Origin of the sequence: Aeromonas sp. QDB25, assembly GCF_027707725.1 — a bacterium.
GTDB classification, from domain to species: domain Bacteria; phylum Pseudomonadota; class Gammaproteobacteria; order Enterobacterales; family Aeromonadaceae; genus Aeromonas; species Aeromonas caviae.
On sequence record NZ_JAPCIZ010000024.1, the window covers coordinates 1 to 56,090 of the forward strand.

General features: G+C 62.9%; 52 protein-coding genes and 1 riboswitch (1 of these 53 running past the window's edge). Of the genes, 17 read left to right on the plus strand and 35 right to left on the minus strand.

The genetic code is table 11. From position 1 onward, the window contains the following. Nucleotides 1-1,088 (plus strand): DUF3427 domain-containing protein (locus tag PG883_RS10455; RefSeq protein WP_270807192.1); only part of this gene is annotated, 1,088 nt, incomplete at its 5' end. Nucleotides 1,089-1,136: 48 nt separating this feature from the next. Here the strand turns inward: PG883_RS10455 and PG883_RS10460 are convergent. Next, nucleotides 1,137-1,724: a histidine phosphatase family protein gene (locus PG883_RS10460; protein ID WP_049636328.1), complete on the minus strand. Its 588-nt coding sequence runs from the start codon at nt 1,722-1,724 to the stop codon at nt 1,137-1,139. Between the two features lie 449 nt (nt 1,725-2,173). Here PG883_RS10460 and PG883_RS10465 point away from each other — a divergent pair, with 449 nt between their 5' ends. After that, nucleotides 2,174-4,282 (plus strand): putative bifunctional diguanylate cyclase/phosphodiesterase, encoded by a 2,109-nt coding sequence (locus PG883_RS10465; protein WP_223924602.1) that lies wholly within the window; start codon nt 2,174-2,176, stop codon nt 4,280-4,282. A 164-nt stretch (nt 4,283-4,446) separates the two neighbouring features. Further along, nucleotides 4,447-4,734, plus strand: a complete 288-nt coding sequence (locus PG883_RS10470) for a hypothetical protein (RefSeq protein ID WP_049636330.1) — start codon at nt 4,447-4,449, stop codon at nt 4,732-4,734. A 44-nt stretch (nt 4,735-4,778) separates the two neighbouring features. Here the strand turns inward: PG883_RS10470 and PG883_RS10475 are convergent, their stop codons facing one another. Then, nucleotides 4,779-4,967 (minus strand): hypothetical protein, encoded by a 189-nt coding sequence (locus PG883_RS10475; protein ID WP_010674183.1) that lies wholly within the window; start codon nt 4,965-4,967, stop codon nt 4,779-4,781. 256 nt (nt 4,968-5,223) lie between these two features. Further along, on the minus strand, nt 5,224-7,125 hold the full coding sequence (gene speA, locus PG883_RS10480) for a biosynthetic arginine decarboxylase (RefSeq protein ID WP_029314286.1): 1,902 nt from the start codon (nt 7,123-7,125) through the stop codon (nt 5,224-5,226). A 1,025-nt stretch (nt 7,126-8,150) separates the two neighbouring features. On the opposite strand from speA, the gene pepT reads away from it, so the two are divergent. Both pepT and PG883_RS10490 read left to right on the plus strand, forming a co-directional pair. Continuing rightward, nucleotides 8,151-9,377, plus strand: a complete 1,227-nt coding sequence (pepT, locus tag PG883_RS10485; RefSeq protein ID WP_049636331.1) for a peptidase T — start codon at nt 8,151-8,153, stop codon at nt 9,375-9,377. Nucleotides 9,378-9,482: 105 nt separating this feature from the next. Further along, nucleotides 9,483-11,207: a lysophospholipid acyltransferase family protein gene (locus tag PG883_RS10490; protein ID WP_049636332.1), complete on the plus strand. Its 1,725-nt coding sequence runs from the start codon at nt 9,483-9,485 to the stop codon at nt 11,205-11,207. Nucleotides 11,208-11,270: 63 nt separating this feature from the next. Here the strand turns inward: PG883_RS10490 and PG883_RS10495 are convergent, their stop codons facing one another. The 4 genes from PG883_RS10495 to PG883_RS10510 form a co-directional block, all read right to left on the minus strand. Continuing rightward, complete coding sequence (locus PG883_RS10495; protein WP_010674179.1) at nt 11,271-11,582, minus strand: SelT/SelW/SelH family protein; 312 nt, start codon at nt 11,580-11,582, stop codon at nt 11,271-11,273. After that, nucleotides 11,579-12,700, minus strand: a complete 1,122-nt coding sequence (locus PG883_RS10500) for an adenosylhomocysteinase (protein WP_049636333.1) — start codon at nt 12,698-12,700, stop codon at nt 11,579-11,581. The genes PG883_RS10495 and PG883_RS10500 overlap by 4 nt, the downstream gene beginning before the upstream one ends. A gap of 185 nt (nt 12,701-12,885) precedes the next feature. After that, nucleotides 12,886-13,620: a hypothetical protein gene (locus PG883_RS10505; protein ID WP_049636334.1), complete on the minus strand. Its 735-nt coding sequence runs from the start codon at nt 13,618-13,620 to the stop codon at nt 12,886-12,888. Further along, nucleotides 13,620-14,180, minus strand: a complete 561-nt coding sequence (locus tag PG883_RS10510) for a YceI family protein (protein WP_010674176.1) — start codon at nt 14,178-14,180, stop codon at nt 13,620-13,622. The genes PG883_RS10505 and PG883_RS10510 overlap by 1 nt, the downstream gene beginning before the upstream one ends. Before the next feature lie 109 nt (nt 14,181-14,289). On the opposite strand from PG883_RS10510, the gene PG883_RS10515 reads away from it, so the two are divergent. Then, nucleotides 14,290-15,192 (plus strand): LysR family transcriptional regulator, encoded by a 903-nt coding sequence (locus PG883_RS10515; protein WP_039038856.1) that lies wholly within the window; start codon nt 14,290-14,292, stop codon nt 15,190-15,192. An 8-nt stretch (nt 15,193-15,200) separates the two neighbouring features. On the opposite strand, the gene PG883_RS10520 is transcribed toward PG883_RS10515, so the two are convergent. Next, complete coding sequence (locus PG883_RS10520) at nt 15,201-15,602, minus strand: hypothetical protein (protein WP_010674174.1); 402 nt, start codon at nt 15,600-15,602, stop codon at nt 15,201-15,203. Nucleotides 15,603-15,668: 66 nt separating this feature from the next. On the opposite strand from PG883_RS10520, the gene PG883_RS10525 reads away from it, so the two are divergent. After that, complete coding sequence (locus PG883_RS10525) at nt 15,669-17,402, plus strand: formate--tetrahydrofolate ligase (RefSeq protein ID WP_049636335.1); 1,734 nt, start codon at nt 15,669-15,671, stop codon at nt 17,400-17,402. A gap of 152 nt (nt 17,403-17,554) precedes the next feature. Here PG883_RS10525 and PG883_RS10530 read toward each other — a convergent pair whose 3' ends face one another. The 3 genes from PG883_RS10530 to folE form a co-directional block, all read right to left on the minus strand. After that, on the minus strand, nt 17,555-19,642 hold the full coding sequence (locus PG883_RS10530) for a methyl-accepting chemotaxis protein (RefSeq protein WP_049636336.1): 2,088 nt from the start codon (nt 19,640-19,642) through the stop codon (nt 17,555-17,557). A 247-nt stretch (nt 19,643-19,889) separates the two neighbouring features. Further along, nucleotides 19,890-21,539 carry a methyl-accepting chemotaxis protein gene (locus PG883_RS10535; protein WP_049636337.1) on the minus strand — a complete coding sequence of 550 codons (1,650 nt, stop codon included), beginning with the start codon at nt 21,537-21,539 and terminating at the stop codon, nt 19,890-19,892. 250 nt (nt 21,540-21,789) lie between these two features. Continuing rightward, complete coding sequence (gene folE / locus PG883_RS10540; RefSeq protein ID WP_010674171.1) at nt 21,790-22,446, minus strand: GTP cyclohydrolase I FolE; 657 nt, start codon at nt 22,444-22,446, stop codon at nt 21,790-21,792. A 371-nt stretch (nt 22,447-22,817) separates the two neighbouring features. Between folE and moeA the strand changes: the two genes are divergently transcribed. Further along, nucleotides 22,818-24,044, plus strand: coding sequence for a molybdopterin molybdotransferase MoeA (gene moeA / locus PG883_RS10545; protein ID WP_049636353.1), 1,227 nt, complete (start codon nt 22,818-22,820; stop codon nt 24,042-24,044). Beyond that, nucleotides 24,041-24,796 carry a molybdopterin-synthase adenylyltransferase MoeB gene (gene moeB / locus PG883_RS10550; protein ID WP_049636338.1) on the plus strand — a complete coding sequence of 252 codons (756 nt, stop codon included), beginning with the start codon at nt 24,041-24,043 and terminating at the stop codon, nt 24,794-24,796. The genes moeA and moeB overlap by 4 nt, the downstream gene beginning before the upstream one ends. Before the next feature lie 67 nt (nt 24,797-24,863). Here moeB and PG883_RS10555 read toward each other — a convergent pair whose 3' ends face one another. The 16 genes from PG883_RS10555 to moaA all read right to left on the minus strand — a co-directional run bounded on the left by PG883_RS10555 (nt 24,864) and on the right by moaA (nt 37,718). Next, nucleotides 24,864-25,640 (minus strand): alpha/beta fold hydrolase, encoded by a 777-nt coding sequence (locus PG883_RS10555; protein WP_049636339.1) that lies wholly within the window; start codon nt 25,638-25,640, stop codon nt 24,864-24,866. Nucleotides 25,641-25,707: 67 nt separating this feature from the next. Next, nucleotides 25,708-26,763, minus strand: a complete 1,056-nt coding sequence (gene modC, locus PG883_RS10560) for a molybdenum ABC transporter ATP-binding protein (RefSeq protein WP_049636340.1) — start codon at nt 26,761-26,763, stop codon at nt 25,708-25,710. After that, nucleotides 26,760-27,440 (minus strand): molybdate ABC transporter permease subunit, encoded by a 681-nt coding sequence (gene modB, locus PG883_RS10565; RefSeq protein ID WP_010674165.1) that lies wholly within the window; start codon nt 27,438-27,440, stop codon nt 26,760-26,762. Before modB ends, modC begins: the two co-directional genes overlap by 4 nt. 116 nt (nt 27,441-27,556) lie before the next feature. Next, nucleotides 27,557-28,279: a molybdate ABC transporter substrate-binding protein gene (gene modA, locus PG883_RS10570; protein ID WP_041215507.1), complete on the minus strand. Its 723-nt coding sequence runs from the start codon at nt 28,277-28,279 to the stop codon at nt 27,557-27,559. 54 nt (nt 28,280-28,333) lie between these two features. Next, nucleotides 28,334-28,813 carry a molybdopterin synthase catalytic subunit MoaE gene (gene moaE / locus PG883_RS10575; RefSeq protein WP_041215508.1) on the minus strand — a complete coding sequence of 160 codons (480 nt, stop codon included), beginning with the start codon at nt 28,811-28,813 and terminating at the stop codon, nt 28,334-28,336. Nucleotides 28,814-28,815: 2 nt separating this feature from the next. Then, on the minus strand, nt 28,816-29,061 hold the full coding sequence (gene moaD / locus PG883_RS10580) for a molybdopterin synthase sulfur carrier subunit (RefSeq protein WP_041215509.1): 246 nt from the start codon (nt 29,059-29,061) through the stop codon (nt 28,816-28,818). Further along, nucleotides 29,058-29,552 carry a cyclic pyranopterin monophosphate synthase MoaC gene (gene moaC, locus PG883_RS10585; RefSeq protein ID WP_041215510.1) on the minus strand — a complete coding sequence of 165 codons (495 nt, stop codon included), beginning with the start codon at nt 29,550-29,552 and terminating at the stop codon, nt 29,058-29,060. Before moaC ends, moaD begins: the two co-directional genes overlap by 4 nt. Nucleotides 29,553-29,602: 50 nt before the next feature. Next, nucleotides 29,603-30,109 carry a molybdenum cofactor biosynthesis protein B gene (moaB, locus tag PG883_RS10590; protein ID WP_039038846.1) on the minus strand — a complete coding sequence of 169 codons (507 nt, stop codon included), beginning with the start codon at nt 30,107-30,109 and terminating at the stop codon, nt 29,603-29,605. Nucleotides 30,110-30,303: 194 nt separating this feature from the next. After that, the gene (locus PG883_RS10595) at nt 30,304-30,894 is read right to left on the minus strand and encodes a cytochrome c3 family protein (RefSeq protein WP_039038845.1); all 591 of its coding nucleotides are present in this window, start codon (nt 30,892-30,894) and stop codon (nt 30,304-30,306) included. Between the two features lie 11 nt (nt 30,895-30,905). After that, on the minus strand, nt 30,906-31,361 hold the full coding sequence (locus PG883_RS10600; protein WP_029314277.1) for a nitrate reductase cytochrome c-type subunit: 456 nt from the start codon (nt 31,359-31,361) through the stop codon (nt 30,906-30,908). After that, nucleotides 31,361-32,236, minus strand: a complete 876-nt coding sequence (napH, locus tag PG883_RS10605; protein ID WP_049636341.1) for a quinol dehydrogenase ferredoxin subunit NapH — start codon at nt 32,234-32,236, stop codon at nt 31,361-31,363. The genes PG883_RS10600 and napH overlap by 1 nt, the downstream gene beginning before the upstream one ends. Next, nucleotides 32,233-32,967, minus strand: coding sequence for a ferredoxin-type protein NapG (gene napG / locus PG883_RS10610; RefSeq protein WP_049636342.1), 735 nt, complete (start codon nt 32,965-32,967; stop codon nt 32,233-32,235). The genes napH and napG overlap by 4 nt, the downstream gene beginning before the upstream one ends. 16 nt (nt 32,968-32,983) lie before the next feature. After that, nucleotides 32,984-35,473 (minus strand): nitrate reductase catalytic subunit NapA, encoded by a 2,490-nt coding sequence (gene napA / locus PG883_RS10615; protein WP_041212735.1) that lies wholly within the window; start codon nt 35,471-35,473, stop codon nt 32,984-32,986. A gap of 189 nt (nt 35,474-35,662) precedes the next feature. Then, a complete protein-coding gene (locus PG883_RS10620) occupies nt 35,663-35,965 on the minus strand; it encodes a chaperone NapD (protein ID WP_010674154.1) in 303 nt (100 codons plus the stop codon). Then, entirely contained in the window at nt 35,962-36,471 is a 510-nt protein-coding gene (gene napF / locus PG883_RS10625) for a ferredoxin-type protein NapF (RefSeq protein WP_041212734.1), read from the minus strand. The genes PG883_RS10620 and napF overlap by 4 nt, the downstream gene beginning before the upstream one ends. Nucleotides 36,472-36,722: 251 nt before the next feature. Beyond that, nucleotides 36,723-37,718: a GTP 3',8-cyclase MoaA gene (gene moaA, locus PG883_RS10630; protein WP_010674152.1), complete on the minus strand. Its 996-nt coding sequence runs from the start codon at nt 37,716-37,718 to the stop codon at nt 36,723-36,725. After that, nucleotides 37,706-37,845: riboswitch (molybdenum cofactor riboswitch) on the minus strand. (Overlaps the previous gene by 13 nt.) Nucleotides 37,846-37,923: 78 nt before the next feature. Here moaA and narQ point away from each other — a divergent pair. The 4 genes from narQ (at nt 37,924) to PG883_RS10650 (ending at nt 41,722) form a co-directional block, all read left to right on the plus strand. Then, nucleotides 37,924-39,636, plus strand: a complete 1,713-nt coding sequence (narQ, locus tag PG883_RS10635) for a nitrate/nitrite two-component system sensor histidine kinase NarQ (protein ID WP_041215515.1) — start codon at nt 37,924-37,926, stop codon at nt 39,634-39,636. Continuing rightward, nucleotides 39,636-40,274: a two-component system response regulator NarL gene (gene narL, locus PG883_RS10640; RefSeq protein ID WP_039038841.1), complete on the plus strand. Its 639-nt coding sequence runs from the start codon at nt 39,636-39,638 to the stop codon at nt 40,272-40,274. Before narQ ends, narL begins: the two co-directional genes overlap by 1 nt. Before the next feature lie 146 nt (nt 40,275-40,420). Beyond that, a complete protein-coding gene (locus PG883_RS10645; RefSeq protein ID WP_113978478.1) occupies nt 40,421-40,786 on the plus strand; it encodes a globin domain-containing protein in 366 nt (121 codons plus the stop codon). A gap of 360 nt (nt 40,787-41,146) precedes the next feature. Then, a complete protein-coding gene (locus PG883_RS10650) occupies nt 41,147-41,722 on the plus strand; it encodes an LON peptidase substrate-binding domain-containing protein (RefSeq protein WP_201896634.1) in 576 nt (191 codons plus the stop codon). Nucleotides 41,723-41,994: 272 nt separating this feature from the next. Here the strand turns inward: PG883_RS10650 and PG883_RS10655 are convergent, their stop codons facing one another. Together PG883_RS10655 and PG883_RS10660 are read right to left on the minus strand one after the other, a co-directional pair. Next, a complete protein-coding gene (locus tag PG883_RS10655) occupies nt 41,995-44,070 on the minus strand; it encodes an ATP-binding protein (RefSeq protein WP_201896635.1) in 2,076 nt (691 codons plus the stop codon). Nucleotides 44,071-44,088: 18 nt separating this feature from the next. Then, complete coding sequence (locus tag PG883_RS10660; protein ID WP_041201554.1) at nt 44,089-45,270, minus strand: FIST signal transduction protein; 1,182 nt, start codon at nt 45,268-45,270, stop codon at nt 44,089-44,091. A 113-nt stretch (nt 45,271-45,383) separates the two neighbouring features. Here PG883_RS10660 and PG883_RS10665 point away from each other — a divergent pair, with 113 nt between their 5' ends. Next, a complete protein-coding gene (locus tag PG883_RS10665; protein ID WP_029314269.1) occupies nt 45,384-46,307 on the plus strand; it encodes a gluconeogenesis factor YvcK family protein in 924 nt (307 codons plus the stop codon). Nucleotides 46,308-46,319: 12 nt separating this feature from the next. Here the strand turns inward: PG883_RS10665 and PG883_RS10670 are convergent, their stop codons facing one another. The 3 genes from PG883_RS10670 to lpcA all read right to left on the minus strand — a co-directional run bounded on the left by PG883_RS10670 (nt 46,320) and on the right by lpcA (nt 48,445). After that, complete coding sequence (locus tag PG883_RS10670) at nt 46,320-46,655, minus strand: Hpt domain-containing protein (RefSeq protein WP_010674144.1); 336 nt, start codon at nt 46,653-46,655, stop codon at nt 46,320-46,322. Nucleotides 46,656-46,956: 301 nt separating this feature from the next. Then, nucleotides 46,957-47,754, minus strand: a complete 798-nt coding sequence (locus PG883_RS10675) for a class II glutamine amidotransferase (RefSeq protein ID WP_010674143.1) — start codon at nt 47,752-47,754, stop codon at nt 46,957-46,959. A gap of 112 nt (nt 47,755-47,866) precedes the next feature. Then, the gene (lpcA, locus tag PG883_RS10680) at nt 47,867-48,445 is read right to left on the minus strand and encodes a D-sedoheptulose 7-phosphate isomerase (RefSeq protein WP_010674142.1); all 579 of its coding nucleotides are present in this window, start codon (nt 48,443-48,445) and stop codon (nt 47,867-47,869) included. 252 nt (nt 48,446-48,697) lie between these two features. Here lpcA and fadE point away from each other — a divergent pair, with 252 nt between their 5' ends. Next, nucleotides 48,698-51,154, plus strand: coding sequence for an acyl-CoA dehydrogenase FadE (gene fadE, locus PG883_RS10685; RefSeq protein ID WP_201896637.1), 2,457 nt, complete (start codon nt 48,698-48,700; stop codon nt 51,152-51,154). 174 nt (nt 51,155-51,328) lie between these two features. Then, a complete protein-coding gene (locus PG883_RS10690) occupies nt 51,329-52,846 on the plus strand; it encodes an HD domain-containing phosphohydrolase (protein ID WP_039038835.1) in 1,518 nt (505 codons plus the stop codon). Between the two features lie 75 nt (nt 52,847-52,921). Here the strand turns inward: PG883_RS10690 and PG883_RS10695 are convergent, their stop codons facing one another. After that, nucleotides 52,922-54,172 carry a TIGR03503 family protein gene (locus PG883_RS10695; RefSeq protein ID WP_201896644.1) on the minus strand — a complete coding sequence of 417 codons (1,251 nt, stop codon included), beginning with the start codon at nt 54,170-54,172 and terminating at the stop codon, nt 52,922-52,924. Continuing rightward, nucleotides 54,169-54,903, minus strand: a complete 735-nt coding sequence (gene dnaQ, locus PG883_RS10700; protein WP_041212726.1) for a DNA polymerase III subunit epsilon — start codon at nt 54,901-54,903, stop codon at nt 54,169-54,171. Before dnaQ ends, PG883_RS10695 begins: the two co-directional genes overlap by 4 nt. A gap of 75 nt (nt 54,904-54,978) precedes the next feature. On the opposite strand from dnaQ, the gene rnhA reads away from it, so the two are divergent. Next, complete coding sequence (gene rnhA / locus PG883_RS10705; RefSeq protein ID WP_010674138.1) at nt 54,979-55,443, plus strand: ribonuclease HI; 465 nt, start codon at nt 54,979-54,981, stop codon at nt 55,441-55,443. 6 nt (nt 55,444-55,449) lie between these two features. On the opposite strand, the gene PG883_RS10710 is transcribed toward rnhA, so the two are convergent. Further along, on the minus strand, nt 55,450-56,090 hold the 3' portion of the coding sequence (locus PG883_RS10710) for a class I SAM-dependent methyltransferase (protein ID WP_010674137.1). Its footprint extends 82 nt past the window's final position; only the last 641 of its 723 coding nucleotides appear in the window; its start codon lies beyond the right edge, outside the window; it ends in the stop codon at nt 55,450-55,452.

The window sequence follows — 56,090 nt, forward strand, 5'->3', positions numbered from 1 at the left end:
CTCATGGTGTTCCGCTTTGTTTCTTTGGCGAGAAGAAGCGTACCAGAACCGGCAGTTGGCCTCTTCTCTCCTATGCACCATGGGTGTTGCAGTTATTATCTGAATTCGCGACTCTCAATACCTCGCGCCTCATGGGCCTGATCCGCCGTTTCTCACAGGATTGCGATTTACCGCTGACACTGGCGAATTTTCTGAAGTTCTACCCTCATATCAGCCTTGAGGAGATCTACAAGCGCGGCAATTGGAGCGCCTTGGTCAAACAGGCCCACAACCATACCATTTCTGAAATGAGTGATGAGAAGCTGTCGACCCTCTACACCCGGGCCATCAAAACCCGGCTATTGGGCTGCGATGCGCTCCATTACTTGAACTTCTTACAAACCTTGGTGGAAAGCGCCTTTACCTTAACGGCTGAGCACGATGAGCGGATGGCCTTGATGTGCCATTACGACTTCTGGCAACAAAGCGGCCCCAACGCAGGCTTTAGCTCCTTGGCGCACAGCCTGAAACAACTCAATCAACCAGAGTTAAGGGCCGAGCTGGCAGATCTGTTGCCCATGCTGATCAACCGGGTGCAGCACGAACAAAGCGCCATGCCAGATCTTCCCGGCAATCCACTACAACTGCATGCTCGCTATGCCAGAGAGCAAGTGCTGGTTGGCTTTGGGGCAACCACCTTCGCGCAGCAACCCACGGCTCGCGAAGGGGTCTATGTCATCGCAGAGCACAATATCGAGTTGCTGTTCGTGACCTTGAACAAAACGGAGCAGCACTTCTCCCCCACCACCCGTTATCACGACTACGCCATTAATGAGTCACTGTTCCATTGGCAGAGCCAAAACAGCGCTCGCCCAGAGCGAGGCAAGGGGCTGAGTTACATAAACCACAGGGCAGAGGGTAAGCGCGTGTTTCTGTTCGTTCGTGAGCAGAGCAAAGATGAATTTGGCCGCACCCTTGGCTTTGTGAACTTTGGTGAGGTGGAGTACATCTCCCACAGCGGTAGCCAACCGATGAACATTAAATGGCGTCTCACTACTCCGATGCCGCCTTTTATGTGGAAAGAAGCGGCCAAATTGGCAGTTGGCTGAGCGACCCATCACAACAAGGCCCACCCACGGCGGGCCGCCTTCGTGTGGTCAGCAGGCAATCCGCTCTATGCGACCACCACTGAGTTTGAAGAAGGCATCCTGTGGCAGCTCCTGCAGCCAGGTGGTGGTGTAGTCCAGATCCACATAGGCGCCGCGCAGCATGGCGCCAAAGAGACCGTGAGAAACCACGATGGCCTGCTCGGCAATCTGCTCGTCCTCAAGCCATTGCCGGGCCCGGCGCTGAATGCTCTCAAAACTCTCGCCATGGGGGGCCCGCAGATACCAGTCCGGCTCCTCCAGATCCAGCTCGGGGTGGGCCGCCAGCAGCTCGGGCACCCGGCGACCCTCCCACTCCCCCATCCCCAGCTCCACCAGCCGCTCGTCCCAGATGATGCGCTCCTGGTCCAAGCCAAGCTGCTGACACACCCGCTCCGCCGTCTGCCGTGCCCGGCCGAGGGGGCTGGCGTAGATCGTCCAGTCGGTGGGCTCGGCCAGGAGCTTGGCCAGACGGGCCCCCATGGCGAGGGCCTGGGCTTCTCCCCTGGGGGTCAACTCGGAGTTGCAACGCCCCTGCAACCGCAATTCGGCGTTGTAACGGGTCTGGCCATGGCGCAGCAAATAGAGGGTTCGAGACATGGTTTCTCCAGCAGAGTCAACGAGATAAGAAAACAGGGGGAAGATGATAACAGATGTACCGGGTCAACCAAGACCCGGAGGATGCAGGCTTGTGCTGACTCCTTGAGCGCATGGCCTGCGGCTATCGTGATAAGGACGACAGGGGCTGCGCGCCTTTATCGCACAGGCGCCTTGTGCGCTTACCACACGCCTTCGCCACGGGCCCGCCAGCGCCGTGGCAAGCGCCCCATGCTCCCCTATCTTGTTGTTCAGACGGAATAAAATGGGGATGTGCCGGTTTATCGGTCACAGGATGGCGGCCAAAGCCAGAAAAGACAGAGTTTTTGCTCTGATCCGGGGGCCATTTTGGTACGTATCTCTGGCTCACGACAGGGACGCCTGGTGTACAATCTGCCACCCGATTTCCCCTGACCCGGCCCAGGCTCAGGCCCTGATGTACCCCAGAGTAAATGAACGTGACCCCAACCCACCCCATGCTCGACAGTTATTACAGCCAGGATCTGGTGTTCTTCTCCATCCTGGTGGCGGTGCTCGCCTCCTATACGGCGCTGACCATGACCAGCCGGGTGAGCCAGAGCCGGGGACGGGCCGCCGTGCTCTGGCTCGCGGGGGGAGCCTTCGCCATGGGGCTCGGCATCTGGTCCATGCATTTTATCGGCATGCTCTCCTTCAACCTGCCCATCGCGCTGGGATACGATCTGACCCTCACCGGTCTCTCCCTGGTGGCAGCCATCGGCTCCTCGGCCTTTGCGCTCTGGCTGGTGAGTCGTCCCCAGCTCCCCTGGCACCAGATCCTGTTCGGGGCCGTGCTGATGGGGGCCGGCATTGCCACCATGCACTACATCGGCATGGCGGCCATGAAGATAGCGCCTGGCATCCACTACCTGCCTGGGCTCTTCATCCTCTCCATCCTCATCGCGGTATTCGCCTCGGGGGCCGCACTCTGGATAGCGTTTCGCCTGCGCAACAGCTCGCCCCGCGCCTTCTTCAGCAAGGCCTTCGCCTCCCTGGTGATGGGGACAGCCATCATCGGCATGCACTACACCGGCATGGCGGCGGCCCAGTTCCCCGCAGAGAGCCTGTGCGGGGCCCTCTACACCGGTCTCAATACCCAGTGGCTGGCAACCGTGGTCATCATAGTGACCCTGGCGGTGTTCGCCATCGCCTTCGTGCTCTCCATGCTGGATGCCCACGCCGCCAGGCTCTCCACCTCCCTGCATCAGGCCCACGACGAGCTGCTCAAGCTGGCGCTCCATGACAGCCTGACCCGGCTGCCGAACCGGCTGCTGTTTGCCGACCGGCTGGAGCAGCGCATCCAGGAGTGTCAGCACAGCCAGCGCAGCTTCTCCCTGCTGTTTCTCGATCTCGACGGCTTCAAGATCATCAACGATGCCCACGGCCACCACACCGGGGATCTGCTGCTGGCCGAGGTGGCCCAGCGCATCACCGGCCTGCTCGGTGCCAGCGACACCGCCTCGCGCTTTGGCGGGGACGAGTTCGTGCTGGCCCTGGCGCCGGGGGATGTGAGCCAGACCACGGCCTTCGCCGAGCGGCTGCTGGCCACCCTGGCCCAGCCCTATGAGTGGGAGCACCACAGCCTGCACATCACCGCCAGCATCGGCATTGCCGTCTATCCCCAGGATGGCACCAGCCTGCACGAGCTGACCCTCAACGCCGATGCCGCCATGTATTACGCCAAGGAGCAGGGGCGCAACGACTACTACTACTTCGACAGCGCCATGAACGCCAACGCCCACCAGCAGTTCCTGCTGCACAAGGAGCTGCAACACGCCCTGGAGCGGGGGGAGCTGGCCCTGCACTACCAGCCCAAATACTGTGCCCGCAGCGGCCAGGTGGTCGGCGCCGAGGCCCTGCTGCGCTGGCAGCACCCGGAGCATGGTGCCGTCTCGCCGGCCAGCTTCCTGCCGCTGGCGGAGAAGAGCCGGCTCATCATCCCCATCGGCAACTGGGTCATCGACGAGGCGTGCCGCCAGATGAGCGCCTGGCGGGCGGCGGGTCATCACGACTGGAGCGTGGCAGTCAATCTCTCCACCATCCAGCTCGCCAGCCCCGGGCTGCTGGAGGAGGTGCAGGGCGCCCTCGCCCGCCATCGGCTCGAGGCCCGTCACCTGACCCTGGAGATCACCGAATCCACCGCCATGCAGAAGGCCGAGGAGAGCCTCGCCATCCTCAACCGTCTGGCCGAGCTCGGCCTTGGCATCTCCATCGACGACTTCGGCACCGGCTACTCCAGCCTGCTCTACCTCAAGCGCTTCCCCGCCAACGAGCTCAAGATTGACCGGGGCTTTGTCACCACCCTGGAGCGGGGGGGCGATGATGCCACCATCATCGCCGCCATCATCGCCCTGGGTCAGGCCCTGGAGATGCGCATCGTGGCAGAGGGGGTGGAAACCCCGGAGCAGCGGGACCTGCTGACCGAGCTGGGCTGCGACACCTTGCAGGGCTACCTGCTCGGGCGCCCCATGACCGGGGAGCAACTGCTTGTCCACTGCGCTCCCGAGACTCCCCAACGGGTGCTGGAAGGTGTGCTTGCCTGACAAGCAGGTGAGGCGCAGCGCCCGTGTCGCCAGGGTCATCACCAGCCCGATTGCGTCCCTTCACGACTCAAGGTAGTCTGCTGCAAGACTCGAATGCTCCTTTATTTTGCCGGGCGCATCGAGCGCCCCCCATGGCAGATCACCCGTTCAGAGGAGCCACATCCATGGCCAGATACCAGTTCTTCAGCGTCCCCGCCTCCCGCCGTCAGCAATATACCTATGTCGACATGGCCTCCCCCACCTTCCTCACGGAGAAGGAGGCGCTGCTGACGCAAGGGTTCGAGGTGGAAGAGGATTTCATCGACGCGGCCACTCCCCGCGAGGCGGTGGAGAAGTACAGATCCGGTTTTCTCTACGTGGCGGACGAGATAGGCAAGTCAGACGAGGCCTATGCGGCGGCAACGGCCTTGCTGGAGATGGGCAATAAGATCCTGGGCCGCAAGGCGGGCTGAACAAGGCGGGCCGCCGGGACGATACCCCGATGGCCCGCAGGCAGTCAGCGTTGGGGGTGCTGGCGGAGCATCTCCACCAGCTCCTCTTCACTGCCGGGTTCATGGGCAAGCTGCAGGCTGGGGGCGGCGCCCCCCATCAGCATATAAACGTGAGTGCTGCAGTGATCGTAGTGATACCACTTACCGTCGATACAGACGTCGGTATAGCATCTCGGGTCCCTCTTGAGTTCCATACGCACATCCTTATGTGTCATTCACCAACATCACTCTTGACCGTAAAATAAGGGACCTAAGTCCCCCTTGACCTGGATCAAGGGAGGTGGCGGGCAAAAGCGGGCAGTGGCCGGATCTGGCCGGGGCGGGATGCCGCCAGCCTGGATGACAGAGCCCGCCAACCGGCCCCAGCCAGGCAACAGCGCAACAAAAACGGCGCCCGAAGGCGCCGTTTTTCATGTCCGTCATTTGACCGACGGGGAACAAGCCGCTGGCTTATTCGTCTTCCAGGTAGGCGTAGCCTTGCAGACCCAGCTCCAGCTCGTCGAGCAGGGCCTTGCGGGTCTCGTCGTCCAGCGCCGGGTGGGAGACGATGCGCTGGTAGTTCTCGCGGATCACGGACGGGTCGATGTTGACGTAACGCAGCAGCTGGTCGACGGTGTCGCCACGCACCACGTTGCGGATGTCCATCTTGCCTTCTTCATCCAGCCACACTTCCGCGCAGTGGGTGTCACCGAACAGGTTGTGCAAATCCCCCAGGATCTCCTGATAGGCACCCACCAGGAAGAAGCCGACGTGGCACTCTTCGTGCTCCCCGTAGACCGGCATCGGCAGGGTGCTTTCCACCCCCAGACCGTCGACGTAGTGCTCCACCTGACCGTCGGAGTCACAGGTGATGTCCATCAGGATGCCGCGGCGGGTGAGCGGACGATCAAGACCGGCCAGCGGCATCACCGGGAACACCTGACCGATACCCCAGGCATCCGGCAGGGACTGGAACAGGGAGAAGTTGGCAAAGCACTTGTCCGCCAGTTTCTCGGAGAGCTCGTCGGCCAGGGCGCGGTGGTTGCGGTTGACCGGGTTCAGCAGCTCCTTGAGCGCCAGACAGGTGTTCTGGTGCAGCATCTCGGCCCAGGCGCGTTGCTCCAGGTTCAAGAGGCCCATGGTGTACTGGGCGTTGACGTCACCGAGATCCGCCACGGAGTCGTGGAAGATCTCCAGCAGGGAGGGATCTTCCCCGCGCAGGTCCAGCCAGCCTTTCCACATGTTCTGCAAGATGGTGGGCGCGTCTTCGTCCGGGGCGCTGATGTCGTTCACCTCCACCCCTTCGGCACCAATGATGTTGGTGACCAGCACGGCGTGGTGTGCAGTCAGGGCACGGCCGGACTCGCTGATGATGGTCGGGTGCGGCAGGTCGAACTCGCGGCACACATCGCCGATGCCCCAGACCACGTTGTTGGCGTACTCGGAGAGGCTGTAGTTCGCGGAGCAGTGGCTCTGGGAACGGGTGCCCTCGTAGTCCACACCCAGGCCGCCGCCCACGTCCACCACCTCGACCTTGGCGCCAAGACGGCACAGCTCGGCGTAGAAGCGGCCGCACTCGCGGATGCCGCCCTGGATGTCGCGGATGTTGGCGATCTGGGAGCCCAGATGGAAGTGCAGCAGTTGCAGGCAGTCCAGCTTGCCGAGGCTGCGCAGACGCTCCACCAGCGCCAGGATCTGGGAGGCGGAGAGACCGAACTTGGACATGGAACCGCCGCTCGATTCCCACATACCGGAGCCGGTGGACGCCAGACGGGCGCGCACCCCGATGTTGGGCTTGATGTTGAGACGAGCTGACTCGTCCAGCACCATTTCCAGCTCGGAGGGCTTCTCCACCACGATGTAGACCTTGTGGCCCATCAGGTTGCCCAGGAGGGCGTGGCGGATGTATTCGCGGTCCTTGTAACCGTTGCAGACGATCACGGACCCTTGCTCATGATGATGGGACAGCACGGCCAGCAACTCGGGCTTGGAGCCCGCTTCCAGCCCAAGCCGGGGCTTGTCGCTGTAGGACTGACTGATGGTCTCGATGACGCGGCGCTGCTGGTTTACCTTGATCGGGTAAACGCACAGGTAATCCCCTTCATAGCCTGACTTTTCGATGGCCTGACCGAAGGCGTTGAACAGCGCATCGACCCGGCTCTTGAGGATGTCGGGGAAACGCAGCAACACCGGCGTGGTCAGCCCGGACTGGCGCAGTTGCTCGATGGCCTCGGACAGCACGATCTGAGCCTCGGGGCGAGACTTGTCGGGAGAGACGGTCACATGACCGGCGTCATTGATATTGAAAAAACCCGCACCCCAGTAGGGAACGTTGTAGACCTTCAAGGAGTCCTTGCTGGACCAGTTAGTCATGGGCTATGCCTCGCAAATGAGCGGCCGTGGGCCGCCTTCGTTACCCTCAATCACATCCAGACCATTGATTGCAAAATGCGGCAAGCCAGAGCGGCCTGCTGACGTTGGACCCGCAACGGAGCATGCTCCGCCACATCCTGTTCATTGCACATCGCGGCAAGCCAAGGCTGCCTGGTGGATCTTGGGAAGTAACGAGTCTTGATGTGGGGCTGGTGGCTTTACATCAAGCTCAACGGTATGCGGTAACACCTTGCCGGCGTACCGCGGTACTTTGATGACAATCGGCATCAGCCACGCCGTTTGTTCATCATTCGGCAGCCATCCCGACGGACAGGAGAAGGTTTCAAGGAAGAGAAGGGAAGACGTCAGCACGCATCATGTTGATGGACGACAACCACTACGACCCGCTCAACGCCAGTGACCGCCCATGACAAGGGAGATGATGAGCCCGAAGCCCACTCGGTCAGCTGAAAGATGAGAGTCCGTTGTTCTCCCTGATACCGGAGCCTAACCGGTATTAAAGAAACCATTCCCCAGCAGTGTCTGTCGTTTCTGCGTGCCTCGCCCTATAGGCGTCATGATCCTGCGGGTCTGGCGGACACGGCCTGCGCAGGGTTGCCCTCGGATCGGCGCGGAGTGTACACACTTACCGCAGCCAGTGACAATAAAAAATCGTGTTAAAAAACGGGTTTTCATCGGGGGGCAAAATCTCGCTGCCAGCAAGGCGGGCTCTGGGATGGCGGGGGATGAGAGCGCGTGGGCGAGGCGATGAAAATAACCAACACGTCACGCTTTTTGGGTCACCCCTTGCCAGCGCTGGGCCGAGGGGAAATTCAGCTTTTTCGCAATTGCTTAACCAGTTTTTATTTTGGAATTTTTATGCAAACTGCCGAGCAATGATCCCCGCCCCTCCCCTTCGATGGCCCTCCTCTCTCCCACAAAATCATCAAAAACTGCGCTGACGCAATAAGCGGCGCCGCCGTCTTGGCCACAATGACTCCTCTTTCGTGACCCGAGGCTTGCCCATGAACACCCTGCTTTCGCGCTTTCTCCACTACCTCACCTTTCATACCCGCTCCGATGCGACCAATCCTGCCTGCCCCAGCAGCGAGGGACAGCGCCTCTTCGCCCGGGCCCTGCGCGACGAAATGACGCAGATGGGGCTGAGCCAGGTCACCCTGGACGAGCATGGCTACCTCACCGCCTGCCTGCCGGGCAACCAGCCGGATGCCCCCGCCATCGGGCTCATCGCCCACATGGACACCGCCGATTACGAGGCCGAGTGCGTCGTTCCCCAGATAGTCGAGAACTATCAGGGGGGCGATATCTGCCTTGGCAAAGGGGACGAGGTGCTGGCCATCCGCCAGTACCGCTTCCTGAAAAACTACCTGGGGCAGGATCTCATCACCACCGACGGCACCACCCTGCTGGGGGCCGACGACAAGGCGGGCATCGCCGAGATCCTCACCGCCGTGGAATACCTGCAGGCTCACCCCGAGATCCCCCGTGGCGATGTCTGGGTCGGCTTTACCCCGGACGAGGAGATAGGGCGCGGTGCCGACCGCTTCCCGCTGGAGCGCTTCCCGGCCAAGTGGGCCTACACGGTGGATGGCGGCGAGCTCGGCGAGCTCGAATGCGAGAACTTCAACGCCGCCAGCGCCACGGTGCGCATCACAGGCAACAACGTCCACCCCGGCACCGCCAAGGGCAGCATGATCAACAGCCAGACCCTGGCCGCCCGCTTCCATGCCGCCATGCCCGCCGAGCAGACCCCGGAGTGCACCCAGGGGGATGAAGGCTTCTTCCACCTGGCCCGGATGGAGGGCACGGTGGAGGAGACCACCCTGCACTACCTCATCCGCGACTTCGACGATGACTGCTTCGCCGCCCGCAAGGCCCAGCTCAAGGAGCGGGTCGCCTCCCTGCAGCTGGACGCTCCCAGGGCGCGCATCACCCTGGAGATAGCGGACAACTACCGCAACATGCGCAGCCAGATAGCACCCCATCCCCACATCGTCGAGCTGGCCAAAGCCGCCATGGAGGCCGCCGACGTGGTACCCAAGATCAAACCCATTCGCGGCGGCACCGACGGCGCCCGGCTCTCCTTCATGGGGCTGCCTTGTCCGAACCTGTTCACCGGCGGCCACAACTTCCACGGCAAGCACGAGTTCATCCCCCTGCAATCCATGGAAAAAGCGGTCGCCACCCTGGTGGCGCTGGTGCGCCTCACCTCTGCCTGGCGGGCAGAGTAAGGGAGCAAGGACGGGGCTCGCCCCGTCATCAAACCGTCACCCAACCGACACACGAAAGGCACGCAGGGGCGTCAAGCTGGGGCAAAGTTCAGCGGAGCCTTGCCCATGTTCGATGTCGATACCCTGCTGGGGCAGCACCTGCCCCGCCTCGCCAGCCAGCCCCTCCTCCGCCCCCTGATGAGGCAGGGGCTGAGCTGGTTGCTGCACGAAGAGGCCTTCACCCGCTTTGCCGCGCGCCATCCCCACCTGCGCGGTCTGGACTTCGTCGAGCAGGCCCTCACCGAGCTCCACTTCGACTACCGGGTGAGCGAGGCCGAGCTCGAGCACATTCCCGCCAGCGGCCGGGTCATTCTTGTCGCCAACCACCCCATCGGCTCCCTGGACGGGCTGGCCCTGCTGCGCCTCATCGGGCGCATCCGCCCCGACGTCAAGATAGTGGCCAACCAGGTGCTGGCCCAGCTCACGCCGCTGCGCCCATTGCTATTGCCGGTGGACAACCTGGGGGGCAAGACCGACAGGCAGGCCATCCTCGCCATGAATGAACACCTCGCCGCCGACGGGGCCCTGGTTATCTTCCCCGCAGGCGAGGTCTCCCGCCTCGGCCCCAAGGGGGTGAAGGATGGCCCCTGGCAGGCCGGCTTCATCAAGCTGGCCCAACGCACCCGAACGCCCCTGGTGCCCATTCACCTGGGAGGGCGCAACAGCCTCTGGTTCTATCTCGCCTCCTGGCTCAACAAGCCCGCCTCCGCCCTGCTGCTGGTGCGTCAGCTGTTTCGCCAGCATGGGCAGACTCTGCCGGTGACCATAGGGGCGCGCATTCCCCTCGCCAGTTTTCAGGAGCTGCCGGCCAAGACGGCGGCCCGGCTGGTGCGCGGCCACCTCTACCGAATCGCTCGCGGCAAGGCGGGACGGCTGCAGACCGAGGCCCCCATCGCCCTGCCGGAGGATCGCCGCCTGCTGAAACAGGCCATCGACGGGTGCGAGCTGCTCGGCCAGACCCCGGACGGCCAGCGCATCCTGCTCTATCGCCGCCACGAGCAGAGCCACTCGGTGATCCTGCGTGAGCTGGGGCGCCTGCGGGAGATTGCCTTTCGGGCGGTGGGGGAAGGCTCGGGCAAGAGGCGGGATCTCGATGCCTTCGACGATGACTATCACCACCTCATCCTCTGGGATCCCGCCCGTCTCGACATCATCGGCGCCTACCGTTTCGCCCCGGTGGCCGAACGGCTGGCCAGCAAGGGGCTGGATGGCCTCTACAGCCACACCCTGTTCGGCTTCGAAGAGAAGCTGCTGCCCCGGCTGGAACAGGCCATCGAGCTTGGCCGCAGCTTCATCCAGCCCGCCTACTGGGGCAAGCGGGGGCTCGATTACCTCTGGTTCGGCATCGGGGCCTATCTGGCCCGCTATCCCCAATACCGCTACCTGTTCGGGCCCGTCACCCTCTCCGGCAGCCTGCCGCCGGCGGCCAAGGATCTGCTGGTGAGCTTCTATCGCCAGCACTTCGCCCCCGCCCTTGCCCTCGCCCCTTCCCGCCGCCCCTATCCCGCCACGCCGACGCTGTTCGAGGGGCGCGATTACGGGGACGACCTCAAGGTGCTCAAGGCCGGGCTCGACAACCTGGGCTGCGCCATTCCCACCCTCTACAAGCAGTACGCCGAGCTGTGCGAGCCGGGGGGCGTGCAGTTCATGGACTTTGGCATCGACCCGGACTTCAACCACTGCATCGACGGCCTGGTGTGGGTGGACGTGAGCCGCATCAAGCCCCACAAGCGGGCCCGCTATATCGGCCTCCCCGCCGGGGAAGGGCTGGCCACCTCTGGCGACCGTTGACCGGGGGCCGCAACGAAAGAGGGAGGCCTGCGCCTCCCTCTTTCACATCATGGGTGATGCCGCCTACTCGGCTGCGGGTTTGCGATCCGCATGGCCGAGATCCCGCTCCGGGGCGATGACATCCCGCACCCGCTGCTTGATCTCCTTGGCCTCGGGGAAACCCTCGTCGGCCACCCTGTCCCACACCAGCACCCCGTCCACCAGGATGCGAAACTCCCCCTTGCTGGCGGGCACCAGGGCCACCTCGCCCAGTTCGCCGTCGAAGGTGGAGAGCAGCTCCTGGGCGAGCCAGGCGGCCCGCAGCATCCAGCGGCAGAGGGTGCAGTAACGGATTTCGATGCGCGGTTTCGCGAGGGGCAAATGGGTGTCTGTCATGGGGTGACTCCGTGAAAATCGGTCAACCAGTGGCGAGCGATGCGCTGCATGGTGGCCTGGGGCAGTTCGTGAAGGCCCGGGGTGGATGCCTGATGGGCCAGTTGGTGCACCCCTTCGATGATCTCCGCCAGCACCAGGTAGACATATTCGCCGATGACGGCGCCGTGGACGAAGTTGACCGCCTCCCCCCGGTTGAGCAAAAAGATGGTGCTGCCGTCCGGCCGGGTCAGGGCCAGCACATGGGGACACACCTCCTCGCTCGGCCAGGGCAGCTGGGCGAGGCTGAAGGCGAATTCGTCGTCGGCGGAGGTGACCGAGGCCAGCATGGCGCCGGGGCGCAGGGCCTGCAGATCGGTGATGTCGAGGGAGCCGTTGCCGGTGGAGCAGATCACCAGCTCGGCGCGGCCCAAGGCCTCGGCCTTGTTCACCAGCTTGAAGCCGTGGGAGAGCGCCTCCACCTGGCGCAGGGCATCCGTCTCCACCAGCTCCAGATGCAGGTTGCGACAGCGCAGTTCCCGGGCGATGCTGCGCCCCACCTTGCCATAGCCGAACAGGGCGGCCTGGCAGACATTGAAGGTACGCCTCAGGGTACGCGCGAGGGACTCCGCGGAGTAGACCACGCTCAGGCCGATCTGGATATCTTCCGCCTGCTTGAGGGGGCTGCGGGCCACCGAGATGACGGGGGCCGCCAGGGACTCCTGTTCGTAGCGCTGATGGCCGTTCTCGGTCATCTCCACCACCCCGATGAAACGTGCGCCAAAGAGCTCGGCCAGTACCGCCTGGCTCTTGGCGAAGTAGCCGCCGATGTCGAGGATGATGAGCCGCTCGTGGGACATCACCAGGGGGGCAATCTGGGCGATCACCTCACCGGGATCCGAGGTCCAGTGGCGATTGAGGGGCAGCACGGGGTAGTGCTGCTGGGCCCAGGCCAGCGTCGGCCCGTGCACGGACTTGGGTTTGGGCAGGATGGCACCGACCCGGCCCACCCGATCGAGCACCTGGATGAAGTCGGGTCTGTCGGGAAGCAGGTGGGTCACCAGCAGGATGCAGAGATCCCCAAGACATCCCTGTTCGGTGAAATGGCGAAAAAACAGATGCTCAGATCCCTGACTGTGCAACTGTGGCCTCCTTAGCGTGCCGCGGGAAAGCAGGCAAACAGAACCCGGCATAGCCGGGTTCTGTGTGTATCCAGATAATTGAAAATCCTTTTTATCCGAAAGCACCATGGGTCTCAATCTTTATCTGTCCAGACTTTGACAAGCCCATCAATTTCTAAGGTAATAGCCTGTTTTTCATGCAGAAATCAGTAAAGTGACGCCTCTGGCCATACCCACCACAGACTCACTCCGGCACCGACGGCCGCCACCAGGATCAAGACCCCCCAGCGAGAGAGTCCCGGGCGCCCGTGCAGGGCACGTTCCAGCAGCGGCAACAGCCAGACCGGCAGCAGCACCAGCAGGGGCACTTCCACGTACTGCCAGGCGAGCATCTGCACGAAGGCGAGTGAAAGCCCCAGGGCAGCCGGGGTCACCTTGACCCCTGCAAAGGCGCCGAGCAGGGCACGGAATCCGGCAAACGCGGCCAGGGCCCCCGTCAGCTGGGCGATGAGCAGGCTGCCATCGATGCCGATGACCAGCGCCAGCCAGATGAAGGCCAGGGCGAAGCCGAGCCCCTCCTCGCTGTCACCACGCCAGCTCGTCCAGCCAGACCAGAGGATGGCGGGCAGCAGGGCCAGCCAGATCCCGGGCTCGCTCGCCAGCACGGAGGCCAGCCCCTGCCACCACACCAGGGTGCCCAGCACCCCGAACAGCGCGAGGGCGATCCCCTTGCTGGTACCCTGGGTCAGGGCGGGCACCAGCAGGGTCAGCGGCAGCCACTGCCACGCCTTGACCGGCAGGCCATAGGCACCGCCCAGCAGGCAACCCACCAGCCAGATCCCCAGGGCGCCCCACAGATAGCCCAGCCGCGGCCAGCGCCACGACAGCAAAGCGGCCCCTAAAGGAGCCGCCAGGGTTTGAAGCAGGAGTGCTGCGCCCATTACTTGCGCACGCCTTCAACGAACAGGTTGATGGTCATCTCGTCAGGGATGTTCGGCACCATGTAGTTCACGCCGAACTCGCTGCGCTTGATGGTGGTGGTGGCGTTGAAGCCGCTGCGGTAGCCGCCCCAGGGATCCTTGCCCTCGCCGATGTGGACCAGGTCGAAGGCCACGTCCTTGGAGACGCCGTGCAGGGTCAGGGTGCCCTTGAGCACGCCTTTGTCCTTGGTGCCTTCATAGCCGGTGCTGACGAAGGTCATCTTGGGGTACTGCTTCACGTCCAGGAAGTCGGGGCTGCGCAGGTGCTTGTCGCGGGCCTCGTGGTTGGAATCCACGCTGGCGGCATCGATTTCGAAGCTCGCCTTGGCCGCCGCCGGGTTGGCGTCGTCCATGCTGAAGGTGCCACTGAAGGTGTTGAACCGGCCGACCAGTTCGGAGAAGCCGAGGTGGCCCACCTTGAACTGGACTGTGGTGTGCGCTGCATCGACATCGTAATCGGCAGCCATCAGGGGAGCCGCCATAAACAGGCAGGAGGCCAGCAGGGCCTTGGTCATTTTCATTCCGATCGTTCCTTCATTGGGGGTTCACAACGGTGTCCAAAATGCTAACCTCCTATCGAGAATAGATAATCATCGATTTATTAAAATAATTATCAACCGAGAGTGGAATATGGATCAGATAGCCGCCATGCGCACCTTCATCAAGGTGGTGGAGTGCCAGAGCTTCACCAAGGCCGCCCATCAACTCGGGATCTCGGTCGCCATGACCTCCAAGCTGATGCAGCAGCTCGAGGAGTCCCTCTCCACCCGGCTGCTGTCGCGCACCACCCGCCAGGTCAATCCCACCGAGGCGGGCCAGTTTTACTACCAGCGCTCCCTGGCCCTGCTGGCGGAGCTGGAAGAGACCCACAGCCAGCTCACCCACAACAACCAGCAGCCCCAGGGCACCCTCAAGCTCTCGGTGCCCATGGATTTCGGCTACCTGCACCTCTCCCCCGCCCTGCCCCTGTTTCGCGAGCGCTACCCGGACTTGAAGCTCGAGATTGAGTACAGCGACCGGCGGGTGGCCCTGGTGGAGGAGGGGTTCGATCTGGCCCTGCGCATCGGCAACCTGCCGGACTCCTCCCTGGTGGCCAAGCCGCTCGCCATGATGAAGATGGTGGTGTGCGCCAGCCCCGACTACCTGGCCCGCCGGGGCAGGCCGAAGACCCCGGAGGATCTCAAGCAGCACGACTGCCTCATCTACACCCTGACCCAGCCGGACTGGGTCTTCAAACGGGATGGGGAGGAGCACAGCATCCGCCCCCAGGGGCCCCTTCGCGCCAACAACGGGGTGGCCCTGACCCGGGCCGCCTGCGACCACCAGGGCATCATCTTGCAGCCCACCTTCATCGTGGGGGATGCGCTGCGCTCGGGGGCGCTGGTCCCCTTGTTGCTGGAGTGGGAGAAGGGGCAGGTGGGGCTCTATGCCCTCTATCCGCACCGCCGTTTCGTGTCGGCCAAAGTGCGCTGCTTCATCGAATTCGTGCAGGAGCGCTATCTGGCGCCCCACTACTGGGACAGGGAGACCTGAGCCCGGGCTCAGGGGGTGGGCATCAGCTCGGCCACCAGCAGGTGATCCTGCTGGCTCATCTGCCAGCGTGGCAGACGCTGGCGCAAGGCGGCGAGCTCGGCCTCCCCCAGCGCATAGGGCAGGGTGACGTGCAGGCAGTGGCAATCCAGCATGGCCGCCAACTGCATCATCAGGGCGAGGTTCGCCTCGTCGCTCTTGTGCTTGTTGATGCGCTTGCCGAGCTCGTGGCGAAAGTGGGTCTCGGGATCCTGGGTCATCGCCTGCCAGCCGTAGCCAAAGAGCGGGATGAAGGCGCTGACGATGCCAAGGGCGGTGAGGGGCCGTTTGGGCGGGTGATAGAGGGCGTTGAGATCCAGCAGGATGGGGCTTTGATGGGGCTCACGACTGCCGGATAAAATAGTATTGCTCATTGGATTACCCTGTTGATTCCTCTAGACTTCGCCGCATATTTGACCTGACATGCCAACGAGGTGCTGATGCTAAGCGATATCGAGATCTCCCGCCAGTCCCCCCGCCTGCCCATCGCCGAGGTGGCAGCTCAGCTCGGCATAGCGGCCGCCCATCTCCACCCCCACGGCCATTACAAGGGCAAACTCGACCTCGCGCTGCTCCATCACGCCCCCGCCCGCGAGCCCGGCAAGCTGGTGCTGGTGAGCGCCATCACGCCCACCCCCCTTGGGGAGGGCAAGACGGTCACCACGATCGGCCTCTCCATGGGGCTCAACCACATCGGCCAGCCCAGCATCGCCACCATTCGCCAACCGAGCCTCGGCCCCGTCTTCGGGGTCAAGGGGGGCGCCGCCGGGGGCGGCATGGCCCAGGTGGTGCCGATGGAGGAGATGAACCTGCACCTCACCGGGGATTTTCACGCCCTCACCGCCGCCCACAACCTGGCCTCTGCCGCCCTGGATGCCCGCCTGTTCCATGAACGCAAACTCGGTGACCAGTTCAGCGCCAGAACCGGCCTGGCGCGGCTCGATATCGACCCGGCCAACATCCTCTGGCCCCGCACCCTGGACATGAACGACCGGGCGCTTCGCCACCTCACCCTCGGCCAGGGCGGTGCTGCCGATGGTGTCGAGCGCCCCGATCGCTTCGTCATCACCGCCGCCTCCGAGCTGATGGCCATTCTGGCGCTGGCCAGGGATCTCAAGGACTTGCGCGCGCGTATCGGCCGCATCCAGCTCGCCCTCGACCAGCGCGGCAAGCCCGTCACCGCCGAGCAGCTGGAAGTGGCGGGGGCCATGACGGTGCTGCTCAAAGACGCCCTCAAGCCCACCCTGATGCAGACCACGGAGCAGACCCCTGTGCTGGTCCACGCCGGCCCCTTTGCCAACATCGCCCACGGCAACTCCTCCGTCATCGCCGATCGCATGGCGCTGGGTCTTGCCGACTATGTGGTGACCGAGGCGGGTTTTGGCTCCGACATGGGGCTGGAGAAGTTCTTCAACATCAAGTATCGCCAGTCCGGCCTCGCCCCCGCCTGCGTGGTGCTGGTGGCCACGGTGCGCGGCCTCAAGGCCAACAGCGGCCTGCTCGACATCCGGCCGGGCCAGCCGCTGCCGGCCAGCCTGCAAGGGGAAGATCTGCCCACCCTGACAGCGGGGTGCGCCAACCTCGCCTGGCATATTCACAACGCCCGCCGTTACGGGGTGCCCGTGGTGGTCGCCATCAACCGCTTCCCCACCGACAGCGATGCCGAGCTGGCCCTGCTGGAGGAGGCGGCGCGCCAGGCCGGTGCCTGTGGCGTCGCCCTCTCCCGGGCCTTCACTGACGGTGGCGCGGGTGCGGCGGATCTGGCTCACGCCGTGGTGGCGGCCTGCAAGCAGCCCAGTGAGGTCAGGCTGCTCTACCCCGATGAGATGAGCCTTGCCGCCAAGCTCGCCACCCTGGTGGAGTGCGGCTATGGTGGCCGGGGCGTCACCCTCTCGGACAAGGCGCGCCAGCAACTGGCCAGACTCTCGGCAGAGGGCCAGGATCACCTGCCCGTCTGCATGGCCAAGACGCCGCTCTCCATCAGCCATGACCCCGCCAGGAAGGGCGTGCCGACGGACTTCGAGGTGCCCATCGAGGAGGTGAAACTCTGCGCGGGGGCAGGCTTCGTCTATGCCCTGGCGGGCCCCATCATGACCATGCCGGGCCTGGGCAGCCTGCCGGCCTATCGCCATATCGACATCGACGATGACGGGGAGATTGTCGGCCTGAGCTGACGTACAGGCTGGCAGGCTGCCGTCCCTGAACACCATATGGACATCGACGATGACAGGGAGATTGTCGGCCTGAGCTGACGGCGCCCAGGTCCAGCCAGAAACAACAAGGCCCCGCCGATTGGCGGGGCCTTGTTGTGCGTATCAGAACGCCATCAGTAGTGGAAGCGCCCCAGCTTGCTCATGACCGTCTCGGTCAACCCGTGCATCTGCCGGCTCTGGGCATCCTGCTCCCGGGCCACCCGGGTGGAGGCGCTCGCCAGCTCGTGGATGTTGCTGACGTTCTGGTTAATCTCCTCGCTCACCTTGGATTGCTGCTCGGCGGCGCTCGCAATCTGGGTCGCCATGTCCTGGATACGGTCGGCGGCCTGCACTATGGTCGCCAGCTCGCTTACCGCCTGCTCGGCATCACGCAGCGCCAGGCTGCTCAACTGGCGCCCCTCTGTCATGGTGTCGACCGCGGCGCGCGTGGTATCCCGCAGCCTGTCTATCATCTGTTGGATCTCCTGGGTCGAGGCCCGGGTCTTGGAGGCAAGGGTACGCACCTCGTCGGCCACCACGGCGAAACCGCGACCATGTTCACCGGCCCGTGCCGCCTCGATGGCTGCGTTCAGCGCCAGCAGGTTGGTCTGCTCAGAGATGGTCCGGATCACATCCAGGATGCTGCCAATCTGCACCCCCTGCTGCTGCAAGGCGGTGATCCTGTCCGACACCTCGCTGACCTGGGCACTCAACTGGCGGATGCCGTTGGCAGAGGCGCTCACCACCTGCTGACCCTTGTGCACCGCATGACGGGTCTCATCCACCGCCTGGGCCGTGATCTGGGCGCTGCTGGAGACGGAGTCTGCGGTCGATGACATTTCATGGATGGCCGTGGCCACCAGCTCGACCTGCTCCAGCTGGTGATGGCTGTTCGCCAGCCCCTGCTGGGCCTGCCTGGCCGAGTTCACCGCCGCCTGCTGCAACTCGTGCACGCTGGTGGCGGTGTCGGTCACTATGCCCTGCACGGTCGCGACGAACTGGTTTATCCCCTCCGCCAGCACCCCGGTTTCATCGCGCCGGTGCTGGGTCAGCCGCTGAGTCAGATCCCCTCCGGCGCTGGAGAGACGCGCCACCATGCGAGCCGTCTCCTGCACCGGCCGGGAGATGGACCCTGCCGCGAAAGCGAGCCCGACCAGACCGATACCCGCCACCAGGATGCCCACCATCAGCTGGGTCCAGACCCCCTTGCCAAAGGCCTCGGCACGGGCCTGCGCCATCCGCTCGTACTCGGCATAGAGGGCGCTGCCCGGTACCTCGATGGCGATCCCCCAGGCCTGTGTGACCTTGTTGAGGCTGATGGGTGCGAAGACCCTCAAGCCATCGGCGTGCTCGTCGCTGCCCCTCTCGCCACGTTGCAACTGGGCCAGCAAGGATGGATCCTGCAAGCGCTGCCCTACCCCGTCGCCATCGCGGGAGTCGGCGGCGATGATGCCCATGGGGCTGATGATGCGCACCCTGCCCTGCCCGTCGAATACCCGTCTGCTGATGTCAGCGGCCAGCCGTTGCAGGTAGTTGAGGGAGTAGTCGATGCCCACCATACCGAGGTATTGATCCCCGTTCAGCACAGGCACCACGAAGGAGGTGAGCAGGGTGGGCTGACCGTTGACCTGGTAGACGGAGGGGTCGACGGCGCAGCTTGCCTTGCTCTCCTGCGGGCAGAGATACCACTCGGAGGCCCGGATCCCGGTCGCGCTCGGCGTCTTGCTGTAGAAATCCCCCAGGGGTTTGAGGTCAAAACCGGCCGGGCCGCGGCTCCAGTAGGGGGCGAAGTTGCCCGATGCCTGGCTATGCCGGCCATCATCGGTATGGAGCGCATCCTGACCGTCGAAACGGTCCGCCTCCCAGCCACTGTAGATGCTGAGGAAATCCGGGTTGCGATCCCCTATGTCCTTGAGCAGGGCCGTGACCTCGTCCCGATCGAGAGGCTCGGACTGATCGACATTGCCCGCCAGCAGTGCCGCCAGGGTTTCGGCCGCATCCAGCGCCAGTTCGAAGGAGCGTGCCACCTCGCTCGCCTGACCATCCGCCAGGGTCAGCAGCCACTGCCTGGCCTGCTGGCGGGCCGCATCGTGGCTCTCCTGCTGGATCTTCTCCTGCATGCTGGCCAGGGAAACATAGCTGTAACCCACCACGCTGAGGACGGTGGTCAGCAGGATGCAACCCGCAAAGAACATGACTTGATACTTGATGGAACGGAACATGGCGGATGGTGGGTCTCTTGAGCCAAAACAGAGGCATTATGCGGGCTCGCAAACAGGTCGTAAACGGCCCCGCATGAAATTAATCGCCGATTTGTGAGCGAATTCGAACATCCGGCCTGTCATCCCCCCATCCGGTAGGTGACGGGGCAGGCGGGCCGGTTGAAACGGGCACAGGGAGGGCGATGACAAACAACAAGACCCCGCCAATCGGCGGGGCCTTCTGCGCTGTGCCGGGTGGCAGCAAGACTCAGAGGGTGAAGCGCTGGGTCATATGGTGCAGCGAGGTGGCCAGCTTGCTCAGCTCGACACAGGCCTGGGCGGTCTGCTGCGCCCCCTGGGCATTCTCGTCGGCGGCGGTGTGGATCTTGACGATGCTGCGATTGAGCTCCTCGGTAACCGCGTTCTGCTGCTCGGTGGCGGTGGCGATCAGGGTGTTCATGTCGGTGATCTGGGTGACGGCACCATTGATGCTGTCGATGCTGCTCCCCGCCTCCCGCGCCAGCTCCACGCTCTCCTGCATCTGCTGACGGCTCAGCTGCATGGCGCTGCCCGCCTCGGCGGTGCGCTCCTGAAGCACTTCGATCATCTTGCTGATCTCGGCGGTGGACGCCTGGGTACGCTGGGCCAGACTGCGCACCTCGTCCGCCACCACCGCAAAGCCACGGCCCTGCTCGCCGGCCCGGGCCGCTTCGATGGCCGCGTTGAGGGCCAGCAGGTTGGTCTGCTCGGCGATGCCGCGAATCACGTCCAGCACCATGCTGATGCTGGCGCTGTCGGTCTCCAGTTGCTGCACCACGCTCCCGGCCTGCTCTATCTGACGGGAGACCTGCTCTATGCTGCCGATGGCGCTGCGTACCACCTGGTTGCCCTGGGTGGAGGTGCGGGAAGCCTGCTTGGCCGCCCCCATGGCGTCCGTGGTGTTGCGAGCCACCTCATTGACGGTGGACTGCATCTCGTTCATGGCGGTGGCGACCTGAGAGACCTCTCCCTGCTGGCTTGCCATGCCTTTGGCGGACTGCTCGGAGATGGCGCTCACCTCCTCTACCGCGCTGCTGAGCTGGCTCACCGAGCCGGAGATTTCGCTCACCAGCTCTGCCAGTGCCCCCTGCATCCGGTCGATGGCCGACCCCAGCTGACCCAGCTCGTCGCGGTTGAAGCGGTTGCCGCGGACCCACTCCTGCAGCTCGCCCCGGCCGAGATCGCCGCTCGCGATGCGCTGGGCCTGACGGGCCAGCATGATGAGCGGGTCGCGGATCTGGCGGGTCAGCACCACCGAGAGGGCGACAACCAGGGCCAGGCCGATCACTAGGGCCAGGGTCACGCTCAGTTTGGCGCTGTCAAAGGCGTCCACCACCTCGGCACGGGAACCCACGGAGTAGCCGTGGTTGATGCGGATAAGCTCACCCACCGACTTGGTCAGATTGGTGTAGAGGGTGATCCCCTCCCCCATGAAGAGGTGCTGGGCTTCGGCCATCTGTCCCGAGTCCTGCATCTGCCGGATGCGCTGGTGCAGGGCGACATATCGCTCCCAGTCCGCCTTGACGATGTCAAAGGCGCGGCGCTCCTCCCGATCCTCCGCCCAGATGGTGCCATCGTGGGCCACTATCTGGCGCGCAGCCTCTTGCAGGCTCTTCTCGCTCTCGTTGCGGTAGCGGGCCTTCTGCTGGGCATCGTCCGCCACCAGGAAGACATCCAGCTCGTAGCGGCGCAGGGCATTGATGGTCTCGCCGAGGGTGCTGGTCCGCACGACGGCGGGCAGGATACTGTCGGTAAAGCCGATGGCGGCGCGGTTCATCTTGCTGAATTCAAACAGCGAGAAGCCGCCGATAAAGGCCATCATCAGGCCGAGTACGGCAAAGCCGGCGGTAAGTTTTTTGCCTATCGTCATGGTGTTCATGGCATGTCCTGCATGGGGGAAAACAAGTGGCATTGCTGGGCGCAGGCCTGGCCTGCGCCTTCACTACCCTCCTTGGCAGCACATCTCGTCCCTGTCGGCGCGCACAAGGGCGGGCCCGGGGTGTCGGCGTCAACCAGACCGTCCGACAACACGGAGAGCCATAGCGACCGGCACGGTCACAACTTTAGGTATTTTTCAAAAAAAGTGAGGGAAAGGAGACGGGGCCTGTCGGCGACAGCCCCCGGGAGCACTACCCTTTCAGACCACCGAGGAACTCGGCGCGGGTGTCGGGCTGGGTCTTGAAGACGCCGCCCAGGGAGGTGGTGGTGGTGTAGGAGGTAGAGTCCATCACGCCACGGGCCTTCACGCAGAAGTGGGTCGCCTTGATGCTGATGGCCACGTCCCTGGTGCCAAGCAGGGTCTGCAACGCCAGCAGGATCTGCTGGGTCAGCCGCTCCTGTACCTGGGGACGGCGGGCGAAGAACTGCACGATGCGGTTGATCTTCGACAGGCCAATCACCTTGCCGCGGGGAATGTAGGCCACGTGGGCAAAGCCGTCTATGGTGACGAAGTGGTGCTCGCAGGTGCTGGTGAGGCTGATGTCCCGCACCATGATCATCTCGTCCACCTTCATCTTGTTCTCGATCACCGTCACCTTGGGGAAGGTGGCATAGTCGAGGCCGGAGAAGATCTCGTTCACGTACATCTTGGCAATGCGGTGCGGGGTCTCGGCCAGACTGTCGTCGGCCAGATCCAGTCCCAGCGTCTCCATGATGGCGCGCATATGACCTTCGATTTTTTCCTTTTTCTGCTGGCCGCTCAATTCATTGGCCACCAGAGGTGTCTCAAGGCCCTCGGCCTCGAGCGCCGCCCTGACCAACAGGGCTTCCTGGCTTAAGCTCGTCATCGTGTTTCTCTCCCACGCTCAGGGACTGTGCTGGCCTGCGGCATGGTGCCGCGGCGCAATCTTACAGGGCGATTATTGTCATAATTCTGTCTAACTCAAGCCCGGTGCCCGACTTTATGCCAAACCACCCCGTTTTGTCCGCACCGGCCTGCCCATTCGGGGGCAAGGCGCACGGCCGTGCCGCCTCTTCCCCACCTGCCATCCCGCACAAGCCTCGCATTGGTTACCCATCAGGAGGTAATTCAACGGGATAGCGCCCCAGAATCCGATCACACCGGGGCATCTGCCCCCCCATTACCGCACCTTCGCCCTGCCCATCGGAGCGGATTTTTGGGATAATCTGCCCCCTACACACCAGAGAGGTCATGATGATGGGATTCGATACCGGTGCACTCCTCCCCTTGGACAAGGCCCTGCAAGGGATGCTGGAACAACTCACCTGCTGCTGCGAGACGGAGCAGTTGCCCCTGCCCCAGGCGCTGGATCGGATCCTGGCCGAGGAGATAAGCTCCCCCCTCTTCGTCCCCCCCTTCGACAATGCCGCCATGGACGGCTATGCCGTGCGCCTGGGGGATCTCGCCGCCGGGGTGCCGCTCCCCGTGGCGGGCAAGGCCTTTGCAGGCCAGCCCTATGAGGGAGAGTGGCCCGCTGGCCACTGCATCCGCATCATGACCGGGGCCCCTGTGCCTCCGGGTGCGGACGCTGTGGTGATGCAGGAAGAAACGCAAGCCGGCGACAACGGGATCACTTTTCTGACCGCGCCCACGCCTGGCCAGAACATCCGTCGCCGCGGCGAGGACCTGGCGCAGGGTGACAGGGTGCTCGAAAGCGGCCTTCGCCTGAGCCCCAGGGAGTTGCCGCTGCTCGCCTCCCTTGGCATCGCGAGCGTCACGGTGCGCCGTCCCCTCAGGGTCGCCATCTTCAGCACAGGGGACGAGCTCAAGCCTCTGGGCACCCCGCTCCAGCACGGGGACATCTACGACTCCAACCGCTACGGGGTCAAGGCGATGCTGAGCCGCATGGGCTGTGAGTGCCTGGACCTTGGCATCATCCCCGATGATCCGGCGGCCCTTCGCGCCGCCTTCTTGCAGGCCGACCGCGAGGCCGATGCCCTGATCACCACCGGGGGAGTCTCGGTGGGGGAAGCGGACTTCACCAAGCAACTGCTCGAAGAGCTCGGGGAAATTGGCTTCTGGAAGCTCGCCATCAAGCCGGGCAAACCCTTCGCCTTTGGCCGGTTGCCAAACGCCTGGTTCTTCGGTCTGCCGGGCAACCCGGTCTCCGCCATGGTCACCTTCGATCAGCTGGTGCAACCGGCCCTGGCCAGACTGGCCGGTCAGCAGTTTGCACGCCCGCACCCCCTCCAGGCCCTGGCGACAGCGCCGCTCAAGAAGAGCCCGGGGCGCCTGGACTTCCAGCGCGGCATCCTGAGTGTGGGCCCGAATGGCCTCGAGGTACGCAGCACCGGCTCCCAGGACTCCGGGGTGTTCAGCTCCCTGTCCCGGGCCAACTGCTACATCGTGCTCGAGCAGGAGCGCGGCAAGGTGGCCGCCGGTGAGACGGTCACCGTCGAGCCCTTCTCGGGGCTGCTGCTGTGAGCGAGATCCTGAGCGACGCAGAACTCCTTCGCTACAACCGCCAGATCGTGCTCAAATCCTTCGACTTCGAGGGGCAGGAGGCGCTCAAGCAGTCCCGCGTGCTGGTCATCGGCGCCGGGGGCCTGGGCTGCGCCGCCAGCCAGTATCTGGCGGTGGCCGGGGTCGGCCACCTCACCCTGGTGGATTTCGATCGGGTGGAGCTCTCCAATTTGCAGCGCCAGGTGCTGCACAGCGACGAGCGCATCGGCCAGCTCAAGGTGGAGTCCGCGGCGACGTCCCTGCGCGCCCTCACCCCCTGGCTCGAGGTGGAGACCCACGCCGCCCTCGCCGACGAGGCGCTGCTCGATGCCCTGCTGCCAGGCCATCAGCTAGTGCTCGACTGCACCGACAACGTCGCCATCCGCAACCTCCTCAACCAGCGTGCCCGCCAGCACAAGGTGCCCCTGGTCAGCGGCGCCGCCATCCGGCTGGAAGGGCAGCTTTGCAGCTTCACCTGGCAGGAGGATGAACCCTGCTACGCCTGTCTCAGCGCCCTCTTTGGCGATCAGGCCCTCACCTGTGTCGAGGCGGGGGTACTGGCCCCCGTGGTGGGGCTGGTGGGCAGCTTGCAGGCGCTCGAGGCCATCAAGCTGCTGGCGGGCATGGGCAAAAGCTACAGCGGCCGCCTGCTGATGATCGACGGTCTGGGTGGCAGCTTTCGCGAGCTGAAACTGCCCAAACGCCCCGACTGCCCGGTCTGCTCAAAGCCCTGAGCTGCGCCCACAAAAAAGCCGAACCCCGGGGTTCGGCTTTTTTATCTACCTCTGCTGTCTGCTCCCCTCAATGGGTTGAGAGGATCCGCTGCAACAGATGATTGAACCCGGCGGGATCTTCCGCCGGCCAGGCGTGGTGACCATCCGGGGTGTGGATGGTGGCATTGGGCAGGGAGGCGAACTGCTCCACCCGCCGCGCCAGGGGCAGATAGTCGTGACTGGTGGAGATGATGGCCACCGGCTGCCAGAGGGTGCCGAGACGAGCCCGCACCGACCAGCCGGGCAGCGCCTCCAGCAGCGCCTTGTAGGTCTTCTTTTTGTTGCGCACGAAGCGCCCCCGGAAGGTGTGGCGCACCTGGGCGAGATCGGGGCCGGGAAAGAGCTCGCGACCGAGCCACCACGCCAGCGGCCGCATGCCGAACCAGCGCAGCCACTTGAGGCGCATGGCATAGCGCTCCTGCTCCTTTGGCGTCTCCAGCAGAAATTCGCTGAAGCCGTTGACCAGCACCAGCCCCTGCACCTTGTGGGGCAGTTGCAGCGCCAGCTCCAGCGCCACCATGGCACCGAGCGACAACCCCACTACCCAGGCAGGCTCGGGCTGTTCGTCAAGCCAGCGGGCCACATCCGCCGCCAGGGTGGGCACGTCAAAGGGCCCCTCCTGCATGCTCTGGCCGTGGCCGCGCAAGTCGATGGCCACCACCCGGTAACGCTCGGAAAAACGCTCGATCTGCGCCTGCCAGTCGAGGCTGGAAGAGCCCAGCCCGTGCAGCAAGAGCAGCAAGGGCCCCTCCCCTGCACTGCGCAGGGCCAAGCCATGGGATTTCATTACCTGATTGCGACGCACCCGTCCCCCCTTTCTCGACGCCATGCCGGCCACTCAGGGCCAGCCAATCCGTACTCCGGTCCCCTGTCTACCCCTCTCCCACCAGGCTCACCGCCTTGATGTAGGCGTAGAGGCGCATGGCCGGCGTCAGGGCGAGCCGCTGCGCGGAGCGGCTGGTGATCCGGGCCAGCAGTATCTGCTGCCCGAGAGCCAACTGCAACAGGGTCTGCCCGGGTCGCACCTCCCGCACCTCCAGCAGCCGGGTCTCGAGGCAGTTGGAGAGGCTGGAGTGCACGATGGGCTCGGTGGCGATCACCAGATCCCGCGCCGCCACCTTGATCTGCAAGGGGCCTGCTTCATCGGGGGCATGCTCCATGGTCACCATCAGGGTCTGCTCCCCGAGTCGCAGGGTCGCCATCTGCTCGTGCTCGTCGTAGTGGGACAGGGTCGCAGAGAGCATGACCCCGACGTCGTCGCGACTGGCCAGCGACAGGTCGGTGCGGGCGAAGATCTCCTCGGGGGTGCCCTGGGCCTCCACCCGTCCCTCTGCCAGCAGCACCAGTCCATCGCAGAGCAGGCTCACCTCCTCCATGGCGTGGCTGACGAAGATCATGGGGATGCCGCTCTCCTGCTGCAAGCCCTTGAGCACGTGGGCCTGATGGATGCGGCTGCGCCTGTCCAGCGCCGAGAAGGGTTCATCCAGCAGCAGCAAGTCGGGCTCGGCCAGCAAGGCCCTGGCCATTGCCACCCGCTGACGCTGACCGCCGGAGAGGCCGTGGGCCGGTTGCCCCAGCAGCTCGGCAAAACCGAGGCGCGCAGCCAGATCCTCTGGCTGCCAGCGCCCCCTCCCCTTGCGAGCCGCCAGTTGCAGGTTACCGAGCACGCTCAGGTGGGGGAAGAGACGAGCATCCTGAAACACCAGCCCGATGCGCCGCGCCTCGGGGTGCAGGGCTGCAAGCTCGCGCCCCTGCCAGCGCAGGGCATCGCCCGGAGCCCTGTCGAGCCCGGCGATGATGCGCAGCAGGGTGCTCTTGCCACAGCCCGAAGGACCGAACAGGCCGAGGATGCGGCTGGGGGGCAGCGCCAGATCGCACGCCAGGGTGAAGGGGCCGAAATCACGTCTGGCCTTGAGGTAGAGGCTCATCCGAACAGCCTCCGTTGCCGACGTTGCAGCACGCCGTAGACCAGCACCAGCATCACCAGGGAGAAGCCCATCAGGCCGCCTGCCAGAATATGGGCATTCTGGTAATCCATCGCCTCCACGTGATCAAACAGGGCGATGGAGAGCACCTGGGTCTCCCCGGGAATGTTGCCGCCGATCATCAGCACCACCCCGAACTCCCCCAGGGTGTGGGCAAAGCCCAGCGCCGCCGCCATCACGAAGCTGGGCAGCGTCATGGGCAGGATGATGCGAAAGAAGCGCTCAAACGGGCCCATCCCCAGGGTGGCAGCAGCCTCCAGCTCCTTGTTGCCCATGTTGACGAAGGCGGAGGTGAGGGGCTGTACCACGAAGGGGAGCGAATAGATGACGGAGGCGATGAGCAGGCCGAGAAAACTGAAGGCGAGCGGGGCCCCGAAGGTCTCCCGCCACCAGCCACCGAGGCCGTACTCCGGGGAGAAGGCCAGCAGCAGATAGAAGCCGAGCACGGTAGGCGGCAGCACCAGCGGCAGGGCCACCATGGCCTCCACCAGGGGGCGCAGCCGGTGCTGGCTGCGAGACAGCCACCAGGCGAGCGGCGGCGACAGCAGCAGCAGGATGGCAGTGGTGCTGGCCGCCAGTTTCAGGGTCAGCCAGACCGCCAGCAGATCCCCTTCACTCATAGGGTCCCCTCTCGGGTGTCGATAAAAAACAGGGCGCCGTCATGACGGGCGCCGCCTTGGGACACGTCAGGCACCGGAGCTGGCCAGCACGGGGCTGGCCGGCAGACGCCGGGCGCTTACTGCGGCAGGGCGTAACCCGCCGCCTTGATCTGCGCCTGTCCCGGCCCCTTGAGCCAGGCCACCAGGGCATCCACCGCCGCCCCTTTCTTCAGCACCAGGGCCTGCTGCTCGATGGGGGGATAGAAGCTGGCCGGTACCGCCCAGGCTTCGCCGGTCTTGCCCGCCTCCACCAGGTTGGCCCAGGCGACGAAGCCCAGCTTCGCATTGCCGGTGTCGACAAACTGCCAGGTCTGGCTGATGTTGGTGCCAGTCAGCACCCGATACTGCTTGGGATCGATCTTGAGATGAGCCAGGGTCGCCATGGCGGCAGCGCCATAGGGCGCTGTCTTGGGGTTGGCGATGGCCAGCTCCCCCTGCCAGTGGCGCAAGGTGGCCTCGTCGGGAGCAGGCCCCCCCTTCTGCCAGAGGCCGAGCTGACCGATGGCATAGGTGAAGCGTTCGCTCCCCTTGCCTTCCGACTCCAGCTTTTGAGGGGTCGCCACGTCGGCCGAGAGGAAGAGATCGAAGGGTGCACCGTGGGTGATCTGGGTATAGAGCACGCCGGTGGCCGCCGAACTGATGACGACGTTGTGGCCGGTCTTGGCGGTGAACTCCTTGCCGATGCGCTCTATGGTGCCCTTGAAGTTGGCCGCCACCGCCACCTTGACCTCGTCAGCCAGCACAGCACCGCTGTACATGGCGCCGGCGCCCAGCACCAACACGGATACCCATCTCTTCATTCCGTTGCTCCTTATGTTCCGGCACGGCCGGATCGATTGACGCGAGCCCGAGGCTCACTCCCCTTGTTGCCAGCGGGCCAGGGCGGCGTCATCGCTCGCCCTGGCCTCGACCCAGCGTTGCACCCCGTCGGCGGTCAGCTCTTTTTTCCAGAACGGCGCCCGGGTCTTCAAGAAATCCATGATGAAGTGGCAGGCCTCGAAAGCCGCCTCGCGGTGGGCGCTGCTCACCACCACCAGCACAATCTGATCCCCGAGCAGCAGCTCGCCGATGCGGTGAATGAGGGTGCACTCCTGCAGCGGCCAGCGCCCGCGGGCCTCGGCCACTATGTCCGCCAGCGCCTTCTCGGTCATGCCGGGGTAGTGTTCGAGGGCCAGCCCCTTCACATGCTCCCCCTGATTGAAGTCGCGCACCTTGCCGACAAAGCTGACAATCGCGCCTGTGTCCTGCCGGGCAGCAAGGCGGGCATATTCGTCCGCCAGCGAGAAGTCTTCCCGCTGCACCAGAATGCGATCGATCATGGTTGCCTCGCTCATCATCAGCCTCCGGTCACCGGCGGGAAGAAGGCGACCTCATCCCCGTCATGGAGGGGGGTATCCAGCGGCACCAGGGTCTGGTTGACCGCCACCAGCAGCTTGCCGGATTCGAGCGCCAGCGCCCACTTGTCACCTCGCTCGCTCAAGGCGGCGCGAAGGACATCGGCACTGACGTAGTCACAAGGCAGGCTGAGCTCGTCGCAGCCGACCAGCTCACGCACCTGCGCAAAAAACAGAACCTTGATCATGCTTGCTCTCCTTTGGTCGCACCCAGTTGGAAATGACCGGACTTGCCGCCCTTTTTCTCCACCAGACGCACCTGCTCGATCACCATGTCCTTTTGCACCGCCTTGCACATGTCGTAGATGGTCAGGGCCGCCACCGAGGCGGCGGTGAGCGCCTCCATCTCCACCCCGGTCTTGCCCGAGAGCTTGCACAGAGTGCGGATATGGACCCGATTCTGCTCGGCCAGCGGCACTATCTCCACCTCGACTTTGGTCAAGGCCAGCGGATGGCAGAGTGGGATAAGATCGGCGGTCTTCTTGGCCGCCATGATGCCGGCGATGCGGGCGGTGGCGAACACGTCCCCCTTGTGGTGCTGACCGCTCAGGATCAACGCCAGGGTCTCGGGGGCCATGGTCACGAAAGCCTCGGCGCGGGCCTCGCGTTCGGTCACCTGCTTGTCGGTGACATCCACCATGTGGGCCTCGCCGCTCTGGTTGAGATGGGTCAGGTTCATCTATGCACCTATCGAAAAATAAGATGGATGATCCGGGTTTACTACCGGGATCACAGATGGGTCACGAAGTTGCACGGCCGGGTACGAGCGTCGAGCTGATCCCGGATAAGCTGTTCCCAACCCAGACGGCAGGCGCCGGTGGAGCCGGGCAGGCAGCAGATCAGGGTGCGGTTGGCGAGCCCTGCCAGGGCACGGCTCTGCATGGCGGAGCCTTTTATCTCGGCAAACGAGAGCTGGCGGAACATCTCGCCAAAGCCCTGCACCGTGCGCTCGAACAGCACGCCGACCGCCTCGGGCACCCGGTTCTGCTCGTTGAAGCCGGTGCCGCCGTTGATGAGCACCACCTGGACTCCCTCGTCGGCAATCCAGTCGCTCACCTGGGCGCGGATGCGAAACAGGTTGTCGGGGCAGAGCGCCCGGTCGGCCAGCACGTGGCCAGTCTGGGTCAGGGCCTCGACCAGATAGTCCCCCGAGCTGTCATCGGCAGCGGTGCGACTGTCGGAAACCGTCAGGACGGCGATCTTGAGAGGGATGAATTCGCTGTGTTTGGGTGCCATTGGGGCCATTCCTGTCAATCATTGACCACGAGAGGATGAGGTGAACGCGCCGCACCGTGGTGCCAGCCATGAAAGGAGCCGGTGGGCGCCGCGTTGCCGGGAAGGGATTCTATCAAAAGATGTCTGGCTGGGGGGGCGTCATTGCCCATTAATCTCGAAGGCCGCCGGATCCCGGGGATCCGGCGGCCTTCCCATCAGAAGCCTGGCACCCCTTTCATGTCAGGCAGTTGGTGCGCAATCCCCTTGTGGCAGTCGATGCAGGTGTTGGCCCCGCTTGCCAGGTTGGTGGAGTGCATCTGGGCGGCCCGACGCCCTTGCAGGGAGAAGTCCATGTACTCGAAGTTGTGGCAGTTGCGGCACTCGCGCGAATCCGTCTCCTTCATCCGCTGCCACTCCCGCTCGGCCATCTCCCGCCGGTGGGATTCAAACTTCTCGCGGGTATCCACCTTGCCGGTGATCATGCCCCACAGCTCCTTGGAGGCCTGCACCTTGCGGATGATCTTGTAGGTCCATTCGTGGGGTACGTGGCAATCCGGGCAGCTGGCCCGCACGCCGGAGCGGTTGGCGTAGTGGATGGTGTCGCGGTACTCCACGAACACGTTGTCCTTCATCTCGTGGCAGCTGGTGCAGAAGGCCTCGGTGTTGGACGCTTCCATGGCGGTGTTGAACCCGCCCCAGAAGATGACGCCACCGAAGAAGCCCATCAGCAGGATGACCCAGAGGGCCGCCTTCGACGGTGACTTGAAGGTGGTCCACAGACGCTTCACAAAGCCGGGTAATTTCATCTATGGGTTCCTCAGTTCAGCGCTTCAACCGGTTTGAAGGTATTGTTCACCAGCGGCTTGGCATCCGCTTGCGGCACGTGGCACTGCAGACAGAAGTAGCGACGCGGAGAGACTTCGCCCAGGGTCATGCCGTCACGGGTCTCGAAGTGGGTGGGGCTTATCTTGGGGGCCTTCATGGCACTGGCGTTCTTGAAGCTGTGACAGGCCAGGCACTTGTTGACCTTGTTGTCCACTTCATAGTTGCGGGTGTCGTGGGGGATCAGCGGGGGCTGGTGCATGTACTGGCGATCGTAGAGGTCGCCATCCTTGCGAAAGTTCTTCATGGGGGCCGCGTCGGCATCCGTCACCAGATCCGTGCTTCCCCGCTCCGACTTGATGCCCCCCGTGCTGTTGGTGATCTCGGGGACGGCCGCCATCAAGGAACCCGCCATCAGGCAGGCCAGCATTGCTCCAATCAGCTTCTTCATTATGTGTTCTCCGACGTTTTCTCTGCCTTGACGGCAAAACCTACAGTGATTTCAAAAACTTGCTCCGCGCAGACATCGATGCAACGGCCGCAGTTGGTACACTCCTGAGCCGCAATCAAGGGCCCGTGACCACGCCTGGCACCGTGAACGGGGCCGCGCAGGATGGGACGCTCCGGGCAGACCGCATAACAATCCATGCAGTTGCTGCACCGCTCGCGCCCCGAGGCTGCAATCTTGATGAACCCGACCCGGTTGACCAGGGCATAGAAGGCCCCCACCGGACAGAGGTGGCCGCACCAGCCCCGCTCCACCACAAAAAGGTCGAACAGGAACAGCACCGCCAGCAGGCCCCAGCCCGCCCCCATGCCAAACAGCAGGCCCCGCAGGGTGAGCGACACCGGATTGACCAGCTCCCACACCAGCACGCCTGTGATGGCCGGCGCCACCAGCACCATGGCCAGCAGCCAGTAGCGGGTAGCGCGGTTGAACTGACCATTGCCCTTGAGCCCGAGCCGCCCCCTGAGCCAGGCGGCGACATCGGTGACCAGGTTGACTGGACAGACCCAGGAGCAGAACACCCGCCCCCCGACCAGCCAGTAACCCGCGAGCACCAGCCCGGCCCCGAGCCACAGGGTGGGGATGGGCCACTGGCCCGCCGCCACCGACTGCAACAGGGTCAGGGGATCCGTGAGGGGCACCGTCTCCAGCAGCAGGGAGCTGGAGAGGTTGCCCTTGAGGATCCAGATGCCCGCGAGCGGCCCCAGCAGGAACAGCCCCAGCACCCCGAACTGGCAAAGCCGGCGCAGCAGCAGGAAGCGGTGGGCACGCCACCACCCCAGCCTGGCCGTAGCCTCGGCCCCTGGATACCGACTCATAGACCCTCCGGTTTGCGGGTCGGCAGGGTGAGCCTGTCGCCGATGAGCGATTTGCCCGCCTTCGCCTTCTCTTCCCAGCCGAGCCGGTAGTGGTGACCCAGCTCCCCCTTGGCAAGCTGGCGAGGCACCACCTTGATGGCCGCCTCCTCCAGCACGCAGGCGTGCTCGCACTTGCCGCAGCCGGTGCAGAGATCGCTGTGCACCGTGGGCAGGAACATGGCGTGCTTGCCTGTGCGCGGGTTGTGCTGCAGCTCCAAGGTAATGGCCTTGTCGATGAGGGGGCAGACCCGGTAGCAAACGTCGCAGCGCAGCCCCAGGTAGTTGAGGCAGGTCTCGTGATCGATGAGCACCGCCACCCCCATCCGCGCCTGATCGATATCGGTCATGGCCCGATCCAGCGCCCCGCTCGGGCAGGCCGCCACGCAGGGGATGTCGTCACACATCTCGCACGGAACGGCGCGCGCCTTGAAGTAGGGGGTGCCGGTGGTCACGGGTTCAAACAGCCGGGCGAGCTTGAGGGTGTCGTAGGGGCATGCCTCGACGCAGAGCCCGCAGCGCACGCAGGCGCCGAGAAACTCGGCCTCGTCGAGGGCGGCCGGCGGGCGCAGCGCCTGGGCAGGCAAAGCCTGCACCTGCTGGCGCGCCACGCCGCCGAGCCCCACGCCAAGCAGGCCCACACCGCAGACCCCCTTGGCCATGTCGGCCAGAAACTGGCGCCGACTACGACTCATCTCGCGCTCCCCCGCCTCAGGCCTTCATGACCTTGACGGCGCACTTCTTGTAATCCGTCTCCTTGGAGAGCGGATCGGTGGCGTCCAGGGTCAGCTTGTTGACCAGCTGGCTCGCATCGAAGAAGGGCATGAACACCAGTCCCTTGGGCGGACGGTTGCGGCCGCGGGTCTCGACCCGGGTCTTCACCTCGCCCCGGCGGGAGGAGACGATCACCTCTTCACCACGGCGCACGCCACGGGCCTTGGCATCTTCCGGGTGCATGAACAGCACCGCATCCGGGAAGGCGCGATAGAGCTCGGGCACGCGACGGGTCATGGTGCCGGTGTGCCAGTGCTCCAGCACGCGACCGGTGGAGAGCCACATGTCGTACTCTTTGTCCGGAGCTTCGGCAGCCGGCTCATAGGGCAGCGCGAAGATCACCGCCTTGCCATCGGGCTTGCCGTAGAAGCGCACCCCCTCCCCCGCCTTCACGTAAGGGTCGAACCCTTCGCGATAGCGCCACAGGGTCTCCTTGCCGTCCACCACCGGCCAGCGCAGGCCACGGGCTTCGTGATACTGATCGAACGGCGCCAGGTCGTGGCCATGGCCGCGACCGAAGGAGGCGTACTCCTCGAACAGCCCCTTCTGGACGTAGAAACCAAAGTGCTCGGCCTCGTCGTTCAGGGCCCCCTTGCTCTGCTCTTTCGGGAACTGGTTCACCTGGCCGTTGGCATAGAGCACGTCGAACAGGGTCTTGCCCTTCACTTCCGGCATCTTGGCAATCAACTCAGCCGGCCACACCTCTTCCACGGTGAAGCGTTTGGAGAACTCCATCAGCTGCCACAGGTCGGACTTGGCCCCTTCCGGTGCCTTCACCTGCTGGTGCCAGAACTGGGTGCGACGTTCGGCGTTGCCATAGGCCCCCTCTTTCTCCACCCACATGGCGGTGGGCAGGATGAGGTCGGCCGCCTGGGCGGTCACGGTCGGATAAGGGTCGGAGACCACGATGAAGTTGGCCGGGTTGCGATAACCGGGCAGCGCCTCTTCGTTCATGTTCGGGCCGGCCTGCATGTTGTTGTTGCACATCACCCAGTAGGCGTTGAGCTTGCCATCCTTGAGCATGCGGTTTTGCAGCACGGCGTGGTAGCCCACCTGCTCCGGGATGGTGCCTTCCGGCAGCTTCCAGATCTTCTCGGCGATGGCGCGGTGTTTGGGATCCGTGACCACCATGTCCGCCGGCAGACGGTGGGCGAAGGTACCCACTTCACGGGCGGTACCACAGGCGGAGGGCTGGCCGGTCAGGGAGAAGGGGCCGGAGCCCGGCTGGGAGATCTTGCCGGTCAGCAGGTGGATGTTGTAGCAGAGGTTGTTGGCCCAGACGCCACGGGTGTGCTGGTTGAACCCCATGGTCCAGTAAGAGACCACCTTCTTGTCCGGATCCGCATAGATCTGGGCCAGCTTCTCGAGCTTGTCCTTGGGCACGCCGGAGAGCTTGGAGACGGACTCCAGATCGTAATCCGCCACGAACTTGGCGAAGTCGTCGAAGCTCATGGGGGTGGAGTCGCCGCTGTCCGGGTTCTTGGCCTTTTGCTGCAGCGGGTTGGTGGGACGCAGGCCGTAACCGATGTCGGTCACCCCTTTGCGGAACTGGGTGTGCTTGTTGACGAACTCCCAGTTCACCTTGTCGTTCTGGATGATGTAGTTGGCGATGTAGTTGAGGATCGCCAGATCGGTCTGGGGGGTGAACACCAGCCCGTTGTCCGCCAGCTCGAAGCTGCGGTGCTCGAAGGTGGAGAGCACGTGCACCTGCACATCCTGGTGGGACAGACGGCGATCGGAGATGCGCGACCAGAGGATGGGGTGCATCTCGGCCATGTTGGAGCCCCACAGCACGAAGGCGTCGGCCTGCTCGATGTCGTCGTAGCAGCCCATGGGTTCATCCATGCCGAAGGTACGCATGAAGCCCACTACCGCGGAGGCCATGCAGTGACGGGCATTGGGATCCAGGTTGTTGGAGCGCAGGCCTGCCTTCATCAGCTTGGCGGCGGCATAGCCTTCCCAGACGGTCCACTGGCCGGAGCCGAACATGCCGACGGCGGTCGGGCCCTTCTCTTTCAGGGTCGCCTTGAACTTCTCGGCCATGATGTCGAAGGCCTGATCCCAACTGATGGGGGCGAAGTTGCCGTTCTTGTCGAACTTGCCGTTCGTCATGCGCAGCATGGGCTGGGTCAGGCGATCCTCCCCGTACATGATCTTGGAGAGGAAGTAGCCCTTGATGCAGTTCAGGCCACGGTTGACCGGTGCATCGGGATCCCCCTGGGTCGCCACGACGCGGCCAGCCTGGGAGCCCACCAGCACGGAACAGCCGGTCCCGCAGAAGCGGCACGGTGCCTTGTCCCAGGTGATGGCGGTCTTGTCGGTACTGGTGATCAGGTTCGCCGCCAGAGTGGGGGCACTGACACCGGCCACGGCAGCGGCTGCCGCCACCGCATTGGCCTTCATAAAGTCGCGTCGACTCAGCTTCATGACATATCCTCGCATTGCTTAATCACATCAATGACAGCCATTGTGACGAGCCGCGCTGGCTCAGCTCCATGGCGCTTTATTCCTTTGCTCTGGGCTTTTCGTTCATCGAACGCAGACAACAGACCCGGCATCCCGTGTATTACCCGTGGCGGTCAGCGAACGACTCTTGCGCTTCTGCCACATGACGCCTTATTCCCCATCTTCGGCGTCCATTTCATCGAACTGGTGGTAGATCAGGGCCGCAGAGAGCACCCCGGGCAACCCCTGAATTGTGTCGATGGCCGCCATGATGGGGCGCTGGCTCGGCCCCTCCAAGGTCACCACCAGCTTGCCCTCCTCGCTGACGGCGTGGATCTCGGCCCCGTCCAGGGTCGCAATCCGCTCTGCCAGGGCGTGGCGCAGATCGGGCTGGGTCAGCACCACCAGGCTGGATACATGGAACTCTTCTCGCGTCATATCACCGTTTTCCAACTTGTTCGTCTCTTGGGTCATCGCGAAGCCTCGCCACGAGACAGACCGATGCTGATACTGCCCACTGGGCAATCCGCTACGCAGGCCCCGCAGCCGTTGCACGACTCGGCATGGATGCCGGGGGTGGGTACGCGCCCCAGCCGGGGGGAAAAGCGGATTGCCTGCTGCTCGCAGCTGTCCTGACAGCGCTGGCAGAACACCTGGGCAGTGGCCAGACAGCCCGCCTCGATATGGGCCACATACTCCCAGGGTGTCTGGGTTGTCGGCCTGAACACCGGCGCCTGGCAGGCGCTCACACACTCGGTGCAGAAGGTGCACTCGCCGCGGTGAAAATCCACCGTGGGGAAGCCCCCGTCTCCCTTGATCAGGATCTGCTCCGGACAGGCCGCCAGACAGTCGCCGCAGCGGGTACAGCCGGCCACGAACTCGTCCCAGGAGACGGACCAGGGCAACTGGATCCCAGCCTTGGGGGCGCTCAGGCGTCCCCGAAACAGGCCTCTGCGTGACAAGTTGACCCCGTCGGTCATATCGACTCCTCTTTTCGGGGACGAATGCCCCCGCGCGGATCCCGTGACTGGCATTTTCAATGCCAATTATAAGCGTGGGTGTATATTGCGGCCCTGACAAGTCAGGGGATATACCACCAGGGAGATAAACAGGGGGGATTCTTGCGCTGGATCAAACCCTTGGCGTAATTAGACACAGCAGGGGCAAGGTAAATTACCCCTATGTGAGGATTGATAATTAATCGAAGGTTATTTGAGGTGCACGGCGGCTGTCAGCCGCCGATGGAGGCCAGGTGGGGGGTCATGCCTGCATTGCCTTCATGGAGGCGATGGGTGGCGGCCTTGCCGGTCAGCGCCTGGCGAATACGCCATTGCAGCGCCTCCTGCTGGCTGTCATCGGTGAGCAGATCCCGCAGTTCCACCCCGTTGTCGCCAAAGAGACACAGGTGCAGCTTGCCCTTGGAGGAGACCCGCAGCCGGTTGCAACCGGCGCAAAAATCCTTGCTGTAGGGCATGATGAGCCCCACCCCGCCCCTCGAGTCCGGATGCGTGAACACCTGGGCAGGGCCATCATCCAGGCCGCGCAGCTGCTGCACCCAGCCGCTCTCTTGCAGGCGCTGCTTGATGAGTTCACCGCTGGTATGGTGATCGCGAAACAGGGCGTCCATCTCGCCGGTCTGCATCAGTTCGATGAAACGCAGCTCGATGGGTTTGTCGCGGATCCAGGCGAGGAATGTCTCGAGCTGATGATCATTGAGCCCCTTGAGCAGCACGGCGTTGATCTTGACCGACCGAAAACCGGCACTCAGGGCGGCGTCTATCCCCGCCATCACCTCCGCCAGCTTGTTCTCGCCGGTGATCTGGTGGAACTGACGGGGATCCAGGCTGTCGACGCTGACGTTCAGGGCCGTCAGCCCCGCATCGAACCACTCGCGGGCACGCTCCTTGAGCCGATACCCGTTGGTGGTCATGGCCACCTTCTCGATGCCGGGAGTATTGGCCACGGTCTCGATGATGGCCGTGAAGTCGCGGCGTAGGGAGGGCTCGCCTCCAGTCAGACGCACCTTGCGCGTCCCCATGGCCGCAAACCCGGAGACGACGCGACGGATCTCCTCCAGGGAGAGGAAGGACTGGCGCCCCTCACCATCTCCTTTCGGCGGGTGATAGCCGTCCGGCAGACAGTAGGTACAGCGGAAATTGCAGACGTCGGTGACCGACAGACGCAAATAGTAAAAGCGACGGGAAAAACCATCTTCAAGTGGCAACATAAACACCTTTCCAAATACGGGAGGCCAGGGCATTTCTTTCCTGACCCTTTCAGCTCGAACATCGGCTGACGGCGATCTCCCCCTATCTCAATGACTTAGGCAAAATCGCTCGGAGTTCATCTAGTTTTTCGATGCTAGCACAACTTGGAGTACACTCCCATGCTACTTTGTGGGGTCTTTGTGGGTGAAAAGGGAGCCGGTCGGCATGGGAAAATGGTTCAGAGTGCAGTCGGTCAGCAGCGCCATCGGTCGCTCCATGGTGCTGATCCTGTTCATGGCCAGCCTGATCGCCGTGGTGGCCATGGTCACCCTCTTCTATTCGGTTCCCGATGCCAAGGCCATCAATCTGTCGGGATCTCTGCGCATGCAGGCCTACCGCATGGCCTATGAAATCGAGAAGGATCAGGTCGTCCTCGGCCGGCTCGCCCAGTTTGAACAGACCCTTCATGCCCCCGAGCTGCAGGAGACCCAGCGCTGGATCACGCCCGCCTCCCTGCGCCGCACCTATGGTGAAGTCCTCTTGCAATGGCAAGTGATGCGCGAACACATCGAGAATGCCACTCCCAGCCGTTATACCGATAATACGGAACAGTTCGTCGCCGCCATCGATGACTTCGTCAACCAGATGCAGTACCACGTGGAGTTCAAGGTGCGCATGCTGGCCCTGGCCGAGGGGCTAGGGCTGCTCGCCATCATCACCATCGCCTGGTGCACGGTGCGCTTCACCCGCCAGCAGGTGGTGGCGCCCCTCAATCAGCTGGTCTATTGCGCACGCCAGATCCAGCGTCAGGAGTTCGATCTCACCCTGCCCCCCCACTGTGAGAACGAGCTGGGAGAGCTGTCGGGAGCGTTCGCGACCATGGCCGACGAGCTTGGCAAACTCTACCGGGAGCTGGAGAGCAAGGTGGAGGAGAAAACGGCCAAGCTGCAACAGGCCAACGACACCCTCTCCTTCCTCTATTCCACCGCCCAGAAACTGCACGCGGCGCCCCTCAGCCGCCGCACCCTGCAAAAGCTGCTGGAGCGGGCCGCCGCCCACCAGCACATCGAGTACATCCGCCTCACCCGCTTCGAGCACAATGCGATGCCGGTCTACATCACAGGTCGCAAGGGGTGGCCGGGGGATCTGGACGCCGTGGTGAGCTTCTACCTGCAGATGGATGACGAGGAGTACGGCCGGCTCGACATGATAAGCGACCACCCCATCGACGAGCGGCTGATGAAGAACTTCTCCATGTTGCTGGCCCAGGTGCTGCACAAGGATCAGACCCTACTGCAGCACCAGCGCCTGCTGCTGATGGAAGAGCGCGCCGTCATCGCCCGTGAACTGCACGACTCCCTCGCCCAGGCCCTCTCTTACCTGAAGATCCAGGCCACGCTGCTCAAGCGCTCCTTCGCCAAGGGGGACAGGGCCAAGACCGAGGCAGCCATGGAGCAGATCGACGAGGGACTCAGCAATGCCTATACCCAGTTGCGCGAACTGCTCGGCACCTTCCGCCTCAGCATCGGCGATGCCAACCTGGGTGAAGCCATCGCGGTCATGCTCGAGCAGCTCAAACCCCAGACGCACGCCGACATCAGGCTCCAGTACGGACTGACGGACACCGACCTTGAAGCGGGGCAGCACATCCACATCCTGCAGCTGATCCGTGAGGCAGTGCTCAATGCCATCAAGCATGCCAGCGCGCGGCACATTGACGTTAGCTGTGAGACCCTGGCTGATGGTAACATCCAGGTTCAGATTGCAGACGATGGTGTTGGAATAAGGGGCGCAAGCTCGGCGGTGAATCACTACGGTCTCAGCATCATGAATGAACGCGCCAGCAAATTGCGCGGCCAGTTGACCATCAGTGAACCGCCCTCCGGGGGCACCCGCATACACCTGACCTTTCCCACCAGCCTAACAAGAGACGCCTGATGGACGAGATGAAATACAGTGTTCTGGTCGTGGATGACCACCCCCTGATGCGCAAGGGAATTGTGCAACTGCTGGAGTTGGAAGATAACATCGACGTGGTTGGCGAGGCCTCCAACGGCACCGACGCCGTGGCCATGGCCAAAGAGTCCGAACCGGACCTTATCCTGCTCGACCTCAACATGAAGGGGTTGTCAGGTCTCGATACCCTCAAGGCGCTGCGGGCCGAAGAGGTGACTTCCCGCGTGGTGATCCTGACCGTCTCTGACGCCCGCCAGGATGTGGTTGCCCTGCTCAAGGCAGGCGCGGACGGCTATCTGCTCAAGGACACCGAGCCTGACATGCTGCTGGCCCAGCTGGCTGACGTGATGACCGGCAAGCAGATCCTGAGCGAGCCGCTACGTCCCTATCTCGAGAACATCTACGAGCTGGACCACCTGCAGCAGAAGCTGGAGAGCCTGACCCGACGCGAGATGCAGATCATGCGTGAAATCGCCAAGGGGTTGTCCAACAAGCAGGTCGCCTCCGTGCTCCATATCTCCGAGGGAACCGTCAAGGTCCACGTCAAGAGCCTGCTGAAAAAGCTCGAGGCCCAAAGCCGCGTCGAAGCAGCCGTCATGTACCTGGAACAGCGCAACTGAGGTCCCGGCCTCCTGCCAGCAAGGGGTCACCATCCGTGCCTCCTTGCTGGCCCCCTCTTCTTTTCCCCAAATGGCGCGGAACCCGGTGCTCTATTGAGTAGATGGATTATTATTTTCATGGCATCGCACGGGAAGGAAACATCGACATGACCTTTGAGCAGATAGAGCTGGTCCAGAAAGCCTGGGGCAGGGTGAGCGCCCTGAACAACAGCTATGTCCAGGAGGTTTATGAAGAGCTGTTCAGATTGTCCCCCGAACTCAGGGCCCTCTTTCCCCCACATCAGGAGCTGCCCGTTGCCAAGGTGTCGGACACCCTGAACACCGTCATCACCAGCCTCTCCCAACTGGATGCACTGGGTTTCATCATTCGCGATCTCGGCAGGCGTCACCAGCGATTCAACGTTCAACCCCACCAGTTTGCACTGCTCAAACAGGCGCTGACCCAGGTGCTGGCACGGCGTCTCGGCAGTGGTTTTACCCCGGCACTGGCACAGGCCTGGTCAGATGTATGACGAGATAGCCGCACTGATGCTGGACGGCATGACACAGCACACAGAATTCACCACCTGATCCCCTGGCCTTTGCCCCCAATCGCTGAATGGGTCTGTAACAGGCATTTTGCATGAATCAAATTTGCAATATGCGAAAATAGACTCATTCTGCACACAGGGTATGTTCGGCGCCCTTACACCTCACCTGAATCCCTTTCGCACTGCCTTGCCTGCATTCGCGACATCAAATCACAATAGATTGATTTTAAATGGATATTAAAAATAACCACGGGAAATGACTCACCCCTTCGCCACGCCACCTCTCTCTGGCACGGTCACTGCATTGTCACATTCAGCAATGACTGATTAGGAGGATGGAACATGAAACTTCAACAACTGGCACTGTTCCCCTTGCCGTCCCACATTCTGCCCGGTGGCAAGCTCCCCCTTCGCCTGTTCGAGCCGCGCCACCTGCAGATGCTCAAGGAGTCCTTCCTCGAGGATCGTGGCTTTGGCATCGTGATGGAAGAGACCACCAGCACGGGCACCTGCGGACGGATTCTCCCGGTCGGAACCCGCGTCAAGGTGACTGATTTTTATACCCTCAACGACGGTTTGCTCGGGGTCACCGTGCTCGGCCTTGAACGCTTCTGCATCCACGAGATGGAAACGGATAGCGTAGGCCTCAGGCACGCCCAGGTCGAGCCGTTGCCCAACTGGCCGAGTGCGGATTCTGATGTCAGCGACAACCAGCTGGTCAGCCGATTGAGAGAGGTCTTTGCACAATACCCGGAACTGGATGAGCTCTACCCGGACAAGCAGTTCGACGATGCAGCCTGGCTCTGCCAACGCTGGCTCGAGATCCTGCCCATGCCGATCTATGAAAAACAGATGTTGATTGCCAAACAGAACAGTGAAGCGGCGCGCCAGTTCTTGCGCCGACTGATCGCACAGTGAGTCAAAGAGTGAGTCAACGGTTGGTTTGCAAAACGCGAATTCTCGGCACTGCATTCTTATAATGAAAAAATGAGAATTGCATTTTGCAATCACGGTAGCGATAAATAACACACAATTCAGCTACAGGCCGCAAATAACAGGTTTTGAAAAGTTGGCACGACTTTTTCATATAAAACCGTACAACCCGATTTATCCCGTGCTCTCTTCAGTATTTGCTGAAGAATTGGTCAACCACCAGGTTGACCATTTTTTTTACCCAAAATCGGCCGACATCACCTGCAATGGCGGAGCAGGCAGCTTCGCAGTCTGGCAAGACTGATGGGTTTGGCCAGAAAATCGTTCATGCCCTGGGCAAGGCAGCGGGCCCTGTCCTCCATCATGGCATTGGCCGTCAACGCGACGATGGGCACCTCGCACCCCATGTCCCGCAGGCGCCGGGTCGCCTCCAGCCCATCCATCTGCGGCATCCGCATATCCATCAGGACAAGGTCCGGCTGCTGCTTCGCCACCTGTGCCAAGGCCTCCAGACCATTGCCTGCCAGCCTCACCCTGCACACCAGCTTCTGCAGCATCAGGGATACCACCAGCTGATTGACCGGACTGTCTTCCACCACCAGCACATCCAGCTCCAGTCTGGCGCACTCTTCACTGCTGGGGGCGGCGGCCGGAGCACAGGGAGAGGCCATCCCGGGCAGCTCGAACCAGAAGCAGCTTCCCAGCCCAGGCGTGCTCTGCACGCAAATATCTCCCCCCATCAGCTGCACCAGCCGCCTGCAGATGGCCAGTCCGAGCCCCGAGCCGGAGAAGCGGCGGGTTGCCGAACTGTCGACCTGATAGAAGGGTTCGAACAGCAACGCCTGATCCTCGGTGGAGATGCCGATCCCCGTGTCGCTGACCATGACCCCCAGCTTTTCCTCCTCCCAGGTCAACGCCAGACGCACGCTGCCGACGGAGGTGAACTTCACGGCATTGCCAAGCAGGTTGCCTATCACCTGGGAGAGGCGGACGGCATCCCCTTGAAGGCGTTCAGGGAGCGTCTCATCCAGATGCCAATGCAGTGTGATTCCCTTAGCACTGACTTGTGCCTGCAAGGGCTCCACCAGGGCACGGCACAGCTCGGCTGGCTGAAAGGGTTCACAGTGCAGCGTCAGGGTATGTGACTCTATTTTCGAGAAATCGAGCACGTCGTCGATGATGGTCTGCAACAGATGCGCAGAGTGGGTGGCATGACCGATGAGGGTCTGTTGCGGAGTGTCGAGTCGGCCGTGCTGCAGCAGATCCAGCATCCCCAGCACGGCGTTCATGGGAGAGCGGATCTCGTGGGTCATCATGGCGAGGAACTGGGATTTGGCACGGTTGGCCGTCTCGGCATCGTCCCGCGCCCGCGCCAGCTCCTGCTCGCGGCGGATCTGGCTGCCTATCTCCCGCGCCGTGCCCCGATAGCCGAGGAAGCGGCCACCGGCATCATGGCAAGGCTCCGCATTGATCTCCATCCAGCAAGGCCCGCCCGCCAGCATCACCTGGGCCCGCATTCCCCGCACCGGCAGATGGTGGGCGATCAGGTGCCGATAGTGGCTCCAGGCCGGGTCCTGCTTGTCGTGGGCAAAATCATAGAGGCTTCTCCCCGTCTGGCGGGCCAGCACTTCCCCCTGATAGCCAGGGGCAGAGACATAGCTGAGCCTGTGCTGGGGATCGGTCTCCCAGAACCAGTCAGAGGCCATGGCGGCAAAACTGCGAAAACGCTGTTCGCTGGCCTGCAGGGCCAGGGTCTTGAGGTCAACCTGTTCTTGCAGGCGAGCCCGATAGGCGATGTTGACCAGAGCCTGGGAGATGAGCGGGCGACAACGCTGCATCGCCGCCTTGCTCTTGAGATCGAAGGTGCCCGCCACGCTGTGCCGGCAGATGAGCACACCGGAAAACCCCGGTCCCTGCAAGCCTGTCATCATGACGCTGGCCCAGCCCGGCGCCCCTGCCAGCGGCGCCAGCTCAGGCAGTTGGGCGGGATCATAGATGACCAGGGTCTCCCCCTCGATGGCCCTGGAGAAGAGCGGTGTCAGCGACCAGGTCCGGCCCACCTCGTCCGGCTGGGTGCTCAGATGGGTGCTGCCCCTCACGGCCTCCCAGGCGACCACGTCCGCCTGTTCGAATCCGATAAAGGGCTTGAGAGCAAGAATGAGACTCTCCAGTACCTGCTCCAGACTCTGGGCCTGTGCCAGGGTCGCCACCCCGCACAGCAGGGCTTGGGACTCCTCCCGATATCTGGCCTCCCGCTCCCGGCAACGCATCAGCTCCACCAGCGTGGTTTGCAGTTTGTCACCCAGGGTTTCGAGTTCGCTATTGCCTATCATCTTGAATCCAGCACAGTGTCAGCTCTCGAGGAAGATTACGCTCGACACCATGAGGTTGCCGTGTGCCAGCTCACCATGGGGTAATCGTCCCTGTTCACCGAAGGTAAAGGGCGTGATGAAGGGGATCTCACCCAGCCTCTGACTGAATTGACTGACGATGTCCCCCAGCCTGTCCCCCAGTGCCAGCCGACAACCGGCACAAAACACCACCAGGGCGCCAAAGGGGCGCATATTGCTCGCCATGCCATATTCAGGCTCGATATTCACCGCATTCAGGCTGCGCTGCAACAACCCTTCCTGGCTGCTGTACATGAGCAGCAGCCGCTCTCCCAGTCGGGTTTCGGTAAAGAGGCGCAGCCCCTCCCGCGCCGTCACCGCCTCGGGATGGGAGAGCTTGTAGTAGGGCAGGTCATCGAGCATGCCGACCTGACGGGCCAGTGGCGAGAGCGTCGTCTCCCTGAGGATGGGACCCACTGGCCAGGGCGTCGCACGCTCGGTCCAGCGACCATAGACCCGGGCCGCCGGCTCGTGATCGATGGTCAGCACCTCCCGCCCGTCTATCCCGGTAATGATGCCGCGACACTCGGTGGGTACATAGCCTGAATGAAACTGGAACGCCAGTTGGCAATCGGGGTAAAGCACCGCCAACACGCACCCTTGTGATCCCTCCCCTTCGTCCCAGCACAGCTGCCACTGCCCGGCCACGCCGTCGTCTGCCGCCGACCCGCCGACGACGGGAACGGTCGCGCCAAACTCGGCGTCGATCCCCGCGAGCACAACCTCCTCCAGCCCCGGGCTGGTGTGCAGCAACACGAGCTGCGGCAGCTCTCCCGGTCGGCCACCATCGGCGATGGCGCGGCGCAGCAATGCCCGCACATCCGGTTGATCCCCCATCTGGCCAGCCACGCCATAGGCCCCCTTGTCATCATAAAGGGCGGCGACCGACAGGCTCCAGCCATGCCGACCATGATGGCCATCCTGGGTCAGGATACCGCCGCAGGAGCTGCAACCGATCAGCCGGGTATCGGGAAAACGTGCCTTGAGCGCACGGCGCAGTTCCGCCGCCTCGTGTGCTTGGGTAAAATAGACCAGCAACAGCGATGGAACATGGGATGACTGGGCATGCAACCGCTCTGTAACTTGTTGGGCGGCCAGTGGGGTCGTCTCGGCAAGCGAGTGAGCCGTCAGGAAGTTCAACATCGTCTCCTAGGGGTACGGGATGCTGGCATCAAGCAAAAATCATACCCTTATCAAACAATTACCTGGCCATGGAGACTAGAATGGTGCTCACTGGCATCCCACGGGATCACTGCATGTGGCAAAAAAATATCAATGACTTCGACCGGGTCGTCGCCATCGGCGGCGGGCACGGTATGGGCCGGGTGCTCTCTTCCCTGTCGTTCTTGGGATCCCGGCTGACGGGCATCGTCACCACCACGGATGATGGCGGCTCCACCGGACGCCTGCGCAAAAGCCAGGAGTGCATCGCCTGGGGGGATCTGCGCAACTGCCTCAACCAGCTGGTGACCACCCCCAGCATCGGTAGCCAGCTGTTCGAGCACCGCTTTACCGGCCGCGGCGAGCTGGCGGGCCACAACCTCGGCAACCTGATGCTGCTGGCCCTCGACAACCTCTGCGTGCGCCCCCTGGATGCCATCCGGCTCATCAGCGACATGCTGGAAATTGAACCCAATCTGCTGCCCATGTCCGAGCATCCCACCGATCTGTGCGCCCACACCGTCTGTGGCGATCAGATCCTGGGAGAGGTCTCCATCGATCAGCTCACCACGCCGCCACGGGCCCTGAGCCTGAAACCGGTCGTGCCCGCCACGCGCGAAGCAGTCGAGGCGCTGAGCCAGGCCGACATGATCATCCTGGGGCCGGGCAGCTTCCTCACCTCCATCATGCCTCCTCTGCTGCTGCGCGAAATTGCGGAGGCGATCCGCAGCAGCCGCGCCATCGTCGTGTTCATCAGCAATCTGGTGGACGAAGAGGGTCCGGCAGGCCAGTTGTCACTGTCCAGTCAACATCGTTGGCTGGAAGAGCGGATAGGCAGCGGCCGGATCGATGCCATTCTGGCTCCCGAGGGCCCCCAGGTACCCGAGCTGCAGCACTGCCTCGTTCGGGCCGAGCTGGGTGAAGCGGCCCTCCCCCACCGCCACGACCGCCTCAAGCTGCGGCTGGCACTCGACACCGTGATCCTGAGCAGGCTTGGCGAGCGCGACATGGCGGGCTGATGCCCTTCTGGATCAGTGAAACTGGGCCAGATGGGTGAAGACCTGGGGCAGGGAGTGCTCCAGCTCAGCCAGCAGTCTGCCGGCCTCTTGCTCATCTTCCCGGCGACAGGCGGACTCCAGATCCATCACCTGCTGATAGCTGGGTTTGGCGCCATAGCTGCCACAGGACGATTTCATGCTGTGGGCAAGACGCGCCAGGGCTGACCAGTCCCGCTGCTCAAAAAGCGGTCTTAATTGGGCCAACTGCTCGCCTACCTCTTCGACAAACACCGAGATGACGACCGGCATCATCTCGTGACCGATATCATCTGCCAGTTGTCGCAGCACTTTCTGATCCAGCCACTCCATCTTCTCTTCCCTATGATGGTATTCAAACAGACCACAATATAGCGGACCCACAGCCCCGCTGTCACCCGTCCTTCGGGCATGCCCGTATCGCTCCGGATGCTCTTGCGACACCAGAATGTGAGCAGCTTCAAGTTATCGGTATGTCAGTCAGAATGGAGAGAGATAAAGGTTGTCACAAAATTAACATTAAAGTAACAATGCAACCCATGAGAATGATGCGGCTCAGCAACACCTCTCTCATCCCTTTTTGCCTGTATGGCTGCTGCGAAGAACCAGGGTAGACATCTGCCCTGGTATTTTTTTATTTCTGGTTCAACAAGTTGGCTGCATTGCCATATTCCAGCTCACCCAGCCTGAACAGGCAGAACTCCCCGGGCACCATCTTCACCCAATTCTCGTTGCCGGTGAGCGGCCGGGTGGCGATCAGGGTCACCACATCGTTCGGCGTCGTTTCACTCTGAAAGTCGATGGCCACATCCTCATCCAGCAGACGGGCTTCGCCAAAGGGAGCCCTGCGCGTCAACCAGTAAAGGTTGTTGCTGCAATAGGTCATCACGAACTCTCCGTCCGACAGCAGCATGTTGAACACCCCGAGCCCGCGCAGCTCGTCGCACAGGGTCGCGAGGTAACGGAACATGGCGGGGAAATTTGCCGGCCGTTTGGGGTACTTGTGCTCCAGCCTGTCGAGCAGCCAGCAGAAGGCGTGCTCGCTGTCGGTGTCGCCTACCGGGCGGTGCCGCCCCGTGGGCAGCCTCTTGTAACCGGTCAACTGGCCATTGTGGGCAAAGGTCCAGTAACGGCCCCACAGTTCTCGGGTAAATGGGTGGGTGTTTTCCAGGGAGACACACCCCCGGTTCGCCTGCCGGATATGGCTGACCACGGCACGGCTCTTGATGGGCAGTGCCTGGACCAGCTTGGCGATGGGAGACTGGGCACTGGGTTCGGGATCCTTGAAGGTGCGAAAACCCCGCCCCTCATAGAAGGTGATCCCCCAGCCATCCTTGTGGGGACCGGTCTTGCCGCCCCGCAGCATCAGCCCGGTAAAGCTGAAGCAGATGTCGGTCGGCACATTGGCACTCATGCCGAGCAGTTCGCACATATACCATCCACTCCCTGAATGTCTTGACTCTGGTTTCGTCAATCAACCGTCACGGCTGGACGAGAGGGCCGGAATGGTCTCCCATCCCCCCCTCTCAATCCCGGATCGTTGATTACTTGGCCATCTCTTTTTCAACCAGCTGGATCAGGATGTGGATCACCTTGATGTGCACTTCCTGGATACGGTCGGCATAACCGAAGTGCGGCACACGGATCTCCACATCGGCCAGACCAGCCATCTTGCCGCCGTCCTTGCCGGTCAGGGCAATCACCTTCATCCCTTTGGCACGGGCCGCCTCGATGGCTTTGAGGATGTTGCCGGAGTTGCCGCTGGTGGAGATGCCGAGCAGCACGTCACCACGACGGCCGACGGCCTCCACATAGCGAGAGAAGACATAGTCATAGCCAAAGTCGTTGGAGACGCAGGAGAGGTGGCTGGGATCGGAGATGGCGATGCCGGCATAGCCTGGGCGGTTCTCGCGGTACCGACCGGTCAGCTCCTCGGCAAAGTGCATGGCATCGCAGTGGGAGCCGCCGTTGCCGCAGGAGAGTACCTTGCCTTCCTGCTTGAAGGAGTCGGCGAGCAGCCTGGCCGCCGCCTCGATGTTTTTCAGATTTTGCTCATCTGCCAGGAACGCCTGAAGCACGCTGGCAGCCTCGGTCAACTCGTTGCGGATCAGTTCTTGGTACATGGTTCTTGAAATCTCGTCGTCCAACATAGGGTGGCGGCATTGTCGCACAAGCCAGTCCAATCGTCGCCCCCCGCCCGCCAAGATGGGGCGGGCAGCACGTTATGCCGATCACAGAGCCAAGGTAACGGGCTTGTAAACAGCTTGATAAGTTTGTGCGTATGAATTACAACAGGGGCCACATCCAACAGGTCAGACCTCTGGATCAGTTAACGCCAATTTCCCAACCTCGGCAATTCATGCAAGGAGCAAACAATGACGACGACCCTCACTCTGCTCGGGGTGATCCTGGTGATCGGCGCCATGGCCTATCGCCGTGCGTCCCTGTTCACCGCCACGCTTGCCACGGCCGCCGCCCTGGTCGCCGGCACCTTCTATGGCCATGTGCCCCTGCTGGTGTGGGCGCTGTTCGCGGTGATAGCCCTGCCCCTCAATCTGGTGGAGTTTCGCCGCAACCAGCTGACCAAGCCGCTGTTCAAGATCTACAAGTCCATCATGCCGGAGATGTCCCGAACCGAGAAGGAAGCCATCGAAGCGGGGACGACCTGGTGGGAAGCGGATCTGTTTGCCGGCAACCCGGACTGGAAGAAGCTGCACGCCATTCCGGTCAGCACGCTGTCTGCCGAAGAGCAGGCCTTCATGGACGGTCCGGTTGAAGAAGTGTGCCGCATGGTCAACGACTGGGAAGTGACCCACGAGCGTGCCGATCTCTCTCCCGAGGTGTGGCAATACCTGAAGGACAACAAGTTCTTCGCCATGATCATCAAGAAGAAATATGGCGGGCTGGAGTTCTCCGCCTACGCCCAGTCCTGCGTGCTGCAAAAGCTGTGCGGCGCCAGCGCCGTGCTCGCCTCCACCGTCGGCGTGCCCAACTCCTTAGGGCCGGGTGAGCTGCTGCAACACTACGGTACTGACGAGCAGAAGGATTACTACCTGCCCCGTCTGGCTGTCGGCAAGGAGATCCCCTGTTTCGCCCTGACCAGTCCGGAAGCGGGTTCTGATGCGGGCTCGATTCCCGACTTCGGCATCGTCTGCAAAGGCGAGTGGGAAGGGGAAGAGGTGCTCGGCATGCGCCTGACCTGGAACAAGCGCTACATTACCCTGGCTCCCATCGCCACCGTACTCGGCCTCGCCTTCAAGCTGCGTGACCCTGACCACCTGCTGGGTGAGGAAGAAGAGCTCGGCATCACCTGCGCCCTCATTCCGACCCACATCAAGGGAGTCGATATCGGTCGTCGCCACTTCCCGCTCAACGTGCCGTTCCAGAACGGCCCGACCCACGGCCAAGACGTGTTTGTACCGCTCGACTTCATCATCGGCGGTCCGGCTATGGCCGGTCAGGGCTGGCGTATGCTGGTGGAGTGTCTCTCCGTCGGTCGCGGCATCACCCTGCCTTCCAACAGCACGGGCGGCGTCAAGATGCTGGCCCTGGCCACCGGTGCCTACAGCCGCATCCGTCGCCAGTTCAAGCTGCCGATTGGCAAGATGGAAGGGATTGAAGAGCCGCTGGCACGCCTGGGTGGCAACGCCTACATCATGGGCGCCGCCGCCAAACTGACGGTCACCGGCATCGATCTCGGTGAAAAACCCTCGGTCATCTCCGCCATCGTCAAGTACCACCTCACCGACCGCGCCCAGAAGTGCATCATCGATGCAATGGACATCCATGGCGGCAAGGCCATCTGCATGGGGCCGAACAACTATCTGGCCCGTGGTTATCAGGGTGCGCCCATCGCCGTGACCGTCGAAGGAGCCAATATCCTGACCCGCAGCATGATCATTTACGGTCAGGGAGCCATCCGTTGCCACCCCTACGTGTTGCCGGAGATGCTGGCCGCCAGCCACCCCGACAAAGAGCAGGCGCTGAAAGATTTCGACAAGGCGATGTTCAGCCACGTGGGCTTTGCCATCAGCAACCTGGTGCGCAGCTTCTGGCTGGGGCTGACCGGTGCCCGCTTCGCCGCCGCGCCCTACAAGGATCAGACCAAGGGCTACTATCAGCAGCTCTCTCGCCTCTCCGCCAACCTGGCCTTCCTGTCAGACATGGCGATGGGCACCCTGGGTGGCGAGCTCAAGCGCAAGGAGCGGGTCTCTGCCCGCCTTGGCGATGTGCTGAGCCAGCTCTATCTGGCCTCCAGCGCCCTCAAGCGCTATCAGGATGAAGGACGCCAGCAGGCCGACCTGCCGCTGCTGCACTGGGCACTGCAAGACGCCCTGTTCAAGGCTCAGGAAGCGATCGACGAGTTGCTGCGCAACTTCCCGAATCGCTGGATTGGTCTGGCCCTGCGCGCCATCGTGCTACCCCTTGGTCGCGACCTGAAGCGTCCCTCCGACAAGCTCGACAGCCAGGTAGCCCGCCTGCTCCAGGTGCCAAGTGCCACTCGCAGCCGTCTGGCCGAGGGCCAATATCTGACGCGCGAGGAGGGCAACCCCTTCGGGCTGCTGGAACAGGCGCTGGACGATGTGCTGACCGCAGAGCCGCTGTTTGACAAGGTGTGCAAAGCCGAAGGGAGCAAACGCCCCTTCACCCAGCTCGACAAGGTGGCAGAGGCGGGCCTGAGCCTCGGTGTCATCAACCAGGCCGAAGCGGACCTGCTGCGGCGCGCCGAGGAGAGTCGCCTTCGCACCATCAACGTCGATGACTTCGATCCCGTCGACCTGGTGGCCAACAAGGCACTGTTTGAAGCCTCCGCCTATCACAGGGCAGCTTGATGCCTCTGATGCCAGAACGCCTCCCTTGTGGAGGCGTTTTTCATGAAAGGGCTGGTGGATGGCATCCGATACGAAGAAAGAGAAACCGACTGGATCATATTTTGGATATCAATCCGTTTCCTATATTGAATGAAGCGGTTAAGGTAAGCACAGGATCACACACAGGATTGCATAATGGATGATCAAATCCTGATTATTGATGATGAAGATCTTCCCCAATCAGCACCGCGTCCCGCCGGCTGGAAGGTGATGATAGTGGACGATGAACCCGAAGTGCATCGCATCACCAAAATCACCCTGAACAAGTTTGAATTCGACGGCAAGCCGATCGATTTTCTGCACGCCTACTCTGCGGCTGAAGCCAAAGCCTTGCTCGCCCTCACCCCGGATGTCGCCCTGCTGCTGCTCGACGTCGTCATGGAGGTCGATCATGCTGGTCTCGAGGTGGTCAAGTTCGTGCGTGACGAGCTGCAAAACAAGATGGTACGCATCGTGCTGCGAACCGGTCAGCCCGGCCAGGCCCCGGAAGATGACGTGGTGACCAACTACGACATCAACGACTACAAGGACAAGACCGAACTTACCTCCCAGAAACTGCGCACCCTGTTGCGCGCCAGCCTGCGTTCTTATCGGGACATCCGAACCCTTGAGAGCAATCGACAGGGGCTGGAGAAGGTCATCGAGGCGTCCAAGGGGATCTTCGAGCAGCGTGCCCTGCGCCAGTTCGTCGAAGGAGCCCAGACCCAGCTCAGCGCCCTGCTCAATCTGGAAGAGTCCCAGATTTACGATGTGAAGCACCTGGCGTATGAGGTGCGGGATCAGGTGCTCGAGCCTCTGCTCAGCGATGGTCCCATGCTGCGCCTCGTCGATGCGCCGGAAATACTGCGCTGTGCCATGGCCAAGGGAGCCAATGTCTACGATGGCAACCAGATGGTGCTCTATTGCCAGAATGCCCGTCACCACCTGCTGTTCCACATCGAGACCACTCGCCCGCTCAGCCAGATGGATACCGGGCTGCTGAGCCTGTTCACCGAAAACATCATAGTGGCGCTGGAGAATATCCGGCTCAACGAGGTGATCGGTGACAACCAGCGAGAGATCATCTATCGCATCGGCGAGCTGGTGGAGAGCCGCTCGAAGGAGTCTGGCTTGCACGTCAAGCGGGTGGCCCTCTACACCGAATTGTTCTGCAAGCTGCTCGGCATGAATGAGGACAGGTGCGAGCTCATCAAGCGTGCCTCTCCCCTGCACGACATCGGCAAGGTGGGGATCCCGGACGCCATCTTGCACAAACCGGGCAAACTCACTCCCGAGGAGTGGGAGATCATGAAAACCCACGCCCAGCTTGGGCAGGACATGCTCTCCGGCAGTGACCTGGCCCTGTTCCAGATAGGCGCCACCATCGCGGGCAACCATCACGAGAAGTGGAATGGCAGCGGCTATCCCCGCGGATTGAAGGGAGAGGACATTCCGCTGGAAGGACGCATCGTCGCCCTGGCGGATGTGTTCGATGCCCTGGGCTCGGATCGTTGCTACAAGCAGGCCTGGCCGCTGGATCAGGTGCTGGCGCTGATCAAGGAGGAGAAAGGAGAGCACTTCGACCCCCTCCTGGTGGACCTGATGCTGGCCAATCTGGAGAAGTTCCTCGATATTCGCGAGCAGTACAAAGACATCTATATCGGCGCTCACTGATATCGGGTTCACCCCATCCACTTGCGACCATGAAGAAGCCGCCCATTTGGCGGCTTCTTTGCAATGTGCGCGGAATTATTGCTCCGGCAGATTGAGATCCAGTTTGGGGGTTGCTGGCGTCTCTTCAAGTTGCGCCTTCTGCGCCGCCATCGCCTTGTGTAGGGTGCGGCGCTTTTGCAGCAGAATGAAACCACCGGCCCCCAGCAAGAGCAGCAACACGCCACCTCCCCCCAGCGCCCAGGGCAGCCAGACCAGACTCTCCCGCTCCTCGAACCGGTCGGGGGTGGCGGCGGATGCGGGCATGGCCGCAGAGGGGGCGGGAGGGGGGGGAGGCGGTGCTATGGTGAACGACTTGGCCGGCAATTGCAGTTGCACCTCGCGACCGAGCCGGGTTGTTCCAAAGAGGGTGGCCTCCACCTTGTACTGCCCTGCCGCCTTGAGGGCGGAGAGATCCACGCCAAAACGCGGCGCTGTCGCCACCTCGTTGAACGTCATGCTACTGCTGCCGCCGTCGATGGCCTTGCCCTGGATGACCACGGAGGCGGGATCCAGTTCATCCACATCGATGACGAGAGATAGCTTGGCTCCCCCCTCCCCGGAGGGGGGATTCAGGGAATAGCTGACCGGCCAGGGGTAGAGCAGCACCTGCTGTGACTGGGCTCGTGAGAAGACCTCATTGCCGGTGCTGAAGAGGGCTCGATATTTTCCCGCAGGGACGTCCAGTACTGCCTCGGCGGTCAAGATACCGTCCCCCGGCACTTCGTCCACCCCCTTGCCATCATCCATGTAGCGTCCCAGGGTCTCCTCGAACACGGGATCCCCGCTCTGGCTGGCATCATTGAACTGCTGCAGCTTGACGGTCATGCCCAGATCGGTGAGGTAGTAACCCGCCCCAGGCGCCGCGCCATCGATCAGCAGACGGGATTGCAGTTTGACACGCTCACCCTGATAGAGGCGGGCCGGCAGCGGCTCGCTCTCGACCTGGATGTTGGTGAGCAGGCGCACCCGATTGTCGGGGTCCACCTCCCCGATCGCCTGCCAAGGGCCGGGCATGGGGTCGCGGATGGTGATGAGATCCTGATCCTTGAGGGGCAACCAGCCCACGTCGGGCGGCTTGACCTTGCCCACATAGAGCTTGCTGCCATCGGGTCGCACCAGGATCACCGAGGGCGTCCCCGGCTTGCGCTTGATGATGAAGGTGATCTCCTTCACGCCGTAATCGATGCGAAAGCGGTTGTCGAGCAGAGGAATGTCGGAAGGCGCAAACACCTCGTTGGCCGCGGCCGGGAGGGAGGCCAGCAGCAGCAGCCCCCAAAGCGATCTCATTGCCGCCACAGGCAGGCACCTCCTTTTTTCTGTACCAGATCCAGCCTCGCTTCATGGACAGCCGCCACCTCGTCGCTCGCGCGCACCACCCTGAGCGGCGGGCGATTACTCTCCAGACGACGAATGCCGGTATCCTGGCTGGTCTCGCTCTCGCTGGTTTCGCTCGCGAGATTGAGTTTGGTCTGGCCACCCGTCATCAGGAGGTAGACGTCCGCCAGGATCTCCGCATCGAGCAAGGCGCCGTGCAGGGTACGGTGAGAGTTGTCGATGCCGTAGCGATCGCACAACACGTCCAGGTTGTTGCGCTTGCCCGGGAAGAGATCCCGCGCCATCGCCAGGGTATCCGTGATGCCGCAGATATCCGCCGTCTTGAAGTTCAGACCGAGCTTGCTGAACTCATAGTCCATGAAGCTCACGTCAAAGGGGGCGTTGTGGGCGATGAGCTCGGCGCCGCGAATGAACTCGATGAAATCGTCCGCTATCTGGCTAAAAGAGGGCTTGTCCGCCAGGAAGGCATCCGTGATGCCGTGCACGGCGATGGCCTCGGGGTCCACCAGCCGATCCGGCTTGATGTAGACGTGGAAATGGTTGCCGGTGAGTTTGCGGTTGATCACCTCCACACAGCCGATCTCGATGATGCGGTGCCCAAGATAAACGGGGCCGCCCGCGGTGTTCATGCCGGTGGTTTCGGTATCCAGAATGATCTGGCGATTCAGTTGGGGTGTGCTCATGATCAAATCCATGTCAAACTTCGGTTTTACTCGCTAGTTTACCCCAAGCCTCTCGCTAAAACAGATTGATTGCTCATGTTGAAACAGATTGATTTATTCACGGATGGCTCCTGCTTAGGCAACCCGGGCCCCGGCGGCTATGGTGCCGTCATGGTCTATGGCAAGCATCGCAAGGAGATCTCCGCCGGTTTTCGATTGACCACCAATAACCGGATGGAGCTGATGGCTGCCATCATGGGGCTGCGGACCCTGAACGAACCCTGCCAGGTGCGGCTCACCACCGACAGCCAGTATGTGCGCCAGGGGATCACCCAATGGATCATCGGCTGGAAGAAGAAGGGCTGGATGACCGCCAACCGCCAGCCGGTCAAGAACGTCGATCTCTGGCAGGCCCTGGATGCGGAAGTGGCCCGTCACCAGATCGAATGGCTCTGGGTGAAAGGACACTCGGGCCACCCGGAAAACGAACGCTGTGACGAGCTGGCCCGTGAGGCCGCCAGCGGCAAGCAGCTTGCCGAAGACAGCGGCTACCAGCCCTGATGCCTGCTAGCCGCCCTGGCGCGCCATGCCTGGCGCGGCCATCGACTCCGGCAGCCGCCAGCGGCGACGCACCGGTGTCACGGGGAAACGCCGCTTGCGGGCGGCAATCACGTAAACAGACGCCAGGGAGCGGCAATAGTCCCGCCCCAGACTCTCCCGCCACCAGCCGATCTTGCTCTGCCTGCCCATGAAGGAGAAACCGAACCGCTCGTCGAACATCACCTCGCAGCCGAGCAATTGCAGCCAGTCGGTCACCCGTGCGGGCGTGAACATGCGGGCAGACCAGGGCAGATGCCGCCGCATGAAGGGCAGATAGTGACCCAGCCCCACCAGGCTGAGCGGGTTGTAACCGCTGACAATGAGCCAGCCATCGTCGGTCAGCACCCGTTCTGCCTCCCGCAGCACCTGATGAGGATCCGGCGAGAAATCGAGGCAGTGAGCCAGCAGGCAGGCATCCACGCTCCCCGATCGCACCGGCAAGGCGAGCGGATCCCCCTGGATGTCCAGCAGCCGTCCGCCGGGGGCGACACCGATTTGATGGCGAATGGTGGAACAACCGCAGGAGAGTTCGGCGCTCAGGGCTCCTATCTTGAGCAAGTGATAGCCAAAGAGGTGGGGGCACCAGTTGTCGAGGCGCTCCTGAAGCT

What these genes read in the sequence shown, in the direction of transcription:
- PG883_RS10460 (WP_049636328.1), bottom strand. Translation starts at nt 1,724, where the DNA reads ATGTCTCGAACCCTCTATTTGCTGCGCCATGGCCAGACCCGTTACAAC.
- PG883_RS10525 (WP_049636335.1), top strand. Translation starts at nt 15,669, where the DNA reads ATGCTAAGCGATATCGAGATCTCCCGCCAGTCCCCCCGCCTGCCCATC.
- PG883_RS10655 (WP_201896635.1), bottom strand. Translation starts at nt 44,070, where the DNA reads ATGATAGGCAATAGCGAACTCGAAACCCTGGGTGACAAACTGCAAACC.
- napA (WP_041212735.1), bottom strand. Translation starts at nt 35,473, where the DNA reads ATGAAGCTGAGTCGACGCGACTTTATGAAGGCCAATGCGGTGGCGGCA.
- PG883_RS10645 (WP_113978478.1), top strand. Translation starts at nt 40,421, where the DNA reads ATGACCTTTGAGCAGATAGAGCTGGTCCAGAAAGCCTGGGGCAGGGTG.
- moaE (WP_041215508.1), bottom strand. Translation starts at nt 28,813, where the DNA reads ATGAGCGAGGCAACCATGATCGATCGCATTCTGGTGCAGCGGGAAGAC.
- PG883_RS10510 (WP_010674176.1), bottom strand. Translation starts at nt 14,180, where the DNA reads ATGAAAATGACCAAGGCCCTGCTGGCCTCCTGCCTGTTTATGGCGGCT.
- PG883_RS10660 (WP_041201554.1), bottom strand. Translation starts at nt 45,270, where the DNA reads ATGTTGAACTTCCTGACGGCTCACTCGCTTGCCGAGACGACCCCACTG.
- narL (WP_039038841.1), top strand. Translation starts at nt 39,636, where the DNA reads ATGGACGAGATGAAATACAGTGTTCTGGTCGTGGATGACCACCCCCTG.
- PG883_RS10665 (WP_029314269.1), top strand. Translation starts at nt 45,384, where the DNA reads ATGTGGCAAAAAAATATCAATGACTTCGACCGGGTCGTCGCCATCGGC.
- PG883_RS10495 (WP_010674179.1), bottom strand. Translation starts at nt 11,582, where the DNA reads ATGACAGACACCCATTTGCCCCTCGCGAAACCGCGCATCGAAATCCGT.
- moaC (WP_041215510.1), bottom strand. Translation starts at nt 29,552, where the DNA reads ATGAACCTGACCCATCTCAACCAGAGCGGCGAGGCCCACATGGTGGAT.
- PG883_RS10535 (WP_049636337.1), bottom strand. Translation starts at nt 21,539, where the DNA reads ATGAACACCATGACGATAGGCAAAAAACTTACCGCCGGCTTTGCCGTA.
- napG (WP_049636342.1), bottom strand. Translation starts at nt 32,967, where the DNA reads ATGAGTCGTAGTCGGCGCCAGTTTCTGGCCGACATGGCCAAGGGGGTC.
- PG883_RS10515 (WP_039038856.1), top strand. Translation starts at nt 14,290, where the DNA reads ATGGATCAGATAGCCGCCATGCGCACCTTCATCAAGGTGGTGGAGTGC.
- modA (WP_041215507.1), bottom strand. Translation starts at nt 28,279, where the DNA reads ATGAAGAGATGGGTATCCGTGTTGGTGCTGGGCGCCGGCGCCATGTAC.
- moaD (WP_041215509.1), bottom strand. Translation starts at nt 29,061, where the DNA reads ATGATCAAGGTTCTGTTTTTTGCGCAGGTGCGTGAGCTGGTCGGCTGC.
- lpcA (WP_010674142.1), bottom strand. Translation starts at nt 48,445, where the DNA reads ATGTACCAAGAACTGATCCGCAACGAGTTGACCGAGGCTGCCAGCGTG.
- PG883_RS10475 (WP_010674183.1), bottom strand. Translation starts at nt 4,967, where the DNA reads ATGGAACTCAAGAGGGACCCGAGATGCTATACCGACGTCTGTATCGAC.
- PG883_RS10600 (WP_029314277.1), bottom strand. Translation starts at nt 31,361, where the DNA reads ATGAAGAAGCTGATTGGAGCAATGCTGGCCTGCCTGATGGCGGGTTCC.
- moeA (WP_049636353.1), top strand. Translation starts at nt 22,818, where the DNA reads ATGGGATTCGATACCGGTGCACTCCTCCCCTTGGACAAGGCCCTGCAA.
- PG883_RS10470 (WP_049636330.1), top strand. Translation starts at nt 4,447, where the DNA reads ATGGCCAGATACCAGTTCTTCAGCGTCCCCGCCTCCCGCCGTCAGCAA.
- modB (WP_010674165.1), bottom strand. Translation starts at nt 27,440, where the DNA reads ATGAGTGAAGGGGATCTGCTGGCGGTCTGGCTGACCCTGAAACTGGCG.
- narQ (WP_041215515.1), top strand. Translation starts at nt 37,924, where the DNA reads ATGGGAAAATGGTTCAGAGTGCAGTCGGTCAGCAGCGCCATCGGTCGC.
- pepT (WP_049636331.1), top strand. Translation starts at nt 8,151, where the DNA reads ATGAACACCCTGCTTTCGCGCTTTCTCCACTACCTCACCTTTCATACC.
- PG883_RS10490 (WP_049636332.1), top strand. Translation starts at nt 9,483, where the DNA reads ATGTTCGATGTCGATACCCTGCTGGGGCAGCACCTGCCCCGCCTCGCC.
- PG883_RS10595 (WP_039038845.1), bottom strand. Translation starts at nt 30,894, where the DNA reads ATGAAATTACCCGGCTTTGTGAAGCGTCTGTGGACCACCTTCAAGTCA.
- napH (WP_049636341.1), bottom strand. Translation starts at nt 32,236, where the DNA reads ATGAGTCGGTATCCAGGGGCCGAGGCTACGGCCAGGCTGGGGTGGTGG.
- moaA (WP_010674152.1), bottom strand. Translation starts at nt 37,718, where the DNA reads ATGTTGCCACTTGAAGATGGTTTTTCCCGTCGCTTTTACTATTTGCGT.
- PG883_RS10520 (WP_010674174.1), bottom strand. Translation starts at nt 15,602, where the DNA reads ATGAGCAATACTATTTTATCCGGCAGTCGTGAGCCCCATCAAAGCCCC.
- PG883_RS10675 (WP_010674143.1), bottom strand. Translation starts at nt 47,754, where the DNA reads ATGTGCGAACTGCTCGGCATGAGTGCCAATGTGCCGACCGACATCTGC.
- PG883_RS10650 (WP_201896634.1), top strand. Translation starts at nt 41,147, where the DNA reads ATGAAACTTCAACAACTGGCACTGTTCCCCTTGCCGTCCCACATTCTG.
- PG883_RS10670 (WP_010674144.1), bottom strand. Translation starts at nt 46,655, where the DNA reads ATGGAGTGGCTGGATCAGAAAGTGCTGCGACAACTGGCAGATGATATC.
- folE (WP_010674171.1), bottom strand. Translation starts at nt 22,446, where the DNA reads ATGACGAGCTTAAGCCAGGAAGCCCTGTTGGTCAGGGCGGCGCTCGAG.
- PG883_RS10620 (WP_010674154.1), bottom strand. Translation starts at nt 35,965, where the DNA reads ATGACCCAAGAGACGAACAAGTTGGAAAACGGTGATATGACGCGAGAA.
- PG883_RS10530 (WP_049636336.1), bottom strand. Translation starts at nt 19,642, where the DNA reads ATGTTCCGTTCCATCAAGTATCAAGTCATGTTCTTTGCGGGTTGCATC.
- PG883_RS10505 (WP_049636334.1), bottom strand. Translation starts at nt 13,620, where the DNA reads ATGGGCGCAGCACTCCTGCTTCAAACCCTGGCGGCTCCTTTAGGGGCC.
- PG883_RS10690 (WP_039038835.1), top strand. Translation starts at nt 51,329, where the DNA reads ATGGATGATCAAATCCTGATTATTGATGATGAAGATCTTCCCCAATCA.
- speA (WP_029314286.1), bottom strand. Translation starts at nt 7,125, where the DNA reads ATGACTAACTGGTCCAGCAAGGACTCCTTGAAGGTCTACAACGTTCCC.
- fadE (WP_201896637.1), top strand. Translation starts at nt 48,698, where the DNA reads ATGACGACGACCCTCACTCTGCTCGGGGTGATCCTGGTGATCGGCGCC.
- moaB (WP_039038846.1), bottom strand. Translation starts at nt 30,109, where the DNA reads ATGGCACCCAAACACAGCGAATTCATCCCTCTCAAGATCGCCGTCCTG.
- modC (WP_049636340.1), bottom strand. Translation starts at nt 26,763, where the DNA reads ATGAGCCTCTACCTCAAGGCCAGACGTGATTTCGGCCCCTTCACCCTG.
- PG883_RS10465 (WP_223924602.1), top strand. Translation starts at nt 2,174, where the DNA reads ATGAACGTGACCCCAACCCACCCCATGCTCGACAGTTATTACAGCCAG.
- rnhA (WP_010674138.1), top strand. Translation starts at nt 54,979, where the DNA reads ATGTTGAAACAGATTGATTTATTCACGGATGGCTCCTGCTTAGGCAAC.
- napF (WP_041212734.1), bottom strand. Translation starts at nt 36,471, where the DNA reads ATGACCGACGGGGTCAACTTGTCACGCAGAGGCCTGTTTCGGGGACGC.
- PG883_RS10695 (WP_201896644.1), bottom strand. Translation starts at nt 54,172, where the DNA reads ATGAGATCGCTTTGGGGGCTGCTGCTGCTGGCCTCCCTCCCGGCCGCG.
- dnaQ (WP_041212726.1), bottom strand. Translation starts at nt 54,903, where the DNA reads ATGAGCACACCCCAACTGAATCGCCAGATCATTCTGGATACCGAAACC.